This is a genomic window from Mesorhizobium sp. M1423, from assembly GCF_040317575.1.
GTDB lineage: Bacteria > Pseudomonadota > Alphaproteobacteria > Rhizobiales > Rhizobiaceae > Mesorhizobium.
The window spans coordinates 226,950-283,635 of record NZ_JAMYKU010000004.1; the positions used below are offsets into that span (position 1 = coordinate 226,950).

A 56,686-nucleotide genomic window follows, 5' to 3' on the forward strand; every position below is an offset into this window, starting at 1 on the left:
AACATCATGGTCCAGACCAGTGCCACGGCAACGGGCGTTGCCATCATCGGCATGACGAAGACGCCGCGCAGCAGGCCGCGCAGCGGAAACCTGGCGTCGAAGATCAAGGCGGCCAGGGTGCCCAGGAGCATCGGCGCTGCAACCGAGAGGAAGGTGTAGGTCAATGTATGAACAAGGGATTCCCAGAAACGTGGGTCGCTGGCCAGGCGGAGGTAGTTTTCCATCCCGGCAAAGCTCCGCGACTGGCCGAGCGTCCAGCGGTTGACGCTCATCCACAGCGTGAAAGCCCAAGGAAAAACGATGACGGCGCCAACGACGACGAGTGCGGGGACAACGAAAGGCCAGTAGTTGGGAGCCAGCCGGATCGTCTGGCTCCCGTCGATAACCGGCATCGTCACCCCGGTCTGTTCTGGGGTGGTGGCCGACATCAGCCCTGCTCGCTCCTGTCGAGAACCGGCTGGAACTGCTCGGTGGCCTTCTTCAGCTCGGCGGCGGGATCGGCGCCGGCAATCATGTTGGTCAACGCCACGCCATAGATGTCGCGGAATTCGGTGACGGGGATGATGACCGGCAGTGCCAGCCGGCTGATATTGCCTGAGCCGATCACGGCATCAAGCCAGCTTGCCGGCATGGTGACGCCTTCGCGCACCTTGGGATCCTCCAGCACGGATTTGCGGAACGGAACGCCGGCGCCGGCCTGCAATAGCCGCGCGCCCATGGCTGGCGATACCGCCCACTGGCAGAACAGATAGGCGGCCTCCTTCTTCTCGCTGGCGGCGGTAACGCCAATCCCGTCGCCAAAGGTGCCCGAGGCATGCGCCTTGGGACCCTTGGGCATGACGCCGTAGCCGACCTTCCCGACCACCCTCGATTTTTCCGGGTTTTCCATCGGCGGGGCAAAACCCACGCCGTCGAGCCACATGCCGATCTTGCCTTGCAGGAAGGCAGACTGTGCTTCGGCCCAATTGAACCCGGTGACGCCCGGAGGGGCGGACTTGGTCATCAATCTTTGATAGAGCGCGGCAGCCTCGATCGCCTCGGGAGCCTCGGTGCGCAGCTTGCCCTTGTCGTCGAGCGGCGTCATGTCGTAGCCGAGCATCAGCGATGTCCACACCGGCGTATTTGCGTTCTTGAGCCCGCGGGCGACGAAGCCGTATGTATTGGTCGACGGGTCGGTCAGCGCTTCGGCGGCGGCCACCAGTTGCTCGAAGGTCTCGGGGTATTTGAGGCCCTTGGCCTCGAACAGCTCCTTGTTCCAATAGAGGATCCAGTAGTCCACCGAGAAGGGTAGCGAGCGCAGCACGCCCTGGCCGTCCTTGGCAAACAGCATGCCGGCCTCGGCGAAGTCGCTTTCGACCAACCCCGGGTCGGTGAGCGACGGGTCGGCGAGGTAGCCGGCGATGTCAGCCAGCCAGCCACCTTTCTCGAACTGGCGCTTTTGCACGTGGTAGCTCAGATGCACGACGTCGAAGCTGGGCTTGCCCGAGCTCAATTCGATCACCGTCTTCTGGCGCTGCTGCTGCTCGGGCGTGGCCTCGGCATTGACCTTGATGCCGGTCAGTTCCTCAAACTCGGCGAGATATTTCAGGATGGTGTCGCTGCGCGGGCTTTTCACCAGATTGACGTCAAGCGTCGTCCCGGCAAAGCGTTTCCAGTCGACGCCTGCGGCAAAGCTGGGGCGGAGCCCCACAAGGCCGGCGGCGGTGAGCGCCGCGGTTCCGGCAAGGAGTTGCCTCCTGGTTGGGTTGAACAGATTGGACGACATTTCTTCCTCCCGGTTGCTGTCGTTGTGGATGCGCCGCGAACCGCGGCGCGGCTATATTTCCTCAGATCTGGAGCGCCAGTCGGCGCGCATTGTCGATATGCAGACTGATCGCTTCAACCGCCTTTTGCGAATTGCGGCTCTCCATGGCTTCGATGACCGCCAAATGTTCGCGCATCACCGGCACCACGCGACCGTCGATGCGGAAACGCTCCTGGTGGATCAGCCGGATTTTCACCGAGTTGACCAGATAGGCCTTGGCGATGATCTCGTTGCCCAGCGCATTGATAAAGGTATCGTGCATGGCCCAGTCGATGGTCTGGGCCTTGGCTTCCATTTCCGGCGTCGGCGCCTGCCCCAGAGCTTGAGCCAGCATCTCCTCGTGTTCGCGCCGCATGCGGGCAAGTTCGGCATCTGAAGCGCTGGCCGTGAATAGCGCCACCGCCTCGCGTTCCATGAATAGCCGAAACTGAAAGGCCTCGCGGATCAGATTGATGTCGATGTGCGCGATTTGCATGCCGCGCTGCGGGATGGTGGTCAGCAATCCCTCGGCCTCGAGACGCGGGACGATCTCGCGAATAGCGCCCAGCGGCAGCCCGGTGAAAGCGACCAGTTCGCGCTGTGACACGAACTGCCCCGGCCGCAGATCACGGGCCAGCAAATGCCGCGTGAAGCTGGCATAGGCTTTCTCCCGGAGAGTGATCGGTTCGCTGCCGTCTTCCACTTCAGCTCGCTTCCTTGTCGGCCAGCCCGGCCTTGTCGGTCAGGCCGCCTCTGTCGCAAACAGCCTGTCGTAGGCCGCGGCAAGCTGCCGCCGTCCTTGTGGGCCGATCGCCTCCAGGGGCGGGCGTACCGCCAGCCAGCGCTCGTCGCCGGTCGTGCGCGCGACCATGACCTTCACCGCCGGTGTGACCGGGTATTTGAGCAATTCGAGCACGAAGTCCTCGACGCGTGGGTCGTCGCGGCCGTCTTCGACCATTGCGAGGATTTCGCCGGTAACAAAATTAGCCATGCCGGAAATCGCACCCTGTCCGCCGCGGCGCACGCTTCTCGCCAGATGCCGTTCGTCGCCGATCAGGATCACCAGATCGCCATGCGCTTCAAGCAGCGCCTCACTGTAGCTCCAGTCCCCGCCGGAATCCTTCACCCCGGCCACCACAGCGGGAAAGGCGGCGCGCAACCGGCCGATCAGCCCAAGCGGGAGCGGCACCATGGTGACAGAGGGGATGTTATAGAGGAGCACATCACGCGCCAGCGGGCCGAGTGCGGCGAAGACGGCGGAAAACCATCCGAACAGCCCGTTCTCGCCGACATTCTTGAAGTAGCTCGGCGGAGCGAGCAGAATGTTGCGAACGCCGCGCTGCAAAGCGTGCCGAGCCTGATCGGCGGCATCTTCGGTTGCATCGACCAGCACGCCGGCGACGAGCTGATGTGCCGGTATACCGGCCGCCAACATGGCTTCGGTGACGATCCGCCGCTCGTCGGTGCCCACCGAGGCTCCTTCCCCGGTGGTGCCGAACAGCGTCGCGCTGCTGCAGCCGGCGCCAAGGCAGGCTCGGGCGTGCGCGATCATCGGCGCGAGCGCTATCTGCCCCGACGGGTCGAAGGGTGTGGTTAGGGCAACCGAAAGACCAAAGCGGGAAGCCAATGCGATCTCCGTTGAAATCAATGTGCACGTAGCGTTAGCACGCTAACATGTCAGATGTAAACTGGCGATCTTGCCAACTCGGCATCGCCGAACGGCGCTGCCGCGGCAGCGCCATCGCCGATCACATCCGCCGCCCGAGCATCACATATGCTGCTGTCCCCGAGCGTCTGCGGATTGGCTGGACGAGGCGGCCTAAGCTGATCAAGTGGCGACGAGGTGGCCGTCGCCAACATCTTCAAACTTGAGTTTCCGGGGCTCGTCACCGATGCGCCGCACAGCGCTTGGAATTTCGCTGTCCAAACGGGCGAACCGGGCGCGGCGCCGGCCTGGATCGGGAACCGGAACGGCTTCGATCAGCCGCTTTGTGTAAGGATGGCGCGGGTTGGAGAAGATCTGGTCGCGGGTGCCCATCTCGACGATCTGCCCCAGATACATTACCGCCACGCGATCGGAGATGTTCTCTACCACCGCCATGTCGTGCGAGATGAAGAGATATGCGACGCCGAATTCGCGCTGCAGTTCCTTCAGCAATCTTAACACGCGCGCCTGCACCGACACATCGAGAGCAGAGACGCTCTCGTCGGCAATGATCAGCTTTGGTCGCAGCGCCAGCGCCCGTGCAATGCAGATTCGCTGGCGCTGCCCGCCGGAGAATTCGTGGGGATAGCGCTCCATCTGGTCAGCGGAGAGGCCGACGCGTTCGAACAGTGCGGCGATCTGGGCGTGCCGTTGCTCTTTGTCGCCGAGGCCGTGGATCAGCAGAGGCTCGGCGACGAGATCGCCTACTCGCATGCGCGGGTCGAGGGACGCGAAGGGATCCTGAAAGATCATCTGCACATTGCGGCGTACAGCCTTGCGCTCCTTGCGGCTGAGCGCCGACAAGTCGTGGCTGCCGATTGAAATGCTGCCGGTGTAGGGCACCAGCCCGGCGATCGCCTTGGCCGTCGTCGACTTGCCGCAGCCCGATTCGCCGACCAGCGACAGCGTTTCGTGCGGCGCGATCGAGAAACTGACGCCCTCGACCGCGTGCACCCTGCGGTCAACGCGACCGAAGAAGCCGCCGCGCAGGTCGAAGCGGACGTGAAGATCGCTGACGGATACAAGCTCGGCCGGCATGTGGGCGGCGTCTTGTCGGTCTTCGGCCGGCCGTCCGCCGCCGATGCGTGGCACGGCGGCCAGAAGCTCGCGCGTATAATCTGCCTGCGGGCGGGTGAAGATGTCGGTCGCGCTGCCCTGCTCGACCATCCGGCCATCGCGCATGATGATAACGCGGTCCGCCATCTCGGCGACGACACCCATGTCGTGCGTGATCAGGATAACACTGGTGCCGTGCTCGCGCTGCAGGTCACGCAGCAACTCCAGCACCTCGCCCTGAACGGTGACGTCGAGGGCGGTCGTCGGTTCATCGGCGATCAGCACATCCGGATTCAGGGCCAGAGCCATGGCAATCATCACGCGCTGGCGCATGCCGCCTGAGAGTTCGTGCGGATAGTGCTCGAGCCGCCGTTCGGCATCCGGAATTCGGACTGCCTTCAGCGCCTCGAGCGCCCTCAGCCGCGAGTTGGAGCGCGACCGCGAGGTGTGTGCCTCGATCGCCTCCGTGAGCTGCCGGCCGATGGAAAGAACCGGATTGAGCGATGTCATCGGTTCCTGAAAGATCATGGCAATGCGGTCGCCGCGGATGCGGCGCATACCACTCTCGCTAAGAGCCGCGAGATCCTGATCGCCGAGCCGGATGGAGCCTGATCTGATGCGTGCCGCCGGCTGCGGCAGCAAGCCCATGATGGCCAGCGCCGTCATCGACTTGCCGGAACCGGACTCGCCGGCGATGCAAAGCGTTTCGCCGCGCATCAGGTCGAATGTCAGGTCGGAAACGACGTCGCGGTCGCCCTCTTCGCCGCGCACGGCGACGCTCAGACCTGAGACGCTGAGTACCGGCCTGACAGAGCCACTCTCCGCGGCGGCCTGCCCGGATCGTTTGATGTTCTCCACCTTCATTCAAAGACGCAGCGCGGGAAGTAGAAAGAAACCACCCAGTTGGGCATGTCAACGATCTCGCTGATGCGCAGGTCGCCGCAAACCGACACAAGCATATAGGCGTCTACCGGATCCATACCGTAGCGGCCGGAGAGCAGGTCTATCATCTGCGAGACGGCGCTCCTGGCGCCGTCCATCAGATCCGGCCCGATACCGGTTGTCACCTCATAGCCCTTGGCGTCGAGATGTCGCGACACCGGACCGGGCGTCGTGAAACGCGGCGTCCGCAGCCGGGCATCCTTGACCAGATCGAGCGTCAGCACGGCGTTCATGGGGCTCTCGATGGCCGTGCCGCAGACCTCGCCGTCGCCTTGCGCGGCGTGCGTGTCACCGACCGAGAACAACGCTCCCGCGACCTCTACGGGCAGGTAGAGCACCGTGCCGGCAGCGAGATCACGGATGTCCAGATTGCCGCCCACCCGCCGCGGCGGGACCACCGAATGCAGACCCGGCTCAGCCGGGGCATTGCCGATGGTGCCGGCGAAGGGCTTGAGCGGCACCCGGCCGCTCTTGCCGAACAGCGCCGGTTCGAGCGAGGCGGCGTCGTACTTCCAGATATTCAGTGCCGGTTGAGTGAAGTCATCCGCCAACAGACCGAATCCCGGGATATTCGCTGTCCAACCGAAGCCGGACGGCTTGAACGCCTCGATGGTGATTTTCAGGGCATCGCCGGGCTCTGCCCCGTCGACATAGATTGGCCCAGTGACCGGGTTCACCTTGGCAAAATCGAGCAAAGCAACGTCGTCAACGGTGCTCTCCATCGTCAGCTGCCCGCCGGACGAGTCCAGGCACTGGAACTCGATCGTCGACCCTGGCGCCACCCGTTCGGCCGGGACAAAGGAATTGTCCCAGCCGAAATGATGGTGGCGCCCGTGGATGGTGTAGTCGCAGTTATTGCACATCGGTCACATACACATTGTCGTAGTTGATCGGGATGTGGACCGGGTCGACATAGAGGTTGTCCGCGCCACCCATGCGGGTTGATTTCATGGTGAAACGCTGCTCGTTGAACACCGGTGCCCAGGGCGCGTCGTCCATGATCTTGCCGTAGATCTCGCTCCAGATCTTGGCGCGTTCGCCAGCCTTGGCCGGGTCGACGATGGAGTCGGCTTCGGCCGCCTTGGCGTCGAGCTCCTTGTTGCAATACCACGACCAGTTCCAGCCGCCCGGGACGGCACCAGCGCAGCCGAGGATCGGGCCGTAGAAGTTCGACGGATCGGGGAAGTCGGCGATCCAGGCCATGCCGCCGGACCAGATCATCGGCGCACCGGCCTTGTCGCCGCCGGCGGCGATGACGTTGGCCTGCGCGAGCGACTGGATGCTGGCCTTAATGCCGACCGCCGCCAGATCCTGCTGGATGGCCTGCGCGATACGCGGGTTGGGATCGGTATTCATTGCAAACAGCTGCGTGTCAAAACCACCGGGATGCCCCGCCTCGGCAAGCAAGGCCTTGGCCTTGGCTACGTCATAGGGATAGCCCTTGAATTCTTTGTCGTAGCCAGGCATCGACGGCGGCAATGGCTGATTGGCCGGCACCGCACGGTTGTTGATCAGCTGGACGATGCGGTCCTTGTTGATCGCCATGTTGACCGCCTGCCGCACCTTCAGATTGTCGAACGGCGCCATGGTGGTATTCATGGTGATATAGCCGGTGTGCAACTGGCCGCCCTCGACGACACGGGCCTTCTGCTCGGGATCGGCCATCACCTCCTGGAATTTCGCTGGCGGAATGCCGTCGCCGGGAACGTCGATCTCGCCTTTCTGCAGCCGCAGCAGCGCCACTATCGGCTCCTGGCCGATCTCAAAGGTGATCTTGTCGAGATGCGGCAGGTCCTTGTGCCAGTAGTCCGGGTTGCGCTCGAAGACCACGCGCTGGCCGAGCGTCCATTCGGCGAGCTTGAAGGCGCCGGTTCCGACCGGGTGCTTGCCGAAGTCCGCGCCGTATTTTTCGACCTCTTCCTTCGGCACGACGTGCGAGAAGTTGATCGCCATGACATGCAGGAAGGTGGCGTCGGGCCGGGTCAGCTCGAACTTGATCGTGTAGGGATCGACGACGGTTATGCCGGCCAGGCTTTCCGCCTTGCCGGCAGCGACATCGTCATAGCCTTTGATCGACCCGAAGAAGCCGGCACCAGGGCTCTGTGTCTTTGGATTGGTGACCCGGTCGAGCGAATATTTCACGTCGTCGGCGGTCATCTCGCGGCCATTGTGGAACTTCACTCCTTGGCGCAGCTTGAAGGTGAAGGTCTTGCCGTCGGACGCAATCTCGTAGCTCTCGGCAAGGTCGGGCCGCAGGTTGGTGGTGCCCGGCTCGTAGTCCATCAGCCCGTCGAACAGGCTCTTGATCATCGACCAGTTCTGCCAGTCATAGCCGATGGCCGGATCGAGCGTAGCGACGTCGTCCTTGTAGGTAATGGTGATCGCGCCGCCCTGCTTGGCATTCGGATCGACGGCGTCTTCGGCGCGTACGCTCGTCATGCCAAGCACCAGCGCAAGCGCCGATGCCGCCACGGTCGATATCAGATATTTTCTCATGTCATGTTCCCTTTCTCTGGTGTTCTTGGTTTTCATCTGAGCTTGATGCGTGGATCGATGAACGGTGCGACAGTGTCGGCCAGGAGATTGCCGAGCACGATGGCAAAGGCCGAAACCAGGGTGACCCCCATGATGATCGGAATGTCGATGCGCTGAATGGCCTGCCAGGCTAGCTGGCCGATGCCTGGCCAGCCGAACACGCTTTCGACAACCACGATGCCGCCCATGAAGATGCCGATGTCGATGCCGATCATGGCAATGACCGGCAGGATGGCGTTGGGCAGCGCGTGCCGGAAGATAATGGCGCTGCGTGCAAGACCCTTGGCACGCGCGGTACGCACGTAATCCTGGCGCAGCACGTCGATCATCGACGAGCGCATCATGCGGGCGTACCAGCCTGCGCCGAGAATTCCCATGGTCAGCGACGGCAGCACCAGATGGCGCCAAGTGCCGTAACCGCCGATCGGGAACCAACCGAGCCGCACCGCGAACACATAAAGCAGCAGCAGGCCGACAACGAATTGCGGCGCCGAGACGCCGACGAAGGAGGCGACCATCAGCGACTGGTCGGTGGCGGTGCCGCGCTTGACGGCGGCGATGAGGCCCATCGTAAGCCCGATCACGACTTCGCAAGTAATGGCGCCGACCATCAGCAGCAGGCTTGCCGGCAGCCGCGAGACGATCAGCTCCGTGACCTCCGAGCGCTGAATGTAGGAGCGCCCCAGATCGCCGCTGAGCAGGCTGATCAGATAGTGCCAATACTGGACGACAAAGGGCTGGTCGAGGCCGAGCTGCCGGCGGATGTTCTCGACCGTCTCGGGCGTGGCGCTGCGGCCGGCGATCTGGCGGACGGGATCGGCGGGCAGCAGATAGAGCAGCGCAAAGGTGATCAGAGAGACGCCGAGCAAGATGAGCACGGACTGGACAACGCGGCGGCCGAGATAGGCGATCATCTTCGCCCCCTTTGCGTCGGATCGAGAATGTCGCGCAACGCATCGCCGACTAGGTTAAAGGCTAGCGCTAGCGCCAGGATCGCCGCACCCGGAAAGAAAACCAGCCAGGGCGCTGCCTGAAAATAGGTTTGGTTTTCGAAGATGATGTTGCCCCAGGAAGCAGTCGGCGGTTGCACGCCGATGCCGAGATAGCTGAGCGTCGCTTCCAGAAGCACCGTGGTCGAGATGCCGAGCGTGCCCCAGACGATGATCGTCGGCAAAAGGTGCGGCAGGATATGACGAAACAGGATGCGTGGAGCGCTTGCGCCGATGGTGCGCTCAGCATCGATGAACTCGCGCTCGGAGAGCGAACTTGTCTCGGTGTAGATGACGCGGGCGGTCTGCACCCAGTTCACCAATGCGATCACCATAGCGACGATCCACAGGCTCGGCTGGAGCACCGCCGCCAGGCAGATGGCGAGCAGCAGCGCCGGGAAAGCCATCATCAAATCGGTGAAGCGCATAAGCGCGCTGCCGATCCAGCCGCGGAAATAGCCGGCCGTGATGCCGACCAGCGTGCCGATCAGAAGCGCCACGCCATTGGCGACGATGCCGATGATCAGCGACGTGCGCGCGCCGAAGAGAAGACGGGTCAGCAGGTCGCGGCCAAGCAGGTCGGTGCCTAGCCAGAATTGGGCTCCCGGCGGCAGTGGCGCGCCTTCAAGCGTGAGCCCGTCAAACATCTGCTCGTTCGGATCGTAGCCTGTCAGCCACGGTGCAAGAATGGCGCCGGCCAAGACAAGGGCAATAATCCCGAGGCCGAGCAATGCGAGAGGCCGTTTTAGCAGACGTCGCCAGACGCCGGCGCGAGGCTTGGCTGGCATACGCGCGGCGGCTGAAAGCTCAGGCGCGATCGGATTGGTCATCGTCGCCTTCTTCTTGTGTCATCGCCACGATCCGGCGCGCGGCGTCCTCGACGCTGATTTGCCAGCTCATCGCCAGCGAGCGGAGCTGCGCATAGGCACGGCCGTCCTCGGCGCCCTTCGACAAGACCTCCACCGCGCGTACAATGGTCTGGCGCTCCGCGACCCGCTGACGAAGCGAGGTGATCTCGCTGGCCAGAAGCTTGCGCGCCTCGAAACTCTGCCTTGCGATCAAAAGCGCGCTATAGACGCCGGCATTGCCTACCGGTTTCAGCAATTGGGCATCGGCCTTGTGCGACAGCGCCCATTCGACACGCCCCGGCGCCTCGGAGCCAATCAATGCTATCAGCGGCATCGCTGCCTCGCCCGGCATCCACGGAAATTGCTCGTCAAAGCCGAGGTCTACGTCGAAGAAAACGAAGTCCGCCGCCAAGGCTTCGGCCGGCAGTTCCGGCCAGAAGCCAATCGCCTCAAGGCCGATGGCCGACAATTGCCTTGTGATCGCCTGCACGGTCGGATGTGGACGATGCAGGACAAAAGCCCTGGCGCCTCCAAGGTTCGGGATACGCGCCATCTTGCTCACGACACCACCCGCAGGCGTGGCCGCCCGAACGTCTCCGTCCGGTCATAGCGGGAAAGGTAGGGATCGGGTGCCACGCCCTTCGTCAGCGTGACCGTTTTGAACGATGTTCCATCGATACGTCCGATCTGCACCGGCAAGGTAGCGTGCTGGGTTTGCGGGTCGATGGCGATGTCGCCCAGCGGTGTTCGAAATGATGTTCCGGCAAAGACCTTGGGAAGGTCCGTCCATTGTGCACCGGGGTTGCGGGTGAGGATCTCGGCGAGCGTGCGCACCGAGGCATAAGCCGCCGCCTCGAAGGATGAGGCAGGCATGACGGAAGACACTGAAGCCGCTCCGCGATCCGCCCCCGAGGTGTCGTGAAAATAGGGCCCAACGGAAAGATGACCATCGCCTGCCCCGTTGAGCGCCGGCAATTCGCATTCCGTGAGATTGCAGGACAGGATCGGGCAACGCTCCGGGCTGAAATGCGGGTCGCGCCGGCCAAGCTCGGCATAGGCGGCGATAAACGCATAGGAAGAAGGGCCGATGAGATTGTTCAGAATGAAATCAGGTCTCGTCGCCTGTACCTCCGCGATCAGCCGCGCAACATCGACCTCGCCAAGCGGCAGATAGCGTTCGCCCAGCACCTTGCCGCCGGCGTCCGCAATCAGGTCGCGCGCCACACGGTTGGTCTCCCAACCCCAGATGTAGTTGGAACCGAGCAGGAAGCCGTCGGCGCCGAAACGAGGCACGACATAGGCAAGCAGCGGTACGAGATGCTGATTGGGGCAGGCGTGGGTGTAGACGACATGCTCATTGGCTTCGAAGCCCTCGTACGGGCAGGCATACCACAGCGTGCCGCCTGCCCTTTCCAGGATTGGAATGACCTCCTTGCGGCTCCACGAGGTGACGCAGCCAATGATGTGACGCGCGCCGCTGTTGGCGAGAATGTCCGCGCAGCCGCTTGCATACCGATCGATGTTGCCCTGCGGGTCGCGCTCGACCGGGATGAATTCGAAGGGGACAACGGGATCGGCGTTGACGTCGGCGATGGCGTTCATCGCGCCCGCACGGCAGGATTCGGATAGCAGCCGGTAGTTACCGGACCGCGAATAGAGAATGCCGATCTCGATATGCCGTTTCAAGCAAAGCCTCAAAATGACAATGCCCCGCAGCCACCGCCGCAAGGCGAGGCATACGAGGCATTCTTGCCGCCCGGCGGCCAGAGCCGGTATTTGTCTCACCGTATTACGCCCGCGCCCCCAGTCAAGAGCCGCCACACGAAACTTTGGCCAGCCGAAACGGTTCGACGCGGAGCACGCAACTCATGCCGCTGGTCGTGTAGAGTCCGCCGGGAACCAAAATTGCTGATGTCCAGGTATGAGGCCGGACAACCTGGTTCGCTACCATTCAAAGCAACGACTTTAATATCGGTTTACCTGAATCTGCTAGCAGCAATGACGCCGGTTTTCGTCGGTCAAGCAAAGGGTCCACCTTGCCGCAGCAATTCAGCACTCCGTTCAGTCACCGGGGCGACCGCAACTGGTCGAGGTTGCACGGCTTCATGGGCGTCGAGTTGGAACTCGCGTCCGATGTTCTCGTGCCTCGTGTCGCCTTGGCCCGGAAGCTCGGCGGACGGGACTTCGGTGCCGGGAGCCGGGCTTGAGCGTCATTCGCGCCTTGCAAGGCGCCGACCTCCCGGCAGTCGCGGACATGTTTCAGCGCGTGCTGCTGAAGGAAGGGACGAAAGCGCCGGCCTCTCTCGTCGAATACATGAGACGGTTTTATCTGGATGCGCCCGGTTGCGGCGGCGACCTCCGGTCGCTTGTTCATGTCAACGACGCCGGTCGCGTCTCCGGATTTGTCGGTGTCCACGTGCTGCCGATGACGTTCAACGGCCGACAACTACGCGCCGCCATCTGTAGCTCGCTCATGGTCGAGGCCCATGAGCACGATCCGCTGGCCGGCGCTCGCTTGCTGAAAGCATACCTTGATGGTCCGCAGGACATCTCCTTCAGCGAGACGGCCAACGATATCTCAGTGAAATTGTGGACCCGGCTGCGCGGCGCGGTCCTGCCGCAATACAGCCTTGACTGGGTCCGCGTGATGCGCCCCGCGGCCTTCATGCTCAGCCTTTCCGTCAATCGCCTGACGCTTGCCCCAATGCTCAATCCGTTGGCGCGTGCCGTCGACCGATTTTATTGCAGGAGGATGACGCCCAGCGAACGACGCTGGTCAGGTGTGGCGGTGGAAGGGGCAGGCCACGGAGCATTTCGGATATCCGAAATCGACAGCCACACATTTGCCAAGCTCATCGAGCCGTTTACCGCTCAATTCGCCCTGCGCCCGGATTGGACGGAAGGCCAACTCGACCACATCCTGACCGATGCGGCACAGAAGCCGGATCTAGGCGAGCTTGTCTTTGGTTGCGTGACATCGCCAGTCGGCACCAATGTCGGCGCTTTCGCCTATTACGCACGGAAGTATCAAATTGGTCGCGTGCTGCAGATCCTCGCCCTCCCCGGCCAGGCGGGCTCGGTGATAGACTGCCTTATCGATCATGCCGCCGCGCGCGGCGTCAGCGGCCTGCGCGGACGTGTTCAACCTGCACTTCTGGAGGCGATGCTTGGACGACGCATCGCTTTCCTGACCGTTGCCTCAACAGTGGTGCATTCACGTGATCCAGGGCTGTTGGACGCCATGAAGAACTCGCAAGTCTTCCTGAACGGTCTTGCGGGCGAGCAGTGGAGCCGGCTGATCGGGAGCCGTTTCAGCTAGAGCCGGGACACGTTCAAATCGAGCCGCCCATCCGTGGCCCGGTTTCCAGGCGGTTCAGGTGCCGATTTCCTCGACTTCATCAACCAGTTGCGGACGCTGGTGCAGATAACGCGTCGCCTTGCGTTTGGCGATGATATCGGCCCAGACGCGTTCCACTTGTGAGGCGGCCAACCCCGCCGCCTGCCCCACCAGCTCAGCCGCCACGCCGTTGTTGAGGCCGTAAAGGCAAATATCCATACGGTCATAAGGAAGCGAGAAGTAGAACTCCTCCTGGGTCTGCGCCAGCGAGTAGGTATCGGTGGTCGGCGGCCGGTTCCGGATTTCCTCCGGAACACCGAGATGGGCCGCCAGCGCATAGACCTGCGTTTTATAGAGGTGCGCGATCGGCTTGACGTCCGCTGCGCCGTCACCGTTCTTCACGAAGAAACCCTGATCGTATTCCAGCCGGTTCGGCGTTCCAAGGACGGCGAAGTTCAAGCGGTCGGCGTGATAGTATTCGATCTGCTTGCGGGTGCGCTGTTTCATGTTGGTGGCGGCGACGATACCAAGATAGACAGGCAACGGCATTCTCAGTTTCGTCTGCTTGCCTTCCGGATCCTGCACCACCAGGGATGAGATATTGTAGCCCTTGCCCTCGAGGGCGTTCGCGATCACGATCTTCGAGGCCCAGCCTTCGGCGTATTCCGGGACCAATTCGCGGATAAAGGCGTCGCGACGCTGGTAGCAGCCCATCGCGCTCAGGGTCGGCCCGATATCCTCTACGATAGCCTCGACGCCAAAAGTTTCGGCGACGAGGCGGCCGAGCCGCAGACTTTCGGGATCGGAATCGCTTTCCGGCATGAACAGGCAAAGCACATTCCGCGGTCCGACGGCTCGCGCGGCCAACGCGACCGACACGCTCGAATCGATCCCGCCCGAAAGACCGAGCACAAGGCCCCGCTTGCGAAACCCGCGCAACTGCTGGCGCAAAGCCGTTACGACACGGTCCGTTTCGGCGGCCAGGTCGATCGCCAGAGCCTGCGCCAGAAAGGTCCGCGCGTCCTTGGCGGGGCGAACATTCATTGAGCGGCCTCCATGGTTTCTGCCGCAAGCCGACGACTGACCTTGCCGGTATCGGTCTTCGGCAGTTCCCGGCGGAACTCGATGACCCTGGGGACCATAAAGTCCTCAAGGTGGCGTGCACAATGACGAATGATATCCTTTTCGCTAAGCGCCGGGTCGGACCGTACGATGAGTGCACCGATCGCATGCCCGAGCACGGGATCCGGCACACCGACAACCACTGCTTCCGCGATGTCCGGATGCGCGTGAAGGACGGCTTCCACTTCCTTGGGCGCGACTTTCTCCCCCCGCGACTTTATGATGTCGTCCTTGCGGCCGACGAAATAAAGAAAGCCTTCCTCATCGGCCCGGAACAGATCGCCGGTGTAGAGAACCATCTCCCAAGGATTCGGACCTGGGCGAAGGGCTTGTGCCGTCGCAGCTTCGTTTCGCCAATAACCCTGCATGACGTGCGGCCCGCGAATGACCAACTCACCTGCTACGCCCGGCGGCACTCGTTGCCCGTAGTCGTCGACGACAAAGGCCTCGGTGTTCGGAATGGCTATCCCGACCGACCCCGGCCGGTGGTCGAGTTCCTCGGGTGGCAGATAGGTGCAGCGCTTGCATTCCGTCAGGCCATACATCGAATAGAGCCTGACATCGGGGAAAAGAAACCGCAGGCGTTCTATGTGAGCCGGCGGCAAGGCAGCCGCCGTGTTGGAAATATAGCGAAGGCTGGGCAGGAAGCCCGGCGCCAGGTCACGCATCTGCAGGATCATCGCTGCCATCGTGGGCACGAGCGGAAGACCGGTGACGCCTTCCTGGCGGATACGTTCAAAGACCGCCTGGGGAAAAGCGAAGGACTTCTCGAGCACGAGCGTGGCGCCGAGCCTGACAGCCATCAGCAACTGATAGAGCCCGTAGTCGAAAGCCAGGGGCAGAACATTCAAGATGATGTCGTCCGGCGAATTGCGCAGATAGGTGGTGATTGAGTCGGCCGCCGCGTCGCAATTGCGGTGCGTCATCATCACGCCCTTGGGCCGGCCGGTCGAGCCCGAGGTGTAGATCAACATCGCAAGATCGACGTCAATGCCGCGGTGGTCAATCTCCCTGGCTTGGAACGTCAAGCAATCCGCCAGGGATGTGGCGCCTGCCGGGCATTGGTTATCCGCACCAAGGGTGGAAGCCACGAAGATGCCGGTCTTGCCGGAGGATCCGGACGCCTCGGCGACCAAGGGCATCAGTTTTGCTTGCGTAAGGATCGCAGCTGCGTCGCAATCGGCGATGATGTAGGCAAGCTTTTCGGCCTTGGTAGATGCGTTGATCGGACTGAAAGTCGCGCCTGCCTTAAGAACTGCGAAAATCGAAACCGCAGCCTCCCAGCAATTGTCCATGAAGATCAGGACGCGGTCGTCGCGCCTGACGCCGTTCGTGAAAAGGGCGGCGGCCAGGCGGCTCGAGAGATCGTCCAGCTCTTCGTAACACAGCCTTTTGTGCTCGGTGATCAATGCCGTTTTGGCTGGATGGGCAGCGGCCTTGGCAGCCAGAAAATGTTCGATCCGCACGGACGCTCCTCGCCAATTGCGCCTACGCTGCCAGCGCTTCTGCTTTCGCCTTGATGAAGGCGGAGATACGGTCAATCGAATCCAGATTGGCCGGTACGATGTCGGTATCGACCATCGCGATGCCGAAATCATCCTCAATGAAAGCTACGAGTTCCAGCACGGCCGTCGAGTCGATGATGTCGTTCTCGATCAGTGATGCCGTGTCTGCAAGCTCGTAGGACGAGTCGCCGAACAGGAAGTTGTCGACGATAAAGGTTTTGACCTTGTCCTTGATTGTTACCATGATGTTTTCTTCCCTCGATTTCTCAGGCCGCTCGTGCTGTACCGACCTTTTGGCCGGTGAAAATCTTCTGCCACAGTTGGGTCGACAAAATGCCGACGAAGGCAGCATTGTCGCGGAACCCGGACGCTGGCTGCAAGCGGCATTTCTCGTGCAGGTTCGCCACCGCCTTGGCGTTGAATAGTCCTCCGGCGGCGATGCTCGCCTCGCTGAGCGAGTCGCGCACGTAGTCCAGTTCTCCGGCTCCAACGAAGGAGCGGGCTTCCGGCGCCCGGTAAGGCTGTTTGGTGCGCTCCCCGATGGTCGTCGGGAGCAAGTGCTTGGCAACTTTGCGCAGTATGTGTTTTTCCACCAGTCCCTTCAGCTTCATTTCCGGCGGAAGTCTTGCTGCAAACTCCACCAAACGATGATCGAGGAAGGGGAAACGCCCTTCAATACCGTGCGCCATGGCCATCCGGTCGCCCTGGCTCGAGAGGATGTAGCCCGGCAGGAGAAAGCGGGTTTCGAGATATTGCCCCTGATGCAGCGGATGCCACCGGGAAAACGCCTCAGGCAACCGGCTGGCCAGTTCCTCGGCTGCGTCATAGCCCTTCAATGTCGCGCGCAGGTCACCGGAAAAGAACATCTTCGCCGCTGATGTGGTCTTGAAACGCGGCCGATGCGAGAACAGCGGATCGTCCAGGGCAGCGCTGCCGGTGCCGAAGAACGCAGCCAGGTACTCCACGGACTGCTGTTGCAGCCCCGGCAGATAGGGATAAAGCTTGCGGAACAGCTGTGGCCTGCTGCGCGATGCCGGCTGTCGTCCGCAGAAACGGCGAACCCGCGCTTCCTTGAAGACATCATAGCCGGCAAAGACCTCGTCGGCGCCTTCGCCTGTCAGCACCACTTTCAAACCGGCCTGGCGAACGAGGCCGGACAGTTGATAGAGGGGGGCGGGGGCGGTGCGGATGATCGGCCGTTCGGCAAAGCGGATGACTTCGGGAAACACACCGGCGATATCGCCGGCACGGCAGGCGATGGTTCGATGATAGGTGCCAAGCGCCAACGCCATTTCGGTCTGAAAGGCGCTTTCGTCATGCTCGGCGCTGTCGAACGTCACGGAAAATGTCTGCAGCTTAAGAGGAGTCATGCCGGCCGCGATTGCCGAAACGAGGGATGAATCGAGCCCGCCCGAAAGGTAAGAACCGACCGGAACGTCGGCGCGCATGCGAAGCCTCACCGCGTCGGTCAAAAGGGCCTGCAGTTCTTCGGCCGCATCGTCCTCATTGCTAATTTTTGATGGCGCGTCGAGATACGGGTAGTCTAGGTGCCAATATGGTTTGACCGTGACTTGCCCCAGTGTCGCGATCATCACGCTTCCCGGCTCCAGCTCGTGGATGTTGCGGAAAGCCGTGCGTGGAGCGATCGGCGCCCACAGCGTAAAGATCTGGTCGAGTGCGATCTGATCGATTTCGCCCGAGACGCCGGGCACCTTCAGCAGGGCTTTTATCTCCGACGCAAAGTAGAGCACCCCGTCCCTGCTGGTGTAGAACAGCGGCCGAACACCCATGCGGTCTCTTGCAAGCACCATCCGCCGACGCCGATTATCCCATATCGCGAAGGCGAAATCACCGTTCAGGAGCGACAGGCAGTCCTCGCCCATCTCGTCATACAGCTGCAGGAGAACTTCTGTGTCGCTCGACGTGCGGAAGCGTCGGCCCTTGGCCAGCAGTCCTTCGCGCAATTCCACGTAATTGAAAATCTCGCCGTTGAACGCAATCGTCAAATTGCCGGTCTCGTCGGACATCGGTTGCTGGCCATCACCAATCCCGATCACCGACAGCCGCGCATGCCCAAGTCCAGCTTCGGGCGCTACGAATTTCCCTTGTTCATCCGGCCCGCGATGGGCGATCGCAAACGTCATGCGCGCAAGCAAAGCTTCCGCATCCCGGACTGAACCGAAATAGCCCCCGAATCCGCACATCTACACAGCTCATACTGAACAGCAAGCCACAGAACATAGCGTTCATAAGCGCCTCAAAGGTTAATCAGATACTTTTCAGCGAGCATGTGGTTAACAGGATGTTAGGACAGTATGATGCTTTTTGCAGTCCGACTTGTACCCACTCCAGGTCACGCCTGATGGTGAGCTACTGTCGCACGAGCACCATGGGCCAGGTTCTTCAAAGCTTCGCGCCGGATCAGTTGCGGATTTGGGCCGAATGCCAGTGATATCGGTTCGCATCGAGATAGGAGATGTCACAGCGAGCGGTGCAAATTACTGCTTCGAGTACGGCCGGTACCAATCGACAAACTTCTTCAGCCCGTCCTCTATCGAAACGCTAGGCCTAAAGCCGAAATCCCGCTCCAGCGCGGTCATGTCAGCATAAGTCTTCTCGACGTCGCTCGCCTGCATCGGCTCGTTGTGGCGGATTGCCTTGACCCCGAGCAGCCTTTCCAGAATGTCGATGAAGTCGCCCAGCCGCACCGGCCGGTTGTTGCCGACATTGTAAAGCCTGTTCGGCGGAACGTCCGTGGGGGGCTTGTCGAGCACAGCGACAACCGCCTTCACAACATCGTCTATGTAGGTGAAATCGCGCCACATTTCGCCATTGTTGAAGACCCGGATCGGATTGCCCTCGAGCATCGCCTTGCTGAACATCCAATAGGCCATGTCGGGGCGGCCCCAGGGGCCATAGACCGTGAAAAACCGCAGGCCGGTCTGCGGTATGCCGAACAGATGGGCGTAGGTGTGGCTCATCAGTTCATCGGTTTTCTTGGTGGCGGCGTAAAGCGAGACGGGCTTGTCGACCTGATCGGCCTCGCTGAACGGCACGCTGCGGTTGCCACCATAGACCGAGCTCGACGAGGCATAGACCAGATGCTCGAATGCCGGTTCGGCGCGACAGAATTCGAGCACTTCGAGGTGGCCCATGACATTGGAACGGATATAGAGCCGTGGATTGTCGAGTGAGTGACGCACGCCGGCCTGCGCTGCGAGATGCACGATCCTGACAATGCCTTTCCCGGCCAAAGCGGCCGCAAGCGCGCCCTGTTCGGCAATATCGATCTGGTGGAACGAAAAATCCTTACGGGGCAGAAGGCGGGCAAGCCGCCCCTTTTTGAGCGCCAGGTCGTAATAGTCGTTCATGTTGTCGACGCCGACGACCGCTTCTCCCCGGTTGAGCAGATGGTGGCAAACATGACTGCCAATGAACCCCGCGGCTCCGGTGACAAGTATAGGCAACAAGCTTCTCCACGCGCACAGCCGGGCGGGTATCTGGAGAGGCAGATCCAGCCCATTTCGTCGTGCTATAGTCGAAAGCCGAGGTGGAGACCACCACTAAGCTGATGCTTCAGCTTGCCTCGCGCATGGCTTCGGCAGCCTGCAGGTCGACCGACACCAGTTGGCTGACGCCTTGCTCGGCCATGGTTACCCCGAACAGCCGGTCCATGCGCGCCATGGTGATCGGGTTGTGTGTGATGATGACGAAGCGCGTTTCGGTGGTTGCGGCCATTTCGTCCATCAGATTGCAGAAGCGTTCGACATTGTGGTCGTCGAGCGGGGCGTCGACTTCGTCGAGCACGCAGATCGGCGCCGGGTTGGTCAGGAACACGGCGAAGATCAGCGACATCGCCGTCAATGCCTGCTCACCGCCGGACAGCAGCGTCATCGTCTGCGGTTTCTTGCCGGGCGGGCGCGCCAGGATCTCGAGCCCGGCTTCGAGCGGATCGTCGGACTCGATCAGTTGCAGCTCGGCGGTGCCGCCGCCGAACAAATGCGAAAACAGCCGCTGAAAATGGCCGTTGACCACCTCGAAGGCGGCGAGCAGCCGCTCGCGGCCTTCGCGGTTCAGGCTGTGGATCGCCTGCCGCAGCTTGCGGATCGCCTCGATGATGTCGTCGCGCTCGGAGACGATGGTCTCCAGCCGATCCGATAGTTCTTTCTGCTCTTCCTCGGCGCGCAAATTGACAGCGCCCAACCGTTCGCGCTCGACCTTCAGCCGGTCGAGCTGACGCTCGACCTCGGCCATTTCGGGCATCGGGCTGTCGGGTTCGAGGCCAGTGTGGCGGATCACCAGATGCGGCGGCGTGTTCAGCGTTTCCTGGATGCGCGCCTCGACTTCCAGCCGCCGCTCGTCGGCAGCGGTCAGCCGCTCTTCGGCGCGAACACGCGTTTCGCGCGCTTCGGCGAGCGACTGAATGGCAGCGGTCGCAGCCTTGTCCAGCTCGGACTGCCGGTTCTCCGCTTCCTGCAAGCGGTCACCTGCAGCTTTTCGCAGGCTTTCGGCCTCGGCGAGTTGCGACAGCAGGGCGCGCCGTTTGGCGTCGATCTCGTCGGGTGCGTCGGCCAGTTGCTCGCGCTCGGCCTCAGCCTCTGCCTTGCGTTCGCCGAGTGCCGCGATCTGCGTCGAGGCGTTTTCGGCGCGCTCCACCCAATTGCGCCGTTCCGCGCCGATCGCGTCGAGCCGGCGCGTACGTGCCTCGGCTTCTCGCCTCAGGCCCTCGTGAACGGCACGCGCATCGGCAAGGGCGGCGCGGTCGCGGGCGACGTTGGCCGCCGACTGCTCGAGCTGCAGTTGCAGATCGCCGAGATCGGGAGCGTCTTGCAGCAGCATTTCCGCCTCGACGAATGCTGCCGCCGTCTCCTCATGGCTGTCGACGATACGCGCGCGCGCCTCGTCAAGTGCTGCACGCCGGCTCGACAGTTCGCCGCCGGCTTTTTCGGCCTCAGCCAGCGTATTGCGGGCAGCATCCAGCCCATGCTGGGCGTCGCGCCCGGCCTGTCGGGCATTGCGTTCGGCCTCGCTCGCCTGGGCAAGCGCCTGTTCGGCCTGCGCAAGCGCCTGTTCGGCTTCGCGCAGGATGCGCGTGGCATGAACCGCTTCGGCATCGAGTTCGGCCAGCCGGTTTTTCTGCGCCAGCCGCTGCGCGGCGGCGGTCGGCGCATCGGCGCTGGCGGTGAAGCCATCCCAACGCCAGAGCGCGCCTTCGCGGCTGACCAATCGTTGACCGGGAGCAAGCAGCGTCTGCAACTTTCTTCCGTCGGCGGCATCGACAATGCCGATCTGGGCCAGCCGGCGGGCCAATTGCGCCGGCGCGCGCACCACGCTAGCGAGGCTCTTTGTGCCTTCCGGCAAAGCGACATCGCCGGGCTGGATTTCGCTCTGGCCCCAATGCACAGGCGCGCTACGATCAAGCGGCACGTCAAGATCTTCGCCAAGCGCGGCACCCAGCGCCGTCTCGTAGCCACGCTCGACGCTGATCTGCTCCAGCACCGAGGGAAACAAATCGCCGCTCGCGGCGTTCAGGATCTTGGCGAGCGTGCGGGCCTCGGTTTCGATCCGCGCCAGTTCGGCCTTTGCGTCCTGAACCGGTGGGCGGGCGGCACTTTCGCTTGCGCGTGCCTCGGCGACCGCCTGTTCCGTGGCAATCGCGGCTCGTTCGGCCCCTTCGAGCAGCGCCTGCGCCTGTTCGACCAGCAGCCGCTTCTCGGCGGGGTCGGGCAGGCCGGCGACCCTGGAGACGATCTCCGACAGTTCGCGGTCGACATCGGCAAGCTGGCGGGCAAAGCGGTCGCGGCGCTCAGCGGTATCGCGCAGCGTCCGTTCAATCTGGTTGCGCGAGGCGGCCGCCTCCGCCCGTTCGGCGGTCAGCGAGGCCAGCTTGGCCTCGCTCGAAGCAAGCGTCGATGCCGCCTGCTCGAAAGCCGCGCGGGTGCTGGCCTCGCGCTCGGCGGCGCCGGCGTTTTCGACATTGAGCGCGGCTTCTTCGGCGGCGAGGCGTTCGAGGATATCCGCATTGTCGCGGACCATGCGCTCCTCGCGGGCAAGGTCGCCATCGAGCTGTTGCAGTCGGCGGTCGAGCTCAGCCTGGCGGGCGCGGATGCGGCCTGCCTCTTCCTCGATCTGTGCCTTGGCGATCGACAGGCGCTGGAAGGCGGCGGCGGCGGCGGCTTCCGCATCGCGCAGGTCCGGCAGCCGGTGGGCGTTGATACCTTGTTCCCTTGCGGCAGCCATCTGGGCGGCAGCACGGTCGCCGACCAGCGCGGTGGCAATCGCCAGCGCCGAACGCGCTTCGCCTTCCTGCGTCTTGGCCAGCGTCCAACGCAGATGCAGCAGCGTCGCTTCGGCCTTGCGGATGTCGGCCGACAGGTTCTTGAAGCGCGAGGCCTGGCGGGCCTGGCGTTTCAGGCTTTCGATCTGGCTTTCCAGCTCGCCGACGACGTCATCCAGCCGTTCGAGGTTCTGTTCGGCCGCCTTCAGCCGCAGCTCGGCTTCGTGGCGCCGTGTGTGCAGGCCGGAAATGCCGGCCGCCTCTTCCAGCAGTGCGCGGCGCGCCTGCGGCTTTGCCTGGATCAGCTCGCCGATGCGGCCCTGGCCAACCATCGAGGGCGAGCGGGCGCCGGTCGACTGGTCGGCGAACAGCAGCTGGACATCCTTGGCACGGGCTTCCTTGCCATTGATGCGGTAGAGCGAGCCGGCCTCGCGCTCGATGCGGCGCGAGACCTGCAACTCATCGGCGTCGTTGAAGGCAGACGGCGCAGTCCGGTCGCTATTGTCGAGGAACAGCGTGACTTCGGCGGTGTTGCGGGCCGGACGCGTTCCCGAGCCGGAAAAGATGACGTCGTCCATGCCGGACGCACGCATGTTCTTGTAAGAGCTTTCGCCCATAACCCAGCGTAGCGCCTCGACCAGGTTCGACTTGCCGCAGCCGTTCGGCCCGACGATGCCGGTCAGGCCGCGTTCGATGACGAACTCGCCGGGTTCGACGAAGGATTTGAAGCCGAGGAGGCGAAGGCGCGAGAACTTCATTCGCGCCGACCCATAGCCAAGTTTCGCAAAACTGTTCCGCGGTTTTGCAAGGAGAACCAGCGGCAAGACAAAGAAGTGCGCACGCCGAAGCGCAGCCGCTTCGGCGCTGCCGAAACGTCAGAGCAGAGGGTCGATGATGGCCGACATTTCCGCAATCGACATCGCCCCTTTGTAGGTCTTTCCGTTGATGAAAAAGGTCGGTGTGGAATCGACCTTGAATTCGTCGGCGCCGCGCTTCTGGACGGATCTCACATCGTCCAGATGCTTCTGGTCCGTCAAGCAGGCCTCGAAGGACTCCTGTGTAAAACCGGCAAGCTTGGCGATTTGCAGCAGTGCGTCCTTGGTATTGTTCACACCAACCCAGTTCGCCTGCTGCCTGAACAGCACGTCGACCATCGGGAAATAGTTGTCCTTGGAGCAGCGCGCCAGCATGAAACCGGCCTCGGCGCTGGGGTCGAACGGAAATTCGCGCAGGATGTAACGGGCCTTGCCGGTGTCGATATATTTCGTCTTCAGCTCCGGAAAAGTGGTCTCGGCGAAATGCGCGCAATGCGGGCAGGTCATCGATGCATATTCAACGATGGTGACCTTTGCGTCGTCCTTGCCGAGCTGCATGTCGGGCAGCGCGCCGGGCTTCAACAAGGCTGCCATATCCACCGTGCCCTGAGCTTCAGGCGCTTTGGCGGCGGCTGGAGCGGCCGGCTTCGCAGGTTCCGCCGGAGCCGCAGGCTTCACATCCTGCGCCTCGGCTTTCTCGCCGGAATCGCTGCAGGCGGCAAGCAGCGCCACCGCTGGTATGGCGGCGAGCGACGACAAGAGATTTCTGCGGGACAAGGAACGGATCATACGAATCACCTGGCAATAGTTGGATTTTGCAATGCAAAGGCTACAAAAAGCGAGAGTTGGCGCGAATTAAGGCATTGCCACCCCTATTCCAATCGGCAAATTCGAGCATGCCATCACGATAGCGCGAGATTACGGCTTCCTTTGGCCTAGAATGGTGGCGCCAAGCCGCTCCAGCGAGGCGCGCAGCCCGTCGTCCTCGATCAAACCGACAGTGCCCGACAGCTTCGCCTTCTCGGCCACGGTCAGCGGCCGCAAAATGGGTTTCGGCTTTTCCTTGCCAGTCATTACCGGTTTCTGCACGATCCTGATCCGGCCGATCGCATTGAAGCCGAGAAACGCATTGACCCGGTTGATGATCTCGCCGGTCTCGTGCTGCAGATGCAGTGCCGCCACACCCTCGCAGGCAATCACCAGCACCGCCGGCTCGAACGGATCGTCCTCGTGCATGCGGCGTGGCCACTGGATCTTTTCCGGGCGCGAGCGGCCGGCAAGCCGCGGCCCGGCAATCTCTTCCCACGACTGAACCAGCCCGATCGACATGCCGGCCCGCTTGCGCAGCACCGGGTCGAGGATCTCGGTTGCGAGATCGCTCACCGGAACGGGATTGCCGAAGGGCCTTTTCCCTGCCATGTGCGTTCTCCAGTCACCAGCTTCAGCACCAGTGGATTAGGGCCGACCCTCGATCAATGGCACTGCACGACCAGACCCGCAAGGCCGTATCCGGAGACAATGGCGAGATCGCGTTCCGGCTGCTTGGCTGGTACGACGCGCATCACCGCGACCTGCCCTGGCGCGTTCCGCCGCGCGCGCTGGCAGGCGGCGCGCAGCCCGATCCCTATCTGGTCTGGCTTTCCGAGGTGATGCTGCAGCAAACCACGGTCGAGGCGGTAAAATCCTATTTCCGGGCGTTCGTGCAGAAGTGGCCAACTGTCGAGGCACTGGCGGCGGCACCGATCGAAGACGTCATGAAGGCCTGGGCCGGGCTCGGCTATTATTCTCGCGCCCGCAACCTCAAGGCTTGCGCCGATCTCGTCGCGCGGCTAGGCGGCCGCTTTCCGGACAGTGAGACCGGCTTGAAGGAACTGCCCGGTATCGGCGCCTATACGGCAGCGGCGATCGCGGCGATCGCCTTCGACCGACCAGCCGCGGTCGTCGACGGCAATGTCGAACGGGTCGTCTCACGGCTGTTTTCGATCGCCACGCCGCTGGGCGAAGCCAAGGGCGAGATACGCAGCCACGTCGAGCACATGGTTCCCGGGACAAGGCCCGGCGACTTCGCGCAGGCGATGATGGACCTGGGCGCGACGATCTGCACGCCGCGCCGGCCCCGCTGCATGCTTTGCCCCGTCAGGCAGGATTGCAGCGCCACAATCTCGGGCGATCCCGAGCGCTTTCCGGTCCGCCTGCCCAAGGCCGAGAAACCCTTGCGCCGCGGCGCCGCTTTCGTCGCCGTCAGGGGCGACGGCGCCGTGCTTTTGCGCAAGCGCGTCGAAAAAGGCCTGCTGGGCGGCATGACCGAAGTGCCGACGACCGGCTGGACCGCGCGCATCGACGGCGCCACAACGGAAGCGGCAGCCCCGTTCCCCGGCGACTGGCGGCAGGCCGGACGCATCGGCCATGTCTTTACCCATTTTGCGCTCGAACTCGACGTGTTCAAGGCGGAGACCGACAGCGCCGCCCCGCCCGGGCATTTCTGGTCGCTGGCCCATGAAATTTCCGGGGAAGCGCTGCCGAGCGTCATGAAAAAGGTAATCGAAGCGGCGATACCGGGCGCGACGAAGAAGCAGCGGCCGCATTGAAAGAGAGAAGAATGTCCGAAATCCGCCACATCGTTTTCGACATCGGCAAAGTGCTGATCCACTATGATCCGAACCTGCCCTTCAGCCGCTTGATCCCCGATCCAGACGAACGGAAATGGTTCTTCGACAATGTCTGCACGCATGACTGGAACATCGAGCAGGACCGCGGCCGGACCTGGGAAGAGGCAGAGACGCTACTGATCGCCCAGTACCCGGATCACGAACAGAATATCCGCAATTTCCGCCGCCATTGGCACGAAATGGCACCGCATGCCTATGATGACAGCGTAGCCATCATGGAGCGCCTGATCGACACGGGCCACGATGTGACGCTGCTGACCAACTGGGCTGACGATACGTTCCGCGAAGCGCGCGACCGCTTTCCGTTCCTGGAGCGCCCGCGCGGCATCACCGTGTCAGCCGAGATCGGGCTAATCAAGCCGGATCGCGCCATCTATGATCACCACGTCACCGCGTTCGACCTCGAACCGTCAGCCACGCTATTCATCGACGACAGCCAGAAAAATGTCGACGGCGCCAAGGCGGCCGGCTGGCAGTCGGTGCTGTTCACCGATGCAAAGACGCTCAGGGCGGACCTTGCGCGTCTTGGGATCAAGGTGTGATTTGAATCGCTTCCAGGGACTGGCTGAGCCTTCGCATTAACTGATCTGTCGCAACTCAGAAACCGTCAGGCCCCTGCCCGTTCCATGCCTAGCCGCGCAATGCGGCGAAGCTCGTCAATCGGGGTCAGGCCTCCGCTGCGCTCATAATGCCAGAAGGTCCATCCGTTGCAGGCGTCCAGCCCCTGTACCTCAGCGCCGATCTTGTGGATCGACCCGGCACTGTCGCCGATCGCCAGCGTGCCGTCGGCACGCACCTTGGCCGCCCAGCGCTTCTTGGCGTCGTAGAGCGTGGCGCCGGGTGCCACCAGGCCATTATCGAGCAGGGTGACGAAGGCGACGCGCGGCTCGGCGCGCTTGCCGGTCAGCACTGTCAAATTGGCGCCGTCCAGCGGCCGGACCGCATCGATGCGTTCCATGGCGGCATCGATATAGGCTTGCTCACGCTCGATGCCGACGAAGTGGCGGCCAAGCCGTTTGGCCACCGCACCGGTGGTTCCTGAACCGAAGAAGGGATCGAGCACGATGTCGCCGGGCCGGGTCGATGCCGTCATGACGCGGGCAAGCAACGCTTCCGGCTTCTGCGTCGGATGCAATTTATCGCCATTGTCGTTTTTCAGGCGCTCGCCGCCAGTGCAGATCGGAAACAACCAGTCGGAGCGCATCTGAATGTCGTCGTTCGACGCCTTCAGCGCCTCGTAGTTGAAGGTATAACCCTTGCCCTTCTGGTCGCGCGATGCCCAGATCATCGTCTCATGGGCATTCTGGAAACGGCGGCCACGGAAATTGGGCATTGGATTGGTCTTGCGCCAGACGACGTCGTTGAGGATCCAGAAGCCCAGGTCCTGCATCTTGGCGCCGACCCTGAAAATATTGTGGTAAGAGCCGATGACCCAGATCGTACCGTTGGGCTTCAACACGCGGCGCGCCGCCAGCAGCCAGGCGCGGGTGAAGGCGTCGTAGGCCTCAAAACTGTCGAACTGGTCCCAATGGTCGTCGACGGCATCGACCTTGGATTGGTCGGGCCGGTGCAGATCGCCATCGAGCTGCAGATTGTAAGGCGGATCGGCAAAGATCACGTCGATCGACTTTTCCGGCAGCCGTTCGAGCGCGGCGACGCAGTCGCCCTTCAGGATGGTATCCAGCCACTCGGATTGCTGGGGAGCATCGGAAAGCTCGTCGAGAAGACGCACGGCAGACATTATGACACCCAGGGCACGCGTTACTGTTTACTGTCCGTTATGGTTACCGATCAGCGTAAATATTCAGTGAAGCATACTGCCGAATTTGCGAAGCCCGCCCTGTTGGTGTATGCCGCGCCGCCTGAGCCGTTTGGACCAAAGGCCTCTCGGCATTCCCTTCATCCCGCTTTCCGGATCACCATGCCCCAGCCAGACCTTGTCATCTTCGATTGCGACGGCGTGCTCGTCGATTCCGAAATCATCGCCGCACGCATCGATGCCGAGCTTTTGACCTCGGCCGGCTATGAGATATCGGCGGAGGAGATTTCCGAGGTCTATGCCGGGCTGACTTTCAAGGACATCATGATGCGGGTCGAGGAAAAGTCCCGGATCCCGTTCCAGGCCTCGCTGATCGACAAGGAGGAACAGCTGGTCGATCGCCGGCTGCGCAGCGACGTGCGTGCCATCGACGGGGCGCACGAGGCTGTCGCCGCGGTAACAGTGCCGCGCTGCGTCTGTTCGAATTCGCGTTCGGAGCGGATCGAATTCATGCTAGAGAAGGTGCAGCTTTTGCCATTCTTCGCCGGCCGCATCTTTTCCTCGCTGGAAACCCCGACCGGGAAAACCAAGCCGGCGCCCGATGTGTTTCGGTTCGCCGCGGAAAAGCTCAAGGCCGATCCTGCGAACACCTTCGTCATCGAGGATTCCGTGCATGGCGTCACCGGCGCCAAGACGGCGGGAATGCGCGTCATCGGCTTCACCGGCGCGGCGCACAGTTATCCCGGCCACGCCGATGCGCTGACCGAGGCCGGTGCCGAAACGGTCATCCGCCGCTGGGCGGAACTGAAAAGCGTGATCGCCGCGCTGTCGGAATGGTCGGCGGACGCCTGAGAGGCCGCCTCCAACCGCCGTGGCGCGAATGCACCGGCTCAGTTGGTCGCGGCGGCTTTCTTCTTCTTCGGCTTGTCCGACGCCCCTTTCGGAGCGCCCTCATCATACCCGGCAAATGCCTGGTAGTCCCGCGCCGTCGGCTCCGGAACGACGACGTTGGAATCGGTGAAGACGAACTGCGTGGCACTCGAGGGATCGGTAACCTGGACCTGATAGGAATGAAGCTGCGAATAGAGAACTTCGGTGCCGTGCATCACCGCGATACGGATCGGCATGGTGATGGTACCGGGGGCGAACATCGGGCCAGGCACGACCTTGCCGGCAACGGCTATCTTCATCGACAAGGAGCCGTTGGCGCGGCTGCAGTCGCGGGTCACATCGGTGATCGAAGCCTGATAGATGATCTTGGCGGAATCATCCGGCTGATCGACGCCAGCCGCGTCCGCTGCCGGCTGGGCGGCTTGGGCATCCTCGGCGGCAACATCGGTTTTTTTCTTCGGCTTCGGACCGCTCTTGGCGTAGGTATTGAAGAAGGCGGTGCCGTCACGCAACGTCACTTTCGGGCAATAGGCCTGCAGCTGGCTGGAAAGCACCTTGGGGTCGGGTGGCGGTGGCGGCGTCGTATCCTTCTTGCCGAAGCCGAGAATGCCATTGTCGCTCGATTGGCAGCCTGCGGCGGCAAGCATAAAGCCGGTGAGCGCCAGACCCGCGACAAAACGACCGTTGAATGAATGAAACGCCATGAACTGCACTTCCCTCTCGCAAAGCCGGTGACGTATATCAACCGCGCGGCAAAAATGCGACTGAGCCAGCGCAGAAATCCACCACCTTACGGCGGGCGAAGATTCCCGGCAGCAATGGAAACGTGACGATGCAATATGTGAGTACCCGCGGGGAAGCGCCCGCGCTTGGATTTTCCGACGCGGTGCTGGCCGGGCTGGCCCGCGACGGCGGGCTCTATCTGCCGAGCGCCTGGCCGAATTTTTCTGCAGCCGAGATCCGCGCCATGCGCGGCCTTGCCTATCCCGATCTTGCCATCCGCGTGCTGTCGCCGTTCCTCAGTGGCGAGATCGTGGCGCCGGTGTTCGAACGGCTGGTGCGCGAAGCCTATGCGACCTTCCGCCATGAGGCCGTCTGCCCGCTGGTGCAGAGCGGGCCGAACAGCTTCGTGCTCGAGCTCTTCCACGGCCCGACGCTCGCGTTCAAAGACGTGGCGATGCAGCTTCTCGCGCGGCTGATGGACCATGTGCTGGCCGAGCGCGACCAGCGCGCCACCATTGTCGGCGCCACCTCCGGCGACACCGGAGGGGCCGCCATCGATGCCTTTGCCGGGCGCAACCGCACCGACATCTTCGTGCTTTTCCCGCACGGCCGCGTCTCGCCGGTGCAGCAGCGGCAGATGACGACCTCGACCGCCGCAAACGTCCACGCATTGGCGATCGAAGGCAATTTCGACGACTGCCAGGGCCTGGTGAAGGACATGTTCAACGACCACGGTTTTCGCGACCGGGTGTCGCTATCCGGCGTCAATTCGATCAATTGGGCCCGCATCATGGCCCAGATCGTCTATTATTTCTCCTCCGCGCTGTCGCTTGGCGCGCCCGACAGGCCGGTTTCCTTCACGGTGCCGACCGGCAATTTCGGCGACATTTTCGCCGGCTACGCAGCCAAGAAGATGGGATTGCCGATCGAGCGGCTGATCATCGCCACGAACGACAACGATATTCTGGCGCGCACGCTGGCGACCGGCGAATACCGCATGAAAGGGGTCTTTTCGACCACGTCGCCCTCGATGGACATCCAGGTGTCTTCGAACTTCGAACGCTTGCTGTTCGAGGCGTCCGGCCGCGATGCCTCGACCGTGCGGCGCTACATGAACGGGCTCAAGCAGTCCGGCGCCTTCACCATCGAGGCGGGCGAAATCGCCAAGATCCGCTCCGAATTCGACGCCGGCCGCGCCACCATGGACGAGGTCGCCGCCACAATCCGCACCACACTTGCGGTGAGCGGCTATCTGCTCGACCCGCACACCGCCGCAGCCGTGCACGTGGCCGCCGGCAAAGCCGCCGGTGGGGTGCCGATGGTGGTGCTGGGCACTGCGCACCCGGCAAAGTTTCCGGCGGCCGTCGAAGCTGCCAGCGACGTGTCGCCTGCTCTCCCCGCGTGGCTAGGCGGGTTGATGAGCGCCGAGGAAAAATACACGGTACTTCCATCCGACCTGAAAATGGTGGAAGATTATGTCGGCCGCCACACGCGGGCGGCGCGTTAGGGAGTAATTGCCATATGGGTGTTGAGGTAAGCCGTCTGTCGAACGGCCTGACAGTCGCCACCGAAACCCTTCCAAGCCTCGAATCTGTTGCCCTTGGTGCCTGGGTCAAGTCGGGCGCACGCAACGAGCGTGACGAAGAGCACGGGATGGCGCACTTGCTCGAGCACATGGCTTTCAAGGGCACCAGGCGGCGAAGCGCCTTCGAGATCGCCTCGGAGATCGAGGACGTCGGCGGCGAGATCAATGCCGCGACCAGCGTCGAGACGACCTCCTATTATGCAAGGGTTCTGAGCGACGATGTGCCGCTGGCGGTCGATATCCTTTCCGACATCCTGCAGGACTCCGAATTCGATCCGCAGGAGCTGGAGCGCGAGCAGCATGTGATTCTGCAGGAGATCGGCGCCGCGCACGATACGCCCGACGATGTAGTTTTCGATCACTTTACCGAGACCGCCTTCCGCCACCAGACTATCGGCCGCTCGATACTCGGCACGCCGGAAACCGTCAAATCCTTCACTTCGAAGCAGCTGCACGACTTCATCGAACGGCAGTACGGCGCCGAGAACATGGTGATGGTGGCGGCCGGCGACATCAAGCACGACGATTTCGTGCGCGAGGTCGAAAAGCGTCTCGGCGGCTTCCGCGGCAAGGCCGACGGCACCATCCCGCAATATGCGCAATATGTCGGCGGCGATTTTCGCGAAGACCGCGACCTGATGGACGCCCAGATCGTGCTGGGTTTCGAGGGCCGTGCCTATCACGTCCGCGATTTCTATGCCTCTCAGGTCCTGTCGATGATCCTCGGCGGCGGCATGTCGTCGCGGCTTTTCCAGGAAGTCCGCGAAAAACGCGGCCTGTGCTATTCGGTCTATGCCTTCCATTGGGGTTTTTCCGACACCGGCGTCTTCGGGGTCCATGCGGCAACCGGACAAAGCGATATCGCCGAGCTGGTGCCTGTGATCATCGACGAGCTGCAAAAGGCCGGCGAAAACATCCTGCAGGAGGAGCTCGACCGGGCGCGTGCCCAATACCGCGCCGGGCTGATCATGTCGGCCGAGAGCCCGGCCAGCCGCGCCTCGCAGATCGCCAGGCAGTTGCTTCTGTTCGGCAGGCCGATCGCCAAGGAAGAGCTGATGGAGCGGCTGTCGGCGCTGACGGTCGAGCGGCTGACGGATCTGTCGTCGCGGCTTTTTTCGACGAAGCCGACGCTTACAGCCGTCGGGCCGGTGGGTACGCTCGCGCCCTATGAAGCGATCCTCGATTCGCTTTCGGGCTCGCAGACCACTGCCCGTAAGCTTGCCGTCTAAGCTTATTCGAGCGTCGTGTTCGCGCTCCCTTTCTTTCGCCGCGACCTGCCGGCACTGAAGGGCGACCTTGTCACGCTGCGTGTGCCGCTGACCAACGACTATCGCGAGTGGTCGGTGCTGCGCGGCGAAAGCCGCGCCTTCCTTGAGCCGTGGGAGCCGCGATGGACCCCTGACGAGCTCGACCGCACCGCATGGCGGCATCGTATCGGCCGCTACCGCGAGGACTATGCGCAGGGGACGGCGATCGCCTTCTTCATCTTCGAGAAAAGCAGCGGCAAGCTTGGCGGCGGTATCACCCTCGGCAATATCCGCCACGGGGTCGCCCAAAGCGGCCATATCGGCTACTGGATCGGCGAGCGCTTCAGCGGACGCGGCCTGATGACCGATGCCGTCAAGGTGGTGACGCGTTTCGCCTTCGAAACGCTGCGGTTGCACCGGATCGAAGCTGCCTGTATCCCCGATAACGCCCGGTCGATCCGCGTGCTTGAAAAAGCCGGATTCCGGCGCGAAGGACTGCTACGATCCTATCTCAGGATCAACGGCATCTGGCAGGACCATTACCTATACGCCCGAATCGCGGACGATCCGCCGGGCGTTGGAACAAAGGGCTGATTTTGACGAATTTTCTGCGCAACGGGTCGCTGCTTGCCCTTATGCTGGCGGCAATCGTCACGCTCTGCGCGGCATCCTCGGCGTTTGCGGTCGAACCGATCAAGATTGCCCGCGACGACGTGGCGCTCGACCTTTCGGGTGCCGTTGAAATCTACCGCAACCAGGGCGAGAATTTCCAAGTCTCAACGGCACCCGGCCCGGACGGCATCGTGCGGCGAATCGAGGTCGAGGCCAATGACGCGCGCTCGACCGGCGACTGGGCGGTGTTCGCGCTCGCCAATACCACCGATCAGCAGCTCGACAGGCTGATTGTCGCACCGCATTTCCGGCTGGTGAATTCCGGCCTGTTCTGGCCGGATCTCGGCTCGACCCGTATCGCCGCGATCACGCCCAGCGAAGGCTTTGCGCTCGACCGCCAGACCAGCCCCGACGCCGACGTGTTCCGGGTGACGCTGAACCCCGGAACGGTGATTACCTTCATCGCCGAGCTCGCCTCGCCCAAGCTGCCGCAGGTCTATCTGTGGGACCCCGAATCCTACAAGGACTCGGTCAATTCCTACACGCTGTTTCGTGGCATCGTCATCGGCATCGCCGGCCTGCTGGCGCTGTTCCTGACCATTCTTTTCGTCGTCAAGGGGACCTCGATGTTCCCGGCGACGGCGGCCCTAGCCTGGGCGGTGCTTGCCTATATCTGCGTCGATTTCGGCTTTCTCAACAAGATCATAGAAATATCCCCGGGCAATGAGCAGATGTGGCGCGCCGGAACGGAGGTGGCGCTTGCGGCGACCTTCGTGGTGTTCCTGTTTGCCTATCTCAACCTCAACCGATGGCACGGCCATTTCAGCTACGGCGCACTGGTCTGGATCCTCGGGCTGGTGCTGATCGCCGGCGTTGCCATCGTCGATCCGGCGGTTGCCGCCGGCATTGCCAGGCTGTCCTTCGCAGCCACCGCGCTGACCGGGCTCGGCCTGATCATCTTCCTCGGTATACGCGGTTACGACCGCGCCATCATGCTGGTGCCCAGTTGGGTGATGGTTCTGCTGTGGCTATGCGGATCGTGGATGGCAATCACCGGCATGCTGGACAACGATATCGCCCAGCCGGCGCTGGGCGGTGGGCTGATCCTCATCATCCTGCTGATCGGCTTCACCGTGATGCAGCACGCTTTTGCCGGCGGCGCCCTGCATCAGGGCCTGTTCTCCGACCTCGAGCGGCAGGCGTTGGCGGTTGCCGGATCGGGCGATACCGTGTGGGACTGGGACGTGCTGCGCGACCGTGTCGTCACTCGTCCCGACGTCAGCATTCAGCTCGGCCTTGCGCCCAACAGCCTCGGCGGCCCTGCCCGCAACTGGCTGCCGGTGCTGCATGCCGACGACCGCGACACGTTTCGTACGACACTCGACGTGGTGCTCGAGCACCGGCGCGGCCGGGTGTCGCAAAACTTCCGCCTGCGCGGCGCCGACGGGCACTATCACTGGTTTTCGCTGCGCGCCCGGCCGGTGATCGGCTCGGACGGCGAGGTCATCCGCTGCGTCGGCACCATGGTCGACGTGACGGAGCAGAAGAAGTCCGAGGAACGGCTGCTGCATGACGCCGTACATGACAATCTGACCGGCCTGCCCAACCGCGAGCTGTTCATGAACCGGCTGGAGGCGATCATCTCGATCGCCCGCACCGAAGAGAAGGTGCGCCCGACCGTCTTCGTCATCGACATCGACCGCTTCAAGCAGGTCAATGACGGGCTCGGCATCTCGGCCGGCGACACCATCCTTTTGACCATCGCGCGCCGGCTGCACCGGCTGCTCAAGCCGAAGGATTCGCTGTCGCGATTTGCCGGCGACCAGTTCGCGCTGATGCTTTTGTCGGAGCAGGATCCGGCTCGCATCGCGGCCATTGCCGATGCCATCAAGCACGCCATCAACAACCCGATCACCTTCGCTAAGCGCGAGATCGTGCTGACTGCCTCGATCGGGCTGATCACCTGGACCTCCACGCAGACCTCGGCCGAGGACATGGTCAAGGATGCCGAGCTTGCCATGCATCAGGCCAAGCGCTTCGGCGGCGACAGGATCGAGCCGTTCCGGCCAGCCTTCCGCACCGTCGGCACCGACCGGCTGCAGTTCGAGTCCGATCTGCGCCGCGCTATCGAACGACGCGAATTCACGCTTGCCTACCAGCCAATCGTGCGGCTGGAGGACGGCAGCGTTGCCGGCTTCGAAGCGCTGCTGCGCTGGGACCATCCGCGTCGCGGCATGATCCCGCCGGCGGATTTCATCCCGGTCGCCGAAAACTGCGGCCTGATCGTGCAGCTTGGCCTGTTTGCCATGCAACAGGCTGCCGAAGACCTGGCAGGATGGCAAAAGCAGATCGGCGATGCGCCGCTGTCGGTCTCGGTCAATCTGTCCAGCCGTCAGCTCATCCGCCGCGACCTGGTCAGCGACGTCCGCTCGGTGATCGCGCGGGCCAATCTGAAACCGCGCTGCTTCCGGCTCGAACTCACCGAATCGCTGGTGATGGACAATCCCGAGCAGACCGCCCATGTGCTGACCAAGCTGAAGCAGCTTGGCATCGGCCTGTCGCTGGACGATTTCGGCACCGGCTATTCATCGCTGGCCTATCTGACGCGCTTTCCATTCGACACCATCAAGATCGACAAGAGCTTCGTCGACGACGCGACGCCGAAACGCGCGGTGCTGCTCAAATCCATGGTCAACATGGCGCATGAACTCGGCCTGTCGGTTGTCGCCGAAGGCATTTCGGACGAGAGCGATGCGCTGGAGTTGCGGCAGATGGGCTGCGAATACGTGCAGAGTTTCATGTTCGGAGCGCCGATGCCGGGCGACCAGGTGCTGAAGACGCTGAAGGAACAGTATCCGCTCACTCAGGCGTGACAAATTTCGGGACGTAATGAGGTTCAGGCGTGACCGGCAGCCAGGCTGAGATGCGCGAGATCGATGCCGATCGAGGCAAGGATCCGGTCGTATTTGCGGTCGATGTCGGCGTCGAACAGAAGCTCGGCACTAGCCGGGCAAGTCAGCCAGCCATTCTCGACGATCTCGTTTTCAAGCTGACCCGCACCCCAGCCGGCATAGCCGAGCGCCATCAGAGCCCGCCGGGGTCCGCGGCCGGAGGAGATGGCGCGCAATATGTCGACGGTCGCAGTCAGGCAGACGTCGTCGGACACGGCGAGCGAGGATTCCACCCGGTAGTCGCCCGAATGCAGGACGAAGCCGCGGCTGCGATCCACCGGTCCGCCATTGCGCACGACGAAGTCGCGCGCCGGCGGCGGCAGGCGAATTGCCTCCAGTTCGTTCATGATGCCGAGTTGCACGAGCAGGTCCGGAAACAGCATCTGCTGCGTCTGGTTGATGATCAACCCCATCGCGCCTTCGTCGCTGTGCGCGCAAATGTAGATGACGGAGCGCGTGAAGCGGTCGTCCTTCATGCCGGGCATGGCAATCAGGAACTGGTCGTCGAGAAAGCCGGGTCCTGCGGCCGTCTTTTTATGACGCAACAAATCCATGACCACAGCGTAACGCGTTTCCAGGGCGCCGAAAAGATGGGCGGCGCCCGATTTGATCAGGCTCTTAAGTCAAAGGTCACGCAAATATGATGCCGGCGGCGTCATGAAATCATTGTGCGGCCATCAATAGACGATCAAATCATCGCCATGCAAAGCTTGAAAATCCTGCTGCTTGGCGTGGCCATTGGGTCGGCGACCTGCCTCCCCGCCTCAGCCTCCTCGTCGGCCTGGTACAATAGCGAAGGCGGCCGGGTGCGGCTGGTGACGAGCGGCAAAGCCGACGAGGCCGGGCGTCTCCAAGGTGTCCTCGACATTGCGCTGAAGCCAGGCTGGAAGACCTATTGGCGCGATCCGGGCGATGCGGGCGTGCCGCCACAGATCGACATCTCGGCCAGCACCAACATTGCCGACGCGACGCTTTCGTTTCCGCCGCCGCAGCGCCACGATGACGGCTATGGCAAATGGGCCGGCTACGACCACCCGGTTTCATTGCCGGTGACGTTCACGCTTGCTGCACCCGGCCAGCCGGCCGTCATCGATGCGGACATCTTCCTCGGCATTTGCGAAACCATCTGCATCCCGGTGCAGACAAGGCTGACCATCGATCCCGGCGCCGATCCCGACAACGCCGAGGATGCGGCACTGGTCAAGGCAGGCCTTGCAACTCTGCCCGCCACGGCAACGCCCGATTTCGGAATAAACGTACTGCCGGGCGATCACGAAACCCTGATTGTCGAAGCGAGCTTTCCGGGCACTCCCGAGGCCGCCGACTTCTTCGTTGCCGGCGAACGCGACTACATGTTCGGTGCCCCGACCCGCAGCGAAAAGGATGGCAAGCTGATCTTTACGGTGCCGATCCTCGACAGGCCGTCGACAACGCCAACCGATGGCGGCCTTCACTACACACTGACAAGTGCCGCTGGCGCGGTCGAAGGCCTGCTGCCTTTTCCGTGATGCCAACGTCTGGACGGTTGCCGGGCGCGCCTTAGTTCGCTATCGCAAGGACACTCCCTTTCCATTCTCAAGCGAGGACCATCATGACGATCTCCGTTGGCGACAAACTGCCGGGTGCGACCTTCAAGACAATGACCGCCGACGGTGCAAAGCCGATCACGACGGGCGAGATATTCTCAGGAAAGACGGTCGTGCTGTTTGGCGTTCCAGGCGCTTTCACGCCGACCTGCAGCAATAATCACCTGCCGGGCTACCTGGATAATTACGACGCCATCCTGGCGCGCGGCGTCGACACTATCGCCGTCGTCTCGGTCAACGATGTTCACGTCATGGGAGCCTGGGCTCGCTTCAGCGGCGGTGAAGGCAAAATACTTTATCTTGCCGATGGCAATGGCGATTTCGCCAAATCGGTCGGCCTCGACGCCGACCTCTCCAGCGGCGGCATGGGGCTGCGCTCGAGGCGTTTTTCGATGATCGTCGATGACGGCAAGGTCACCGCACTCAATGTCGAGACAAAGCCCGGCGTCGACGAGTCCGGTGCGGCTCACATTCTCGGACAGCTTTCCGTCTTGGCGACAGCCTAGGCCAGGGATGACAAAGGGCGCCTTCGAGCGCTACGCGTTCAAAGGATGCCGCCTTTTCATCGGCGCATGATCCTTCCGAAAGCCGACCCGGTTTTCAGGGCCATGCGTTGGCGCTTCGGGACTGCTTGCTTTTTGGGACCTCGGTTATGTCTGACATCTTTTGGCGCGCTGTCGCGATCGGTATCGGCGCAACCGCGCTTATGGATATCTGGGCGATTTTCCTGAACAAGGCGTTTGCTCAGCCGCGGCCGAACTGGGGGCTGGTCGGCCGCTGGGTCTGGCATCTCAGGGAAGGCAAGGTCTTCCATGACGACATTGGCGAGGCCTCGCCCTATGCGCATGAATCTGCACTTGGCTGGGCCTTTCATTATGCTGTCGGCATCGTCTACGGCATCATACTGGTCGTGCTGGCCGGAACGGCCTGGCTCACCGCGCCAACCTTCCTGCCGGCCTTTATCCTCGGCATCGTCACCGTCGGCGCCGGTTGGTTTCTGCTGGCGCCCGGCATGGGTGCCGGCTGGGCCGCTTCGAAGCGCCTCAATCCAACGCAGGTCCGCGCCCTCAATCTGGTGTCGCACACGGTGTTCGCGCTCGGACTGTTCGGCACCGCCCTGCTCATCCGATAGCCAAGTCAGCCGTCGCGGCGCTGCGCCGGCCTGTCGATCGGCTGCCATCCATGGATAACGCGACGCGCACCGGTATCGTATGCGAAGTAGTTCCCGCCGCCCGCTGGCTGATCCGCCTCGCGGCTGATTTCCCGACCGCTCAAAGAGAGCAGCAGGAGCGTTCCGACACCTCCGTGCCCTATGAATGCGACGTCGACAGCGGCGTCGGTGCCTAGCACAGTGTCTACCTCGCTTAGAATACGACGCTGGGCATCGATAGCTCGCTCCCATCCACGAATGCTGCTGTTTGGATTGGCGAAGAATTGGTCGGCGACCGCTTCGAACTCGGAAGGCGGCAGGAAACCGGTTGCCGATCGGTCATTCTCATGCATCCCTTCCCTCACCTCGATCGCAAGGCGGAGATGCCTTCCGAGTATCTCGGCGGTTTCTATCGCCTTGCGTTCACCCGATGACACGATCCGCCGAATCGACCCAACCCACGGCTGATCGAGCATTGCCGATGTTCTCGCTCGCCCGACGTCGGATAGTCCCCATTCCGCCACTGGAACGTTGGCATCGACCTGAACCTGGGGATGCGTGATGTAGTATGCGATCGGCATGATAGAGCTCTTCCTGCCAGAGAGCGGACCCGCAGCCGGAATTCAATAGCTTTGGGTCGAGCGCCGCGCCTTTGTGGTCGTCGGCTGCTTTGACTGCGAACCTGGTACTGGTGCCACAGTCTTGACGAGCCCTTTCTTGAATGGCGCCATGCCGAGCCGCGCCAATTCGTCGGCGCGCTCGTTCTCGGGATGGCCGGCATGGCCCTTGACCCAATGCCAGGTGACCTGATGGCGGTTACGCGCTGCATCGAGCTGCTGCCACAGCTCGGCATTCTTCACCGGCTGCCTGGCGGCCGTCTTCCAGCCGTTGCGCTTCCAGCCGTCGATCCAGCTGAAAATACCGTCCTTGACATAGTTGCTGTCGGTATAAAGATCGACGGCGCAGGGCTCCTTGAGCGCATTAAGCGCCGAGATGGCCGCCAACAGTTCCATACGGTTGTTGGTGGTGGCAGCCTCGCCGCCCGACAGTTCTTTCGTGACACCGTTGAAGCGCAAGACCGCGCCCCAGCCGCCAGGCCCGGGATTGCCCGAACAGGCACCATCGGTGAAGATTTCAACGCGCTTGGTCATGTTAGTCCATATTCGGAAGGAGAGTTGATCGCCCGATGGAAGCGCATCCGGCGGATATATTCGGTCGGGTCGCGTTTCATCACAAGCCCGCCGTCCGGGACCGTCAGCCAGTCGTAGAGCCGGGTCAGCATGAAGCGCAGCGCCGAACCGCGCGCCAGCATCGGCAGCGCCGCTTTCTCGTCGCTGCTCAGCGGCCGCACGCTTTGGTAGCCGGCAAGCAACGCCGTGCCCTTGGTCAGATTGAAGGAAAAATCCTTCTCGAAGCACCAGGCGTTGAGGCACGTGGCAACATCATAAGCGTAGAGGTCGTTGCAGGCGAAATAGAAGTCGATCAGCCCGGACAGTTTCTCGCCGAGGAAGAATACATTGTCCGGGAAAAGATCGGCATGGATGATGCCCTGCGGCAGACCGTTCGGCCAGTTCCGCTCGAAATCGGCGAAATCGGCATCGACCTCGGCCGCCAATCCCGGCTCGACCTCATCGGCGCGGGCGTGGGCGGCGTTCCACAGCTTGCGCCAGCCATCGATGGCAAGGGCGTTGGGGCGGGTCATCGGGAAATCCGCGCCGGCGAGATGCAGTGCCGCCAGAGCCTTGCCGACCTCGCCGCAATGCCCAGCTGTCGGCCGCCGCAGCGATAGACCCTCAAGGAAGGTGATGATGACCGCCGGCCGGCCGGCAAGCGTTCCGATCACACCGCCATCCTGCGCGGTGACCGGGAGCGGGCACGAAATGCCCTTTCTGGCGAGGTGGGCCATGAGGCCCAGAAAGAACGGCAGGTCAGCCTTGTCGACGCGCTTCTCGTAAAGCGTCAGTATGTAGGAGCCGCTGCTGGTGTGCAGCAGAAAATTCGAATTTTCGGTGCCTTCGGCGATGCCCTTGTAGGACAAGAGATCGCCGACCGGATAGTTCCTGAGGAACTCGCCGAGCTCGCCCTCATTGACATCGGTGTAGACCGCCATCGTTGCTACGCAGCCCCATTGACGAAGGCCATGTCGGCTGCCGTCAGTTCGACATCGCGCAACACCCGCATCACCGGAAAATCCTCTGTCTCCGTCGCCGTCACGGCCAGCTCGATGGTCACGTCGAAGCGCTGCCGGAAGGCATCGACAATCTCGTCGACGATGATCTCCGGCGCCGAGGCGCCCGCCGACAGGCCGAGCGTCGAGATGGCGGCAATGTCATTCCATGGAATTTCGGAGGCGCGCTGCACGAGAAGTGACATCGAGGCGCCGGCGCGCTCGGCCACTTCGACCAGGCGTCGCGAGTTGGAGGAGTTGGGCGCACCGACGACCAGGAAAAGATCGGCGCCGGCTGCTGTTTCCTTGACCGCCTCCTGGCGATTGGTGGTGGCATAGCAGATCGATTCCGCCGCCGGCGCGTGCAGCTCGGGAAAACGTTGCTGCAGGGCGCGGATGATGCCGGCGGTGTCCTCGACCGACAGCGTCGTCTGGGTGACGAAACCGAGCGCTCGCGGGTCTACGGGCACGAAGCTTGCGGCGTCGGCTTCGGTCTCGATCAGAGTGACCGCGCCGTCCGGCAACTGGCCCATTGTGCCGATCACCTCAGGATGCCCGGCATGGCCGATCAAAAGCACGTGGCGGCCAAGCCGCTGATGGCGCATTGCCTGCTTGTGGACTTTCGAGACCAGCGGGCACGTCGCGTCGAGATAGAACAGGTTGCGGGACCGGGCGTCGGCCGGCACCGATTTCGGCACGCCATGCGCCGAAAAGACGACCGGGCTCTGGCGATGCTCGGGCGGGATCTCGGAGAGCTCCTCGATGAACACCGCGCCGAGGCTTTGCAGCCCTTCGACGACGTAGCGGTTGTGCACGATCTCGTGGCGGACATAAACCGGCGCGCCATATTTCTTGAGCGCCAGCACGACGATCTGGATGGCACGGTCAACGCCCGCACAGAAACCGCGCGGCTGGCAGAGCCGGATGGTCAGCGGTGGCTTTGTCTGAAGCATGATTGCATCTTACGCTGATTGTAGGCCGGTTGATCGGACTATGACTTCTGAGCTCAAGGCGCGAAATGAGGTGTGCGGCCCTGCCCTGTCAAGGGTAGTGGCGGCGATCATTGGTCTTTCGCCGGGCGGCGGAGCCAGGAGATCAGGACACCGGCAAGGGCGACGGCAAGGCCGTACCAGGTTATCGCATATTGCAGATGGCTGTTCGGCAGGTCGATGACGGTGACGCCGCCGACGGGCAGCCCGCCGGGGTTGGCGGCGGCGTTCGCATCGATGAAGATCGGCACCAGCGCCGCACCTGCCGGCAGGCCGGCGCTCGAGGCCATCGCGTCACGATCTTTCCAGTAGAAGATGTTCTTCTGCGGATCATTGTCGGGAAGCATCATCGAGGGCTTGGCCGGCAGCGGGTTGCGGGCGAGCCCCGTCACCGTCACTTTGCCCGTCACCTGCCCCTGCGGCCGCTTGGCGGGGTCCTTGAAATCGTAGGGCACGAAGCCGCGGTTGATCAGCACGAAACGGCCATCCTCGAGTTGCAGCGGCGTGAAGACATCGAAGCCGGACTGGCCTTCCCAGGTGGCGAGGAAATGCCGTTCGCCTTGATGCAGGAAAGTGCCGGTCACTATCACCGGCGTGTAGTCCACGTCGCCGGTGGCAGCAAACCGCTTTTCGACCTCGGCCAATGGCACAGGCGCCGAATGCGTGCGCTGGTCGATCGTCTGGAGAAGGCCCTCTTTCCAGTGCAGGCGCTGAACCTGCCAGGTGCCGAGCGCCAGCAGGATCAAAGACACGACGATACCCAGGCCGAGCGCCAATGCGCGTTTCGGCCGCGACCGGCCGGCCACCAAACCTGATGCCTCGCTCATTCGCCGCGGTCCAGCCGGCCCTCGGCCGCCTTGTTGCGGTATTGCAGCGTCAGCAGCACGCCCTTGATCAGCCTGAGCGCCGCCAGGCACAGCACCAGCGTCAGCGGAATCCACAGCAACAGATGCAGCCAGAGCGGCGGATTGAGCGTCACCTCCATCCACAGCGCCAGGCCGACGACGATGAAGCCGATGATCAGAATAACGAACACCGCCGGCCCGTCGCCGGCATCGGCGAAGGAATAATCGAGGCCGCAATTGGTACAGCGATCGCCGACTGTGAGGAACCCGGAGAACAGCTTGCCCTCGCCACAGCGGGGGCAGCGGCCATGCAGGCCGGCCGAGATCGGATCGATTGGTGGCCAGATCGCCTTGTCGTCGCTCATGGGGTCATCCTAGGAGCATTTGCCGCAAAAGATAAGGCGGCCACGTCGCCGCAGCCGCCTTGTCTATTTCCTCGGCCCCATTTTCCTCGGGCCCATTTCCTCGGGCCAATGTCAGTGCGGTTCGATCATTGCGCCGTTCGATGCCCAGACATAGATCGAGGCAAACAGGAATAGCCACACCACGTCGACGAAATGCCAGTACCAGGCGGCGGCCTCGAAGCCGAAATGCTGCTTGGGCGTGAAGTCGCCCTTCATGGCGCGGATCAGGCAGACCAGCAGGAAGATAGTGCCGATGATGACGTGGAAACCATGGAAGCCGGTCGCCATGAAGAAGGTGGCGCCGTAGATCGAATCCCTGAAGCCGAATGGCGCATGCATGTACTCGTAGGCCTGCACCATGGTGAACAGCATGCCGAGGCCGACGGTCAGCACCAAGCCATTGATCAGCCCTTTGCGGTCGCCGTGGATGAGCGAGTGGTGCGCCCAGGTCACCGTGGTGCCCGACAGGAGCAAGATGACGGTGTTGTAAAGCGGCAGATGGAAAGGGTCGAGAACTTCGAGGCCCTTGGGCGGCCAGACGCCGCCGGTGAAGGCGGTACGGGCATACTGATGGACCTCGCCGGGGAACAGGCTGGCGTCGAAGAAGGCCCAGAACCAGGCGACGAAGAACATCACCTCGGAGGCGATGAACATGATCATGCCGTAGCGCAGATGCAGCGACACGACACGAGTGTGGTGTCCCTCATGCGCTTCCTTGATCGTATCAGACCACCAGGCGAACATCGTGTAGATGACGATCAGCAGGCCGATGAAGAACAACCATGGATTGGCGATGTTGAAACCGAAGATGGGGAAATCGCCGCCCTTGAGATATTGCATGTAACAGACGCCGCCGATCGCGGTCACCAGCGCCCCGACGGAGCCCAGGAAAGGCCATGGGCTCGGGTCGACGAGGTGGTAGTCATGTTGTGGTTTTGCGTGTGCGTCTGCCATATCAACCCCCGAGGCTTGCTTCGGTATCTGAACTCTTTTTGCGGCGGCCGTCGGCCGGCACCGATGATGCGACCGGCTTGGTCTTGTCGACCGGGAACATCGTATAGGACAGGGTAATCGTCCTCAAATCCTTCAGTTCCGGCGCGTTGACGATGTCGGGATCGACATAGAACACGACCGGCATGTCCAACGTCTCGCCCGGCTTCAGCGTCGTGTCGGTGAAGCAGAAACACTCGACCTTGTTGAAGTAAGGTCCGGCCAGTTCAGGCTGTACGTTGAAGGTGGCGCGTCCGGTGATGGGCCGGCTGAATTTGTTGGTCGCGCTGAAATGCGCCTCGGCTGTTTCGCCGATCTTGATGGTGATCGAGCGGGCGACCGGCTGGAATTGCCAGGGAATGCCGACGGTGTTGGCATCGAAGCGGATGGTGATGTCACGGTCGAGCACCCGATCGGCATATTGCTGGGTCGCCCGTTTAACGGTGCCGCCGTAGCCTGTCGCCTGGCAGAACATCGCGTAGAGCGGCACTGCGGCATAGGCCATGCCGATCATGCCGCCGAAGAACGCGATGCAGACGCCGGCGACGACGCGGTTCGTATTCTTCTTCGTAGGATCGGTGACTGTTTGCCTGGTCATGTTCAGCTCACATCGAACCGGTGACGCTGTGACCAAATTTCACGATGGTCGCGACGTAGAATATGACGACCAGCGCCGCCAGCGCGAAGCCGATTGCGGCCGAGCGATTGCGGCGGGCCTTCTGCTGACGGTCGGTCAGCGTGACCAGTTCAAGCTTCTTTTCGGCCATGCTCATGCTCCACCGATGGTCAGCGCGCGCGCGACGACGCAATCGCCAAGGTAGGCGGCGAAGATGGCGAAGAGATAGAGCAGCGAATAGCCGAACAGGGCCTTGGCCGGCTTCATCGCCCGGTCGTCATCGGCCATTTGCAGCACCTTCCACGCATACCAGACGAAGCCGGCGCCGAGCAGCAATGCAACGACGCCATAGGCTGGCGTGGTGAAGCCGAGAACCCATGGCAGCACGCCAACCGGTGCGAGGACCAGCGCATAGGCAAAGATCTGGCGTCTGGTCGAAGCCTGGCCGGCGACATTCGGCATCATCGGAATGCCTGCCTTGGCATAGTCCTCCGACTTGAAGAGCGCGAGCGCCCAGAAATGCGGCGGCGTCCACAGGAAGATGATCAGGAACAGCACCAAGCTTTCGAGGCTGACCGATCCGGTTACCGCCGCCCAGCCGATGACCGGCGGAATGGCACCGGCAGCACCGCCGATGACAATGTTCTGTGGCGTCCAGCGCTTCAGCCACATCGTGTAGATGACGGCATAGAAAAAGATGGTGAAGGCCAGAAGCGATGCGGCCAACCAGTTGACCAGCACGCCGAGCGTCATCACCGACAGAACCGACAGCACCAGCCCGAAGCTCAATGCCTCGCCAGGCCGTATGCGGCCGGCCGGCACGGGACGGCCGGCGGTGCGCGTCATCACCGCATCGATGTCTGCGTCATACCACATGTTGAGCGCACCGGACGCGCCGGCACCAATGGCAATAGCCAGGATCGCGATCACCGCCAGCAGCGGATTGATGGTCACCGGGGCGGCGACCATGCCGACAAACGCTGTGAACACCACCAGCGACATGACGCGCGGCTTCAGCAGGGCGAAGAAATCGCCCGCCGTCGCTTCCGACATGCGGAAGCCCGGCTCGTCAATCAGTCTGTCTTCGGCAAGGGCCATGCGTACTTAGAGTCCATCATTCCGTTGGCCAAAACCGCCGGACGGCCGGCGGTTCCGTATTAAAGGAGGCAACCGCCTACTTGATCTTCGGCAGCTGTTCCCATTGGTGGAACGGCGGCGGCGAAGGCAGCTGCCATTCCAGCGTGGTCGCACCCTCACCCCAAGGATTGGCGCCGGCGACCCGCTTCTTCTGGAACGCCTCGAAGACGCCGAACAGGAAGATGACGACGCCGACAGCCGAGATGTACGAGCCGTAGGACGACACCATATTCCAGCCGGCGAAGGCATCGGGATAGTCGATATAGCGACGCGGCATTCCGGAGAGACCGAGGAAATGCTGCGGGAAAAAGACCAGGTTGACGCCGACGAAAGTGACCCAGAAGTGGGTGTTGGCGATCACCGGCGAATACATGTAGCCGGTCATCTTCGGGAACCAGTAGTACCAGCCGGCGAAGATGGCGAAGACCGCGCCCAGTGACAGCACGTAGTGGAAGTGCGCAACCACGAAATAGGTGTCGTGCAGCGGGCGGTCGAGGCCGGCATTGGCCAATTGCACGCCGGTGACGCCACCAACTGTGAACAGGAAGATGAAGCCGATCGCCCACAGCATCGGGGTCTTAAGCGAAATCGACCCGCCCCACATGGTGGCGATCCACGAGAAGATCTTCACGCCCGTCGGCACCGCGATGACCATGGTGGCGAAGACGAAATAGCGCTGGGTGTCGAGCGACAGGCCCGTCGTGTACATGTGGTGGGCCCAGACGATGAAGCCCACCGCGCCGATGGCAACCATCGCATAGGCCATGCCGAGATAGCCGAACACCGGCTTCCTCGAAAAGGTCGAGATGATATGGCTGATGATGCCGAAGCCCGGCAGGATCAGGATATAGACTTCTGGATGGCCGAAGAACCAGAACAGGTGCTGGAACAGGATCGGGTCGCCGCCGCCGTCCGGGGCGAAGAAGGTGGTGCCGAAATTGCGGTCGGTCAAAAGCATGGTGATGCCGCCGGCCAGCACCGGCAACGACAGCAGCAGCAGGAAGGCGGTGATCAACACCGACCACGCGAACAGCGGCATCTTGTGCATGGTCATGCCGGGCGCGCGCATGTTGAAGATGGTGGTGATGAAGTTGATGGCGCCAAGAATCGAGGAGGCGCCGGCGATGTGGATTGAAAGGATCGCCAGGTCCATGGCCGGTCCAGGCTGGCCCGATGTCGAGAGCGGCGGATAAAGCGTCCAGCCGCCACCGACGCCATAGGCGCCCGGCGCACTCGGGACGAAGGCCGAGATAATCAGCAGGATGAAAGCCGGCGGCAGCAGCCAGAACGAGACGTTGTTCATGCGCGGGAACGCCATGTCCGGCGCGCCGATCATGATCGGCACCATCCAGTTGGCAAAGCCGCCGATCAGCGCCGGCATCACCATGAAGAAGATCATGATCAGCGCATGCGCGGTGGTGAAGGCATTGTACATGCTCTTGCCGCCGTCGATGGCGGCGTCACCGTTCATGCCGTAGACCATCTGTGCCAGGCCAGTGAATATCTGGATGCCCGGCTCCTGCAATTCCATGCGCATGACGACCGATAAGGCGCCACCGATGCAGCCCGCCATGATCGCGAAGATCAGATAAAGCGTACCGATGTCCTTGTGGTTGGTCGAATATACCCACCGGACCCAGCCATGATACGGCTTGTGGTCGTGGTCGTCGTGAGCTGCAGCGTCTGCCATGGTCGGCTCCGTTCCCTGAATCTTTTCTGGTCGCGGCATCAGTTGCCGGCGGCCGCTACCTTGTTCGTGCCATCGACCTCGGCCATCAGCGCCTTGTTGGCGCCGGGAAGATCGGTCTTGGCTGCCGCCAGCCAGGTCTTGTATTGCGCATCGGAGACGACGCGAATGGCGATCGGCATGAAGGCGTGGTCCTTGCCGCAGAGTTCCGAGCACTGGCCGTAATAGAGGCCTTCCTTGTCGGCCTTGAACCACACCTCGTTGATGCGGCCCGGCACCGCGTCGGTCTTGATGCCGAAGGACGGCATGGCAAAGGCGTGAATGACGTCGGTCGCCGTCACCAGCACGCGGGTCATGGTGTTGACAGGCACCACCATCTCATTGTCGACGGCGAGCAGGCGCGGATAGGCGGCGCGATCTTCCTTGCCGGCAGCAGCCCTGTCGGCATCCTGAAGGATCGCGGAATTGAAGGAAAGCGTGTTGTCGACCTGGTATTCGTAATCCCAGTTCCACTGATTGCCCGTCGCCTTGACGGTCAGCTTGGCTTCTTCCGGCGGCGTGTATTGCGCGGTCAGCAGCTGGAACGAAGGAATGGCGAGACAGAGCAGGATGACGACGGGACCGACAGTCCAGATGACCTCGATCAGCGTGTTGTGGCTGGTGCGCGACGGGGTCGGGTTGACGCTCGCCCGGAATTTCAAAATGCAGTAGGCGATCAGAAAAAGCACCAAGGCGGTGATCACAATGATGAACGCGAACGAATAGTTTCCGAACCACTCGATCTGCCTCATAATATCGGTCGCCGGAGGCTGAAAACTGGTTTCCCAGGGTTGAGGCTGGGCTGCATGAGCGGATGCAGCGGCAAACAACGTGGCGGCGGCACTAGCTACGATTTTGGCGGTTGCCAGGAATTTTCTCATCGCCCTCGTCATCTCCCAGTTCCTCGCGATCGGACCGCAAGAATGCCGAATAATGCCGGGACGGGAATCCCGGACAATTCAAGGCTGGTTCAAACCATACTCTATTTGCCTCCGCAAGAAAGGAGCGGCGGAACCCGTGCGGCATTTTTGCGCGCAAGCGCGGCTGTAGCTTCGTGCGGTGACCGCTCGTCGCGAATCACCGGAGCGGCATCCCGGCAGAATGAGCCGCGCGGCGCGCGAAACCGTCGCAATTAGGGCGAAATTGGCACGGAAAAGCGCATTGTCGCCTATGTCGGGGCAGACCGCGGGGGTCTCGTCCTTTACTTGGGTTTAGTGCGGCTTAAAGTGCCGTGATTCGCAATGGAGCCGTCATGAACGCTTGGCTTTCGAGAACCTTGGCGGAGGTCATCCTTGTTGCCGCCGCAATAGCCTTGTCAGGCGGCGGCCTGGCCAATGCCGCGCAGCCAAGCGGCACGGTGAAGTCGACGCATGGGGCGTGGTCGATCATCTGCGATACGCCGGCCGGTGCTACGTCCGAACAATGCGTGATGATGCAGAACGTCGTCGCCGAGGACCGCCCGGAAATGGGTCTTTCCGTTGTCGTGCTGCGTACAGCCGACAACAAGGCCGAAATCCTTCGTGTGCTGGCGCCGCTCGGCGTGCTGTTGCCCAACGGCCTCGGCCTCAATGTCGACGGCAAGGATATCGGCCGCGCCTATTTCGTGCGCTGTTTCCAGGACGGCTGCTATGCCGAGGTCATCCTGGAAAAGCCGCTGCTCGACACGCTGAAGACCGGTACGTCGGCGACCTTTATCGTCTTCCAGACGCCCGAAGAAGGCATCGGCATTCCCGTCGACCTCAAGGGTTTTGCCGACGGCTTCGCCGCCCTGCCTTGAACGCGGTCTTGTAGCACGATCCAGTGATTGTTGACCGGCCGCGGTCACGGCAAATCTCATTTCAGATTGTCTGTGCAGGCCTTCGCGCCTACATCGTGGGAAACAATCCTCCTGCGAATGGACCTGCCATGAACAGCCTGATCGGCCAATTCGACATTTCCGACGATCGCATCAAGCAGATCGTCGCCGAGACCATCAACGGCGCCGACGACGGCGAACTGTTTCTCGAATACAGCGAAAGCGAAGCGCTGATGTTCGACAATGGTAAGCTGAAGACCGCGAATTTCAACACCGACCAGGGTTTCGGCCTGCGCGCCGTCGCTGGCGAGGCCAGCGGCTACGCCCATTCCAGTGATCTCTCCGAAGCCTCGCTGCGGCGCGCCGCCGATGCCGTTTCGACGGTGAAGAGCGGCTATTCCGGCACGCTTGCCGCAGCGCCCGTCCGCACCAACCGCCATCTCTACGGCGACGGAAACCCGATCCCCTCGCCTTCCTTCGAGACCAAGGCCAAGTTGCTTCAGGAAATCGATGCATGGCTGCGGGCCGAAGATCCGCGCGTCAGGCAGGTGACGGCGTCGCTCGCCGCCTCCTGGCAGCATGTCGAGATCGTGCGCGCCGATGGCCAGATGGTCCGCGACATCCGCCCGCTGGTCAGGATCAACGTATCGGTGGTGGTCGGCGACGGCGACCGCCAGGAGAGCGGCTCCTACGGCATGGGAGGCCGCAAGGATTTTGGCGAATTCCTGGTCGAGGACAGCTGGCGGCACGCGGCCAAGGAGGCACTGCGGCAGGCGCTCGTCAATCTCGAAGCGGTTCCAGCACCTGCCGGCACTTTCGACATCGTGCTGTCGAGCGGCTGGCCGGGCGTCATGTTGCACGAGGCCGTCGGCCACGGGCTGGAAGGCGATTTCAACCGCAAGAAGACGTCGGCCTTTGCCGGCCTGCTTGGCCAGCAGGTGGCGGCGAAAGGCGTCACCGTCGTTGACGACGGCACCATGCCCGAGCGGCGAGGTTCGCTGACCGTCGACGACGAAGGCACGCCTTCGGCCCATAACGTGCTGATCGATGATGGCAAGCTGGTCGGCTACATGCAGGACCGCCAGAATGCACGGCTGATGGGCATGAAGGCCACCGGCAACGGGCGGCGCCAAGGTTACGCGCATGAGCCGATGCCGCGCATGACCAACACCTACATGACGGCAGGCGACATGGAGCCGGAGGAAATCATAGCCTCGGTCAAGAACGGCATCTATGCCGTGTCGTTCGGTGGCGGCCAGGTCGACATCACTTCGGGCAAGTTCGTGTTCGGCTGCACCGAGGCCTACATGATCGAGAACGGCAAGGTGACGCAACCGATCAAGGGCGCCATGCTGATCGGCAATGGGCCGGATGCCATGCATCGGGTTTCGATGGTCGGCAACGACATGAAGCTCGACACCGGCATCGGCATGTGCGGCAAGGCCGGACAGGGCGTGCCGGTCGGCGTCGGCCAGCCGCATCTCAGGATGAACCAGATGACGGTCGGCGGCACCAGGGTTTGATGCGGCTGCCGCCTTCCGGTAACATCGCCTTCCAAATGATGTTTCCGGATGCCGGTGTCTTCGACCATGTCCAAAGCCAAAATCGTCATCCTGACAGGCGCCGGCATTTCGGCGGAATCGGGCGTCGCCACGTTCCGGGATCCCGACGGGGTGTGGGCGAAATACGACCTGCAGGACGTGGCCACGCCGCAAGGTTTTGCGCGCGACCCCGTAAAGGTGCAGGATTTCTACAATATGCGCCGGCGGCAGATGGGCAGCGTCGAGCCGAATGCGGCGCACGCCGCGCTGGCCAAGCTCGAGCAGAAATTCCCAGGCGACGTCCTCGTCGTCACGCAGAATATCGACGACCTGCATGAGCGCGCCGGTTCGCGCAAACTGATCCATATGCATGGAGAACTGGGCCATGCCCTTTGCCTGAGCTGCGGGCAAAGCAGCACCTGGGCCGACGACATCGCTGCCCATTCGGCCTGTCCAGCGTGTGGCGCAAAAGGTCAATTGAGGCCTGACGTGGTCTGGTTCGGCGAAATGCCTTACCGCATGGAGGAGGTCGGCGAGGCGCTGACGCGCTGCGACCTATTCGTGGCCATCGGCACCAGCGGGAGTGTCTACCCGGCAGCAGGTTTCGTGGAGGAGGCACGCGCGGCCGGAGCCGTAACAGCCGAACTCAATCTGAAATGCGCCGGCTGGGCCTCCCGTTTCGACGAGCAGATGGAAGGGCCGGCGACACAAGTGGTGCCCGCCTTCGTCGAGCGCGTCCTTTCAGGCGCAGGCTAGCACCGTCTGGCTATGCAGCCTTGAATTCAGCGCGCGATCAGCATCTTTGTTATGTCGGGAGAGGAAACTGTGATCGCTGCCGGAGAAAAGCTAGAAGTCACCAGTTCGACCGACGATCAAGTCGCACTGCCTGTTCCAGTCTTGCCTTTAACACGGCCAGAGGACGTATTTGGATCCCTGCCCCACATAGGCAGGCCGAAGACGTTGGAAGAGATGGAGGCGGGTGTGCCCGCCGCAGCTCGAACTGCCCTAAAGCCATGATGCCGCTGTTTTCGGCAGGCGATGGTCGGGATCGATGATTTCAAGATCCGGAGCATCGTTTTCGTTCCAGCGCCACAGCGCGACGCATGTGCCGCCAGGCGACATGAAGGACGGGTAGATCACGCCGTGCAGCCCGTCGCCAAGCAAGCGGTCTCTCAGTTGGTGCGTCTCGGGCACAAAGCCTCCATCCACGATGTCACGCCATTCGCACCGGTGAATGTCGGCCGTTACACCGAGCTTCGACAGCGTATCAGCCTCTGTCAGGTCGGCCAGCCGGGCGCCTGACAGTTTCAATTGTGCAATCAGCGCCGGGTGCTGGACAAAACCCTGATTGTACTCGGCCCAAGCCGTGGACAGTTCCCGGGCGGCGTAGATCGCCGGCGTGCCAATCGGATTCCAGCGGCCGCCGAAGCGGGCCGCGCCCTCACCGGAAAGCGGCAGATGGGCCCAGCGCGGCACAAAAGCGCGCCATAGAGTCAGCCTGGGTTCAGGCATAGATGCCGGAGCGGACTGCCTCCAGATAGGCAAGCACCTTGTCAGTCTTGCCTTCGCGAACGAGATCGTAGGCGGTCTTTCCCGCCCAGCCGGGGATCGGCTGATGTTTGAACCAGATCGCGGCACGCTGTTCATCACCGGCCATCTCGCCGGCCATCGCCAGGATGCGGACGATGGGACTCAATGCGGCGTCGACCTTGCGCGCACCGGACTTGGCGGCAAGCGTGTTGCGCGCGAGACCGGTCAGGCCGGCCAGTTCAGTCATATTGACCCCTAGCAGTGCGGCTACCCGCCTCGGCGAGAGAAACGGCGCCCGCTCCTCGCCGAAGCGCGATGCCGAATTTTCAAAGGCTGCGGTGCTCATGGCAATTTCCTAGCCCAGTTTGAACGACGTACACTCAAAATGTGCTTTTTTGGTGCGCATTTCAAGCCCTAGCTGCTAGCGCCTTCGTCTCGGCTTCTCCAACAGCGCGACGGCCTCGACATGCGGCGACCACAGGAACTGGTCGATCGGGATTACGCTCTTCAAGGCGTAACCGCCATCGAGGAGGATGCGAAGATCCCGCGCCAGCGTCACCGGATTGCAGGACACCGCGGCGACGAGCGGCACGTCGGAGCGCGCGATCTGCTTCGACTGGTCCTCGGCGCCGGCGCGGGGCGGGTCGAAGACTACGCCGTCAAAGGCATTCAACTCCTTGAATGTGAGCGGCCGCCGGAACAGGTCGCGACGTTCGCCGGTCACCCGCTTCAGGCCGCTGGCGAAACGGAAGGCCCGGTCAAGCGCCGAGAGTGCTGCCGCATCGCCTTCCACCGCATGAACCTCCGATCTTGAGGCCAGACGCAGTGCGAAGCTTCCGCAGCCGGCGAAGAGATCGGCGACCTTTTTGGCGCGCGCGAGATGCTGGCCGACAATGTCGGCCATCGCTTCTTCGGCGGCCTCGGTCGCCTGCAGGAAAGCGCCCGGCGGCACTGCGACAGCGACGCCACCAAACAGGACGACCGGTTTCTTTGGTTCGATAATGATCTCGCCGTCGACCGACAGCCTGGCTAGCCTCTCGGCAATGACAAAGTTCGAGGCGACGCGGCGCTGGTTCTCGCCGAGCTTACCGGAATCGTGAACCGCGACATCGAGGCCGGAACCGGTCACCGTCACCGCCATGTGGAACGATTTGGTCGTAGTGCAGATCAGTCCGGCAAGCATCCTCAAACGGTCGAGCGCAGCGACGATCTGCGGCAGCGAGATCGGGCATTCCTCGATGGAGATGATTTCGGACGACAGCGCGCGAACGAAGCCGAACTGCATTCCCGCCTCGCTCCGCCGGGCAGTGAAGACGACGCGGCGGCGCGTGTGCGGCGCGCACGGCACCAGCGGGCCGACATCGCAGGCGATGCCCTTGCTCTTCAGCGCATGCACGACCCTTTCGCGCTTCCATTGGTGATAGGCTTCAGTCTCGAGATGCTGGACGGCGCAGCCGCCGCATTCGCCGAAATGGCGGCACGGCGGATCGACTCGCAGCGGCGAGGCCTCAAGCACCGACATCAAGGTAGCGCGATCTTTCTCCCGCCCGGCGGTGACGACCTCTCCCGGCAGCGTAAACGGAATGAAAACCTCGCCGGTCTCGGTCTCGGCGATGCCGTCGCCCTGCGAGCCCAATTTTGCGATCGTGAAACGCGTGGTCATCGCTTCTCAATCCCGGCCCGCCCGATCTTGGCAGGCTTGGTCGCGACGGCCTTGATGCCGCCGAGCAGGAACTCGCGGTTGCCGTCGCCGCCCTCTATCGGCGACAGATGAAGTCCCAACGAGCGCCAGCCGGGAATGGCATCGAGCCAGTCCTGCATCAGGCCGGCAATGCGCGCCGCATCATAGGGGTCCTTCAGCAGGCCGCCCTTGCCGATCGCCTCGCGGCCGGCCTCGAATTGCGGCTTGACCAGAAACACGGCTTTTGCGCCGTTCCTGGCCAAGGCAAGCGCCGGCGGCAGCGCCAGTTTCAGCGATATGAAGCTGACATCCGAGACGATGAAATCCGGCACACGGCCGCCGAGATCGGCGGCCGACAGTTCGCGCGCATTCAGGCCTTCAATCACCGTCACGCGCGGATCGCCGGCAATGTCGGAGTGGATCTGGCCGTGCCCGACATCGATCGCCGTGACATGCGCCGCGCCGCGTTCGAGAAGTACCTGCGTGAAGCCGCCGGTCGAGGCGCCGACATCGAGCGCTTCGCTACCGGTGGGGTCGAGGCCGAAATGGTCGAGACCAGCCTTCAGCTTCAGTGCGGCGCGCGAGACGTAACCTTGCGCCGGATCGTCAACGACGATGTTGCACTCAGGCAGAACGGCCTGGCCCGGCTTGTGGGCGACGATGCCGTCGACCGTCACGGTGCCGCGCGCCACCGCATCGCGAGCACGCGAGCGGCTGGCAAACAGGCCGCGCTGGACGAGTAATTCGTCGAGCCGCTGGCGAATGCTGGCTGGCGGAAGGGAAGTCATCGGCCTTCATGGCGAATGCCAACGATGATGGCAAGGATATTGGCGATGAGACAAGGCATAGTTGGAAAAGCGGGTGAACTCATCAGCCGCTCCGCTGTTTGTCGAACCTCGCACGACACCCGACGCAATGCTAAGAAGAGATGCCGTTTAGCCGTCGAAACGTGGAGGAGGAACATGCTGACGGGAACCTGCCACTGCGGCGCAGCCCACTGGACCCTGGAGGGCGATCCCGGTTCGATCACTGCCTGCAACTGTACGCTTTGCCGTCGCTACGGCACGCTCTGGGCGTATGACTATGTCGACGAACGCATCCGCCTTGCGGGGCCCGTGAGTGCCTATACGCGCGTTGGAAGGGCTCACCCTTCGCTTGAGATTCTCTTCTGTCCAACGTGCGCTTGCGTCCTGGCCTGGCGCGGATTGCGTGCCGATACCGCCGGTCGCCACCGCATCGCCGTCAATATGAGGCTTGCGCCGCCGGAGGCTGTCGCCGACCTCCCGATCGATCATTTCGACGGTCTCGACACATTCGAGGATTTGCCGAGGGATGGTCGCTGTGTGCGGGATATGTGGTTCTAGTTTCTAGAATATGGTCCGCGAAACCCGCCGTTCAACGGCCGGCGTCAGACCGTCGCTGCTGTCGCCGGACACCTGCGGGCGCGGCCGGTCAACGGAAATGGACGCCTTCGGCAAGGTATCTGGCACGACGACGAATTGCGGCGCCTCCTTGTAGGAGAAGCCGCCACGGATTTGGCCGATCTTGCCGGCGACGATGCCCATCACCGCCTCTTCGAGTTTGCGGTCGTAGCGCGTTTCGGCCACGGCCGACGCGGCGAAGATGGCCGTTAGCGCGATGCCGCCCAAAAGCGATCTCATTGGTCTTCTTTCCCCTGCCGGTCGCTTTCTAGCAGGGCGGCGTTGAAAAACGGCCAAAGGACACAGTAAGCAAATCGCCAAATGGCAGCGTAAACAGTATCTTACGACTGTTCGCCGGTAATTTGATTCAAGCAGTTGAGATTTTGATTCAGACTGGCATTTGCAGCCAAGCAGAATCTTTTGGCGTTGCAGAAACGCGGAAACAACTAGGCGCGCTGGGCCTGCGCGGTATGCCCCAACGCCACGAACACTGTGCGCACGATGCCGGCGCTGTCCAGCCCGGCATCGGCATACATCTTTTCCGGCTTGGCATGGTCGACGAAAGTGTCGGGCAGCACCAGCGGGCGCACCTTCAGGCCGCTCTCCAGCAGCCCTTCGTGGGCCAGGAACTGCAGCACATGGCTGGCGAAGCCGCCGACCGCGCCCTCTTCCACCGTCACCAGTATCTCGTGCGAACGGGCCAGCCGCCGGATCAGATCCTCGTCGAGCGGCTTGGCAAAACGGGCATCGGCGACCGTGGTCGAAAGCCCCGCCGCGCCAAGCTCCTCGGCCGCGGCCAGGCAATCCTGCAGCCTGGTGCCGAAGGAAAGCAGCGCAACCTTGGTGCCTTCCCTGACGATCCGGCCCTTGCCGATCTCCAATACCGAGCCGCGCTGCGGCATCTCGACGCCAACGCCGTTGCCGCGCGGATAGCGGAAGGCGATCGGGCCGTCATCGTAGCTTGCAGCGGTGCGTACCATGTGGCGCAGCTCGGCCTCATCGGCCGCCGCCATGACGACGAAACCGGGCAGCGTCGCCAGGAAGGTGGTGTCGAAAGCGCCGCAATGGGTGGCACCATCGGCGCCGACGAAGCCGGCGCGGTCGATCGGAAAGCGCACCGGCAATTTCTGGATCGCCACGTCGTGGACGACCTGGTCGTAGGCGCGCTGCAGGAAGGTCGAGTAGATCGCCGCGAAAGGCTTGAAGCCTTCCGTGGCAAGGCCGGCGGCGAAGGTCACCGCATGCTGCTCGGCAATGCCGACATCGAAGGTCCTCGCCGGAAACGCTTCGCCGAAGAGGTCAAGCCCGGTGCCGTTCGGCATGGCGGCGGTGATGGCGACGATGCGGTCGTCCTCTCGGGCCTCCTGGATCAGACTGTCGGCAAACACCTTGGTGTAGCTCGGCGCGTTGGCGGGCGCCTTGGCCTGGGCGCCGGTAATGACGTCGAATTTGTTGACGCCGTGATATTTGTCGGCGGCCGCCTCGGCCGGGGCGTAGCCCTTGCCCTTCTGGGTCACGACGTGGATCAGCACCGGGCCGTCGGCATTGTCGCGGACGTTCTTCAGCACCGGGATCAGGTGCTCGAGGTTGTGGCCGTCGATTGGGCCGATGTGGTAGAAACCCATTTCCTCGAACAGCGTGCCGCCGGTGACGTAGCCGCGCGCGTGCTCGACCGCCCGCTTGATGGCGCGATCGGCGCGCTCGCCGAGATAGGACGTCAGCTTCTTGCCGAAATCGCGCAACCCCAGATAGGTCTT

Annotated in this window: 55 protein-coding genes (2 of these 55 only partly in view); 15 read left to right on the forward strand and 40 right to left on the reverse strand. The window is 62.6% G+C overall.

What is annotated here, in order from left to right; genetic code table 11:
- From NKG95_RS07675 to NKG95_RS07725, 11 genes are all read right to left on the reverse strand, one after another.
- Positions 1-392, reverse strand: partial view of a carbohydrate ABC transporter permease gene (locus NKG95_RS07675; protein WP_245274609.1) — the start only. 511 nt of this gene lie to the left of the window's left edge; 392 of the gene's 903 nt are visible here — the first part of the coding sequence; it begins with the start codon at positions 390-392; the stop codon falls past the left edge of the window.
- 35 nt (positions 393-427) lie between these two features.
- A complete protein-coding gene (locus tag NKG95_RS07680) occupies positions 428-1,765 on the reverse strand; it encodes an extracellular solute-binding protein (RefSeq protein WP_023716964.1) in 1,338 nt (445 codons plus the stop codon).
- A gap of 61 nt (positions 1,766-1,826) precedes the next feature.
- Positions 1,827-2,486, reverse strand: a complete 660-nt coding sequence (locus NKG95_RS07685; RefSeq protein ID WP_023716963.1) for a GntR family transcriptional regulator — start codon at positions 2,484-2,486, stop codon at positions 1,827-1,829.
- 39 nt (positions 2,487-2,525) lie between these two features.
- On the reverse strand, positions 2,526-3,410 hold the full coding sequence (locus NKG95_RS07690) for a dihydrodipicolinate synthase family protein (protein WP_353040353.1): 885 nt from the start codon (positions 3,408-3,410) through the stop codon (positions 2,526-2,528).
- A gap of 201 nt (positions 3,411-3,611) precedes the next feature.
- The gene (locus NKG95_RS07695; RefSeq protein ID WP_353040354.1) at positions 3,612-5,408 is read right to left on the reverse strand and encodes an ABC transporter ATP-binding protein; all 1,797 of its coding nucleotides are present in this window, start codon (positions 5,406-5,408) and stop codon (positions 3,612-3,614) included.
- A complete protein-coding gene (locus tag NKG95_RS07700) occupies positions 5,405-6,349 on the reverse strand; it encodes an acetamidase/formamidase family protein (RefSeq protein WP_353040355.1) in 945 nt (314 codons plus the stop codon). Before NKG95_RS07700 ends, NKG95_RS07695 begins: the two co-directional genes overlap by 4 nt.
- A complete protein-coding gene (locus tag NKG95_RS07705) occupies positions 6,339-7,982 on the reverse strand; it encodes an ABC transporter substrate-binding protein (protein WP_353040356.1) in 1,644 nt (547 codons plus the stop codon). The genes NKG95_RS07700 and NKG95_RS07705 overlap by 11 nt, the downstream gene beginning before the upstream one ends.
- A 32-nt stretch (positions 7,983-8,014) precedes the next feature.
- A complete protein-coding gene (locus tag NKG95_RS07710; protein ID WP_352547582.1) occupies positions 8,015-8,935 on the reverse strand; it encodes an ABC transporter permease in 921 nt (306 codons plus the stop codon).
- Positions 8,932-9,840, reverse strand: coding sequence for an ABC transporter permease (locus NKG95_RS07715; protein ID WP_502913931.1), 909 nt, complete (start codon positions 9,838-9,840; stop codon positions 8,932-8,934). The genes NKG95_RS07710 and NKG95_RS07715 overlap by 4 nt, the downstream gene beginning before the upstream one ends.
- Positions 9,818-10,420 carry an ANTAR domain-containing response regulator gene (locus NKG95_RS07720; RefSeq protein WP_353040357.1) on the reverse strand — a complete coding sequence of 201 codons (603 nt, stop codon included), beginning with the start codon at positions 10,418-10,420 and terminating at the stop codon, positions 9,818-9,820. The genes NKG95_RS07715 and NKG95_RS07720 overlap by 23 nt, the downstream gene beginning before the upstream one ends.
- Positions 10,417-11,544 (reverse strand): transporter substrate-binding protein, encoded by a 1,128-nt coding sequence (locus NKG95_RS07725; RefSeq protein WP_353040358.1) that lies wholly within the window; start codon positions 11,542-11,544, stop codon positions 10,417-10,419. The genes NKG95_RS07720 and NKG95_RS07725 overlap by 4 nt, the downstream gene beginning before the upstream one ends.
- A 517-nt stretch (positions 11,545-12,061) precedes the next feature.
- On the opposite strand from NKG95_RS07725, the gene NKG95_RS07730 reads away from it, so the two are divergent.
- The gene (locus NKG95_RS07730) at positions 12,062-13,177 is read left to right on the forward strand and encodes a hypothetical protein (RefSeq protein WP_353040359.1); all 1,116 of its coding nucleotides are present in this window, start codon (positions 12,062-12,064) and stop codon (positions 13,175-13,177) included.
- 54 nt (positions 13,178-13,231) lie between these two features.
- Here the strand turns inward: NKG95_RS07730 and nadE are convergent, their stop codons facing one another.
- The 8 genes from nadE to NKG95_RS07770 all read right to left on the reverse strand — a co-directional run bounded on the left by nadE (position 13,232) and on the right by NKG95_RS07770 (position 24,333).
- Positions 13,232-14,239 (reverse strand): NAD(+) synthase, encoded by a 1,008-nt coding sequence (gene nadE, locus NKG95_RS07735; RefSeq protein WP_352483696.1) that lies wholly within the window; start codon positions 14,237-14,239, stop codon positions 13,232-13,234.
- Positions 14,236-15,783, reverse strand: coding sequence for a class I adenylate-forming enzyme family protein (locus NKG95_RS07740; protein ID WP_353040360.1), 1,548 nt, complete (start codon positions 15,781-15,783; stop codon positions 14,236-14,238). Before NKG95_RS07740 ends, nadE begins: the two co-directional genes overlap by 4 nt.
- A 22-nt stretch (positions 15,784-15,805) precedes the next feature.
- A complete protein-coding gene (locus NKG95_RS07745) occupies positions 15,806-16,069 on the reverse strand; it encodes an acyl carrier protein (protein ID WP_156948004.1) in 264 nt (87 codons plus the stop codon).
- A 19-nt stretch (positions 16,070-16,088) separates the two neighbouring features.
- On the reverse strand, positions 16,089-18,026 hold the full coding sequence (gene asnB, locus NKG95_RS07750) for an asparagine synthase (glutamine-hydrolyzing) (protein WP_353040361.1): 1,938 nt from the start codon (positions 18,024-18,026) through the stop codon (positions 16,089-16,091).
- A gap of 294 nt (positions 18,027-18,320) precedes the next feature.
- Positions 18,321-19,289, reverse strand: coding sequence for an NAD-dependent epimerase/dehydratase family protein (locus tag NKG95_RS07755; RefSeq protein ID WP_352483699.1), 969 nt, complete (start codon positions 19,287-19,289; stop codon positions 18,321-18,323).
- A gap of 109 nt (positions 19,290-19,398) precedes the next feature.
- Positions 19,399-22,857, reverse strand: coding sequence for a chromosome segregation protein SMC (gene smc / locus NKG95_RS07760; RefSeq protein ID WP_353040362.1), 3,459 nt, complete (start codon positions 22,855-22,857; stop codon positions 19,399-19,401).
- Positions 22,858-22,974: 117 nt separating this feature from the next.
- Positions 22,975-23,703 carry a DsbA family protein gene (locus NKG95_RS07765; protein ID WP_353040363.1) on the reverse strand — a complete coding sequence of 243 codons (729 nt, stop codon included), beginning with the start codon at positions 23,701-23,703 and terminating at the stop codon, positions 22,975-22,977.
- Between the two features lie 129 nt (positions 23,704-23,832).
- Positions 23,833-24,333: a DUF721 domain-containing protein gene (locus NKG95_RS07770; protein ID WP_023716944.1), complete on the reverse strand. Its 501-nt coding sequence runs from the start codon at positions 24,331-24,333 to the stop codon at positions 23,833-23,835.
- Positions 24,334-24,389: 56 nt separating this feature from the next.
- Here NKG95_RS07770 and mutY point away from each other — a divergent pair, with 56 nt between their 5' ends.
- Together mutY and NKG95_RS07780 are read left to right on the forward strand one after the other, a co-directional pair.
- Positions 24,390-25,502, forward strand: a complete 1,113-nt coding sequence (gene mutY / locus NKG95_RS07775) for an A/G-specific adenine glycosylase (protein ID WP_352639129.1) — start codon at positions 24,390-24,392, stop codon at positions 25,500-25,502.
- Between the two features lie 11 nt (positions 25,503-25,513).
- Positions 25,514-26,125: an HAD family hydrolase gene (locus NKG95_RS07780; protein ID WP_353040364.1), complete on the forward strand. Its 612-nt coding sequence runs from the start codon at positions 25,514-25,516 to the stop codon at positions 26,123-26,125.
- Positions 26,126-26,190: 65 nt separating this feature from the next.
- Here NKG95_RS07780 and NKG95_RS07785 read toward each other — a convergent pair whose 3' ends face one another.
- Positions 26,191-27,324, reverse strand: coding sequence for a site-specific DNA-methyltransferase (locus NKG95_RS07785; RefSeq protein WP_023716941.1), 1,134 nt, complete (start codon positions 27,322-27,324; stop codon positions 26,191-26,193).
- A 180-nt stretch (positions 27,325-27,504) separates the two neighbouring features.
- Between NKG95_RS07785 and NKG95_RS07790 the strand changes: the two genes are divergently transcribed.
- Positions 27,505-28,194, forward strand: a complete 690-nt coding sequence (locus tag NKG95_RS07790) for an HAD family hydrolase (protein WP_352639125.1) — start codon at positions 27,505-27,507, stop codon at positions 28,192-28,194.
- 38 nt (positions 28,195-28,232) lie between these two features.
- Here the strand turns inward: NKG95_RS07790 and NKG95_RS07795 are convergent, their stop codons facing one another.
- Positions 28,233-28,937, reverse strand: coding sequence for a hypothetical protein (locus tag NKG95_RS07795; protein WP_353040365.1), 705 nt, complete (start codon positions 28,935-28,937; stop codon positions 28,233-28,235).
- A 128-nt stretch (positions 28,938-29,065) separates the two neighbouring features.
- Here NKG95_RS07795 and thrC point away from each other — a divergent pair, with 128 nt between their 5' ends.
- The 4 genes from thrC to NKG95_RS07815 are packed head-to-tail and all read left to right on the forward strand — an operon-like array spanning position 29,066 to position 35,273.
- Complete coding sequence (gene thrC / locus NKG95_RS07800; protein ID WP_353040366.1) at positions 29,066-30,463, forward strand: threonine synthase; 1,398 nt, start codon at positions 29,066-29,068, stop codon at positions 30,461-30,463.
- Between the two features lie 14 nt (positions 30,464-30,477).
- Complete coding sequence (locus NKG95_RS07805; protein ID WP_352716258.1) at positions 30,478-31,770, forward strand: M16 family metallopeptidase; 1,293 nt, start codon at positions 30,478-30,480, stop codon at positions 31,768-31,770.
- 15 nt (positions 31,771-31,785) lie between these two features.
- Positions 31,786-32,382 (forward strand): GNAT family N-acetyltransferase, encoded by a 597-nt coding sequence (locus tag NKG95_RS07810; protein ID WP_353040367.1) that lies wholly within the window; start codon positions 31,786-31,788, stop codon positions 32,380-32,382.
- A 2-nt stretch (positions 32,383-32,384) separates the two neighbouring features.
- The gene (locus NKG95_RS07815; protein ID WP_023716935.1) at positions 32,385-35,273 is read left to right on the forward strand and encodes an EAL domain-containing protein; all 2,889 of its coding nucleotides are present in this window, start codon (positions 32,385-32,387) and stop codon (positions 35,271-35,273) included.
- A 23-nt stretch (positions 35,274-35,296) separates the two neighbouring features.
- Here NKG95_RS07815 and NKG95_RS07820 read toward each other — a convergent pair whose 3' ends face one another.
- Positions 35,297-35,905 carry a YqgE/AlgH family protein gene (locus NKG95_RS07820; protein ID WP_023716934.1) on the reverse strand — a complete coding sequence of 203 codons (609 nt, stop codon included), beginning with the start codon at positions 35,903-35,905 and terminating at the stop codon, positions 35,297-35,299.
- A 147-nt stretch (positions 35,906-36,052) separates the two neighbouring features.
- Between NKG95_RS07820 and NKG95_RS07825 the strand changes: the two genes are divergently transcribed.
- The 3 genes from NKG95_RS07825 to NKG95_RS07835 all read left to right on the forward strand — a co-directional run bounded on the left by NKG95_RS07825 (position 36,053) and on the right by NKG95_RS07835 (position 38,069).
- A complete protein-coding gene (locus NKG95_RS07825) occupies positions 36,053-36,859 on the forward strand; it encodes a protein-disulfide reductase DsbD domain-containing protein (protein WP_023716933.1) in 807 nt (268 codons plus the stop codon).
- Between the two features lie 83 nt (positions 36,860-36,942).
- A complete protein-coding gene (locus NKG95_RS07830) occupies positions 36,943-37,443 on the forward strand; it encodes a peroxiredoxin (RefSeq protein ID WP_023716932.1) in 501 nt (166 codons plus the stop codon).
- Between the two features lie 146 nt (positions 37,444-37,589).
- Positions 37,590-38,069: a DUF2938 domain-containing protein gene (locus NKG95_RS07835; protein WP_353040368.1), complete on the forward strand. Its 480-nt coding sequence runs from the start codon at positions 37,590-37,592 to the stop codon at positions 38,067-38,069.
- A gap of 5 nt (positions 38,070-38,074) precedes the next feature.
- Here the strand turns inward: NKG95_RS07835 and NKG95_RS07840 are convergent, their stop codons facing one another.
- From NKG95_RS07840 to coxB, 12 genes are all read right to left on the reverse strand, one after another.
- Positions 38,075-38,668 (reverse strand): histidine phosphatase family protein, encoded by a 594-nt coding sequence (locus tag NKG95_RS07840; protein ID WP_352639232.1) that lies wholly within the window; start codon positions 38,666-38,668, stop codon positions 38,075-38,077.
- 42 nt (positions 38,669-38,710) lie between these two features.
- Entirely contained in the window at positions 38,711-39,238 is a 528-nt protein-coding gene (gene rnhA / locus NKG95_RS07845) for a ribonuclease HI (protein ID WP_352483707.1), read from the reverse strand.
- Positions 39,235-40,197 carry a homoserine kinase gene (locus tag NKG95_RS07850; RefSeq protein WP_352814260.1) on the reverse strand — a complete coding sequence of 321 codons (963 nt, stop codon included), beginning with the start codon at positions 40,195-40,197 and terminating at the stop codon, positions 39,235-39,237. The genes rnhA and NKG95_RS07850 overlap by 4 nt, the downstream gene beginning before the upstream one ends.
- A 5-nt stretch (positions 40,198-40,202) precedes the next feature.
- Positions 40,203-41,207 (reverse strand): 4-hydroxy-3-methylbut-2-enyl diphosphate reductase, encoded by a 1,005-nt coding sequence (gene ispH, locus NKG95_RS07855; protein ID WP_352814262.1) that lies wholly within the window; start codon positions 41,205-41,207, stop codon positions 40,203-40,205.
- A gap of 107 nt (positions 41,208-41,314) precedes the next feature.
- A complete protein-coding gene (locus NKG95_RS07860) occupies positions 41,315-42,070 on the reverse strand; it encodes an SURF1 family protein (protein ID WP_352483708.1) in 756 nt (251 codons plus the stop codon).
- On the reverse strand, positions 42,067-42,453 hold the full coding sequence (locus tag NKG95_RS07865; RefSeq protein WP_023716925.1) for a DUF983 domain-containing protein: 387 nt from the start codon (positions 42,451-42,453) through the stop codon (positions 42,067-42,069). Before NKG95_RS07865 ends, NKG95_RS07860 begins: the two co-directional genes overlap by 4 nt.
- Before the next feature lie 111 nt (positions 42,454-42,564).
- Positions 42,565-43,446 carry a cytochrome c oxidase subunit 3 gene (locus NKG95_RS07870; protein ID WP_023716924.1) on the reverse strand — a complete coding sequence of 294 codons (882 nt, stop codon included), beginning with the start codon at positions 43,444-43,446 and terminating at the stop codon, positions 42,565-42,567.
- Between the two features lies 1 nt (position 43,447).
- Entirely contained in the window at positions 43,448-44,080 is a 633-nt protein-coding gene (locus tag NKG95_RS07875; RefSeq protein ID WP_353040369.1) for a cytochrome c oxidase assembly protein, read from the reverse strand.
- A gap of 7 nt (positions 44,081-44,087) precedes the next feature.
- Positions 44,088-44,255 carry a cytochrome c oxidase system small membrane protein gene (locus NKG95_RS07880; protein ID WP_023716922.1) on the reverse strand — a complete coding sequence of 56 codons (168 nt, stop codon included), beginning with the start codon at positions 44,253-44,255 and terminating at the stop codon, positions 44,088-44,090.
- The gene (locus NKG95_RS07885; protein WP_352483710.1) at positions 44,252-45,196 is read right to left on the reverse strand and encodes a heme o synthase; all 945 of its coding nucleotides are present in this window, start codon (positions 45,194-45,196) and stop codon (positions 44,252-44,254) included. Before NKG95_RS07885 ends, NKG95_RS07880 begins: the two co-directional genes overlap by 4 nt.
- Before the next feature lie 76 nt (positions 45,197-45,272).
- On the reverse strand, positions 45,273-46,925 hold the full coding sequence (gene ctaD, locus NKG95_RS07890; RefSeq protein ID WP_023716920.1) for a cytochrome c oxidase subunit I: 1,653 nt from the start codon (positions 46,923-46,925) through the stop codon (positions 45,273-45,275).
- 38 nt (positions 46,926-46,963) lie between these two features.
- Positions 46,964-47,842 (reverse strand): cytochrome c oxidase subunit II, encoded by an 879-nt coding sequence (gene coxB / locus NKG95_RS07895; RefSeq protein WP_023716919.1) that lies wholly within the window; start codon positions 47,840-47,842, stop codon positions 46,964-46,966.
- Between the two features lie 371 nt (positions 47,843-48,213).
- Here coxB and NKG95_RS07900 point away from each other — a divergent pair, with 371 nt between their 5' ends.
- The 3 genes from NKG95_RS07900 to NKG95_RS07910 all read left to right on the forward strand — a co-directional run bounded on the left by NKG95_RS07900 (position 48,214) and on the right by NKG95_RS07910 (position 51,053).
- Positions 48,214-48,738 carry an invasion associated locus B family protein gene (locus tag NKG95_RS07900; RefSeq protein ID WP_023716918.1) on the forward strand — a complete coding sequence of 175 codons (525 nt, stop codon included), beginning with the start codon at positions 48,214-48,216 and terminating at the stop codon, positions 48,736-48,738.
- A 128-nt stretch (positions 48,739-48,866) separates the two neighbouring features.
- Positions 48,867-50,279 carry a metalloprotease TldD gene (gene tldD, locus NKG95_RS07905; protein ID WP_023716917.1) on the forward strand — a complete coding sequence of 471 codons (1,413 nt, stop codon included), beginning with the start codon at positions 48,867-48,869 and terminating at the stop codon, positions 50,277-50,279.
- A 66-nt stretch (positions 50,280-50,345) separates the two neighbouring features.
- A complete protein-coding gene (locus tag NKG95_RS07910) occupies positions 50,346-51,053 on the forward strand; it encodes an NAD-dependent deacylase (RefSeq protein ID WP_023716916.1) in 708 nt (235 codons plus the stop codon).
- A gap of 249 nt (positions 51,054-51,302) precedes the next feature.
- Here NKG95_RS07910 and NKG95_RS07915 read toward each other — a convergent pair whose 3' ends face one another.
- The 4 genes from NKG95_RS07915 to NKG95_RS07930 form a co-directional block, all read right to left on the reverse strand.
- Complete coding sequence (locus NKG95_RS07915) at positions 51,303-51,836, reverse strand: RES family NAD+ phosphorylase (protein ID WP_502895932.1); 534 nt, start codon at positions 51,834-51,836, stop codon at positions 51,303-51,305.
- A complete protein-coding gene (locus NKG95_RS07920; protein WP_023716914.1) occupies positions 51,802-52,173 on the reverse strand; it encodes an antitoxin Xre/MbcA/ParS toxin-binding domain-containing protein in 372 nt (123 codons plus the stop codon). Before NKG95_RS07920 ends, NKG95_RS07915 begins: the two co-directional genes overlap by 35 nt.
- 75 nt (positions 52,174-52,248) lie before the next feature.
- Positions 52,249-53,490: a class I SAM-dependent RNA methyltransferase gene (locus NKG95_RS07925; RefSeq protein WP_023716913.1), complete on the reverse strand. Its 1,242-nt coding sequence runs from the start codon at positions 53,488-53,490 to the stop codon at positions 52,249-52,251.
- Positions 53,487-54,296 (reverse strand): TlyA family RNA methyltransferase, encoded by an 810-nt coding sequence (locus NKG95_RS07930; protein WP_352547559.1) that lies wholly within the window; start codon positions 54,294-54,296, stop codon positions 53,487-53,489. Before NKG95_RS07930 ends, NKG95_RS07925 begins: the two co-directional genes overlap by 4 nt.
- Positions 54,297-54,470: 174 nt before the next feature.
- Between NKG95_RS07930 and NKG95_RS07935 the strand changes: the two genes are divergently transcribed.
- The gene (locus NKG95_RS07935) at positions 54,471-54,872 is read left to right on the forward strand and encodes a GFA family protein (protein ID WP_352494381.1); all 402 of its coding nucleotides are present in this window, start codon (positions 54,471-54,473) and stop codon (positions 54,870-54,872) included.
- Positions 54,873-54,875: 3 nt separating this feature from the next.
- Here NKG95_RS07935 and NKG95_RS07940 read toward each other — a convergent pair whose 3' ends face one another.
- A complete protein-coding gene (locus tag NKG95_RS07940; protein ID WP_023716911.1) occupies positions 54,876-55,169 on the reverse strand; it encodes a hypothetical protein in 294 nt (97 codons plus the stop codon).
- 206 nt (positions 55,170-55,375) lie between these two features.
- On the reverse strand, positions 55,376-56,686 hold the 3' portion of the coding sequence (gene dxs / locus NKG95_RS07945) for a 1-deoxy-D-xylulose-5-phosphate synthase (protein WP_023716910.1). Its footprint extends 603 nt past the window's final position; the window shows 1,311 of its 1,914 coding nt (coding positions 604-1,914); its start codon lies beyond the right edge, outside the window; it ends in the stop codon at positions 55,376-55,378.

Coding starts and splice junctions, on each gene's coding strand:
- NKG95_RS07680 (WP_023716964.1), bottom strand. CDS start 1,765: ATGTCGTCCAATCTGTTCAACCCAACCAGGAGGCAACTCCTTGCCGGA.
- NKG95_RS07875 (WP_353040369.1), bottom strand. CDS start 44,080: ATGACCAGGCAAACAGTCACCGATCCTACGAAGAAGAATACGAACCGC.
- NKG95_RS07850 (WP_352814260.1), bottom strand. CDS start 40,197: ATGGCGGTCTACACCGATGTCAATGAGGGCGAGCTCGGCGAGTTCCTC.
- NKG95_RS07790 (WP_352639125.1), top strand. CDS start 27,505: ATGCCCCAGCCAGACCTTGTCATCTTCGATTGCGACGGCGTGCTCGTC.
- NKG95_RS07940 (WP_023716911.1), bottom strand. CDS start 55,169: ATGAGATCGCTTTTGGGCGGCATCGCGCTAACGGCCATCTTCGCCGCG.
- NKG95_RS07840 (WP_352639232.1), bottom strand. CDS start 38,668: ATGCCGATCGCATACTACATCACGCATCCCCAGGTTCAGGTCGATGCC.
- NKG95_RS07865 (WP_023716925.1), bottom strand. CDS start 42,453: ATGAGCGACGACAAGGCGATCTGGCCACCAATCGATCCGATCTCGGCC.
- NKG95_RS07785 (WP_023716941.1), bottom strand. CDS start 27,324: ATGTCTGCCGTGCGTCTTCTCGACGAGCTTTCCGATGCTCCCCAGCAA.
- rnhA (WP_352483707.1), bottom strand. CDS start 39,238: ATGACCAAGCGCGTTGAAATCTTCACCGATGGTGCCTGTTCGGGCAAT.
- NKG95_RS07710 (WP_352547582.1), bottom strand. CDS start 8,935: ATGATCGCCTATCTCGGCCGCCGCGTTGTCCAGTCCGTGCTCATCTTG.
- NKG95_RS07715 (WP_502913931.1), bottom strand. CDS start 9,840: ATGACCAATCCGATCGCGCCTGAGCTTTCAGCCGCCGCGCGTATGCCA.
- tldD (WP_023716917.1), top strand. CDS start 48,867: ATGAACAGCCTGATCGGCCAATTCGACATTTCCGACGATCGCATCAAG.
- NKG95_RS07705 (WP_353040356.1), bottom strand. CDS start 7,982: ATGAGAAAATATCTGATATCGACCGTGGCGGCATCGGCGCTTGCGCTG.
- NKG95_RS07700 (WP_353040355.1), bottom strand. CDS start 6,349: ATGTGCAATAACTGCGACTACACCATCCACGGGCGCCACCATCATTTC.
- NKG95_RS07825 (WP_023716933.1), top strand. CDS start 36,053: ATGCAAAGCTTGAAAATCCTGCTGCTTGGCGTGGCCATTGGGTCGGCG.
- NKG95_RS07695 (WP_353040354.1), bottom strand. CDS start 5,408: ATGAAGGTGGAGAACATCAAACGATCCGGGCAGGCCGCCGCGGAGAGT.
- NKG95_RS07770 (WP_023716944.1), bottom strand. CDS start 24,333: ATGGCAGGGAAAAGGCCCTTCGGCAATCCCGTTCCGGTGAGCGATCTC.
- NKG95_RS07920 (WP_023716914.1), bottom strand. CDS start 52,173: ATGAGCACCGCAGCCTTTGAAAATTCGGCATCGCGCTTCGGCGAGGAG.
- NKG95_RS07930 (WP_352547559.1), bottom strand. CDS start 54,296: ATGACTTCCCTTCCGCCAGCCAGCATTCGCCAGCGGCTCGACGAATTA.
- ispH (WP_352814262.1), bottom strand. CDS start 41,207: ATGCTTCAGACAAAGCCACCGCTGACCATCCGGCTCTGCCAGCCGCGC.
- mutY (WP_352639129.1), top strand. CDS start 24,390: ATGGCACTGCACGACCAGACCCGCAAGGCCGTATCCGGAGACAATGGC.
- NKG95_RS07870 (WP_023716924.1), bottom strand. CDS start 43,446: ATGGCAGACGCACACGCAAAACCACAACATGACTACCACCTCGTCGAC.
- NKG95_RS07805 (WP_352716258.1), top strand. CDS start 30,478: ATGGGTGTTGAGGTAAGCCGTCTGTCGAACGGCCTGACAGTCGCCACC.
- NKG95_RS07835 (WP_353040368.1), top strand. CDS start 37,590: ATGTCTGACATCTTTTGGCGCGCTGTCGCGATCGGTATCGGCGCAACC.
- NKG95_RS07900 (WP_023716918.1), top strand. CDS start 48,214: ATGAACGCTTGGCTTTCGAGAACCTTGGCGGAGGTCATCCTTGTTGCC.
- NKG95_RS07830 (WP_023716932.1), top strand. CDS start 36,943: ATGACGATCTCCGTTGGCGACAAACTGCCGGGTGCGACCTTCAAGACA.
- smc (WP_353040362.1), bottom strand. CDS start 22,857: ATGAAGTTCTCGCGCCTTCGCCTCCTCGGCTTCAAATCCTTCGTCGAA.
- NKG95_RS07935 (WP_352494381.1), top strand. CDS start 54,471: ATGCTGACGGGAACCTGCCACTGCGGCGCAGCCCACTGGACCCTGGAG.
- NKG95_RS07885 (WP_352483710.1), bottom strand. CDS start 45,196: ATGGCCCTTGCCGAAGACAGACTGATTGACGAGCCGGGCTTCCGCATG.
- NKG95_RS07925 (WP_023716913.1), bottom strand. CDS start 53,490: ATGACCACGCGTTTCACGATCGCAAAATTGGGCTCGCAGGGCGACGGC.
- NKG95_RS07910 (WP_023716916.1), top strand. CDS start 50,346: ATGTCCAAAGCCAAAATCGTCATCCTGACAGGCGCCGGCATTTCGGCG.
- coxB (WP_023716919.1), bottom strand. CDS start 47,842: ATGAGAAAATTCCTGGCAACCGCCAAAATCGTAGCTAGTGCCGCCGCC.
- asnB (WP_353040361.1), bottom strand. CDS start 18,026: ATGTGCGGATTCGGGGGCTATTTCGGTTCAGTCCGGGATGCGGAAGCT.
- thrC (WP_353040366.1), top strand. CDS start 29,066: ATGCAATATGTGAGTACCCGCGGGGAAGCGCCCGCGCTTGGATTTTCC.
- NKG95_RS07795 (WP_353040365.1), bottom strand. CDS start 28,937: ATGGCGTTTCATTCATTCAACGGTCGTTTTGTCGCGGGTCTGGCGCTC.
- nadE (WP_352483696.1), bottom strand. CDS start 14,239: ATGAATGTTCGCCCCGCCAAGGACGCGCGGACCTTTCTGGCGCAGGCT.
- NKG95_RS07820 (WP_023716934.1), bottom strand. CDS start 35,905: ATGGATTTGTTGCGTCATAAAAAGACGGCCGCAGGACCCGGCTTTCTC.
- NKG95_RS07780 (WP_353040364.1), top strand. CDS start 25,514: ATGTCCGAAATCCGCCACATCGTTTTCGACATCGGCAAAGTGCTGATC.
- NKG95_RS07860 (WP_352483708.1), bottom strand. CDS start 42,070: ATGAGCGAGGCATCAGGTTTGGTGGCCGGCCGGTCGCGGCCGAAACGC.
- NKG95_RS07765 (WP_353040363.1), bottom strand. CDS start 23,703: ATGATCCGTTCCTTGTCCCGCAGAAATCTCTTGTCGTCGCTCGCCGCC.
- NKG95_RS07880 (WP_023716922.1), bottom strand. CDS start 44,255: ATGAGCATGGCCGAAAAGAAGCTTGAACTGGTCACGCTGACCGACCGT.
- ctaD (WP_023716920.1), bottom strand. CDS start 46,925: ATGGCAGACGCTGCAGCTCACGACGACCACGACCACAAGCCGTATCAT.